We start from the raw sequence: 57,671 nt of genomic DNA, 5'->3' as shown, positions 1-57,671 counted from the left end.
CTTTTAAAATTGATGCTTGAACAACGCAAAGATTTTAAAATTATAGCCAACTTTTTACTGCATAGAATTGAGCCATTGGTTCCTTTCATTATGCCGGTAAACCCATTTGAAAACCGAAAAGATGCCAAATCAAGTCTTGCCGGATTTAAAAACGCTATTCTACATTTAAGAGAAGGGCATCCGCTTGGTATTTTCCCTGCCGGAGAAGTTTCAACCTATCGCGACGGCAAACTGGTTGTCGATCGCCCATGGGAAGAAGCTGCCATGAAACTGGTTAAAAAAGCAGAAGTTCCTGTGGTCCCTATTTACTTTCATGCTAAAAACAGTAAACTGTTTTACAAACTTTCGAAAATTAGTGATACACTAAGAACGGCCAAATTACCTTCGGAGTTACTAACACAAAAACGCCGTACTATTAAAGTACGTATAGGCAGACCTATTTCTGTAGCCGACCAAAAGGAATATGCAAATCTTGACGATTTCTCAGAATTTTTAAGACGTAAAACCTATATGCTGTCTAATGCTTTTGAAGACAAACCAAAAATTTTAGACAATATTTCATCGACTCTAAAAACACCAAAACCTCCTAAAAATATTGTAACACCGGTAGACAACGCTTTAATGACTAAAGAAGTTGATGCGCTACGTGAAGAAGATGCCAGATTGTTACAAAGTAAAAACTACGAGGTTTTTTTAGCCGAGCCAGGAAAGATTCCAAATGTATTAAGAGAGATTGGTCGTTTGCGTGAAATCACGTTTAGAGAGGTTGGCGAAGGCACTAACGAATCTATCGATTTAGATAATTTCGATACCTATTATCACCATATGTTTTTATGGGATAATGAAACCAAACTTATCGTTGGCGCCTACCGTATGGGATTAGGATCACAAATTTTTGAAAAATACGGCATCAACGGGTTTTATTTACAGGATTTATTTAGGTTCGAACCCGAATTATATAAAATGATGAGCCAGTCGATAGAAATGGGACGTGCGTTCATTATTAAAGAGTATCAGCAAAAACCAATGCCTTTATTCCTGTTATGGAAAGGTATCGTACATATTACGCTTCGTTACCCGGAACACAAATACCTGATTGGTGGCGTTAGTATTAGTAATCAGTTTTCAAACTTCTCAAAATCGTTGATGATTGAATTTATGAAATCGCATTACTACGACCCATATATTGCACAATATGTGCGCCCGAAAAAGGAATTTAAGGTCAAGCTGAAAGATGCCGATAAAGACTTTGTGTTTGATGAAACCGAAGCCGATTTAAATAAATTCGATAAAATTATTGATGAAGTAGAGCCAGGAGCATTACGTTTGCCTGTGTTGCTTAAAAAATATATTAAACAAAATGCGCGTTTAGTGGCTTTTAATGTCGACCCGCTATTTAACAATTCGGTAGATGGGCTGATGTACATTAAAATAGCCGATTTACCTGAAAGCACCGTAAAACCGGTAATGGAAGAATTTCAAGCCGAACTGGAACGCAAGTTTATGAATGGTAATAACGAAGAAGAGAGCAACGACTAATTGCTCTCTTCTTTTTTTATAGCTCTATTTGATTTATTTTATTAAAACCAAGGTTTCTTTCCAACTTGATAGGTGTTATAAAAATCGGCATCCGTTTTCGTTAAATAAATGATTCCTTCAATAATAGGAATAATACTGGCAATTCCACACGTTACAACACTTGCGATTAACTGAATAATTCCCTCTTTAGTATAGCCTAAAACGAATTTATGAATTCCTAAATAACCCACTAAAATCGCTAAGATTCCTGCTAGTATCTTTTTATTTTCAGCCGGATTCTCAAAACTGCTGTAAGCCTCCTTTGCACCTTCGGTAAATTCTTTAGCAGTTTCCTTTGCTCCATCAGCAAACTCCTTTGCTTTATCCTTTAAATCGTCGTTTAAATTTTTATCTTCTGACATAAGTAAAACGTTATTAATTGATTAGACTCACTAAAATTAGTGAAAAATTCTATTCTATTGTAAACAATATATTACCTGAATAACATTATAACACCTCCAACGGCCGTAACAACAAGAATAAAGCGTCTGTAATTTACATTTGAAATTAACCTGACGGCGTAGGCTCCTAAAAAGAAACCAATAATAACAAAAGGTATTAATACGGAATTCAATACTAAAGATTCTACACTTACCGTATGCCATACAAAAAAGTGAAAAGGCAATTTAAATACGTTTATTATAAAAAATAGCCAGGCTGCTGTACCTATAAATTCATTCTTTGGTAATCGTGTTGCCAGAAAATAAATGTTAGCAATTGGCCCTGCAAGATTACCAACCATGGTAGAAAAACCTGCTAAAAATCCCATCGATGAAGCAAACCAAACATTATTTGGCACATCGTTAAGCGGTTTTCTTTCGGTGTAAAACATAATAAATACCGAACCGATAATGATAATAGCCATAATGCGTTTAAAGAGCTCTTCTGAAATATCATTACCCACCCAAACACCTACTAATACACCAATTACCATGGCCGGCATAAGTTTCCAGATATAGTTCCATTTGGCATGTTTATTATAGTAAACCACCGCAAAAATATCGGCCACAATAAGCATAGGAAGTAAAATACCTGTAGAAGCCTTTTCTCCAAAAACAAAAGCCAGAACAAGAATGATAATAATACCTATACCTTTAATTCCAGATTTTGACAATCCTAAAACAAAAGCTGCAAAGGCAATAGCCACCCATTGAAATATAGTAAGATTAAATGCCTGAAGAATGTCTGAGTAATTCAATGGTATAACATGTTTGTTTGGAATACTAAATTACAAAAAGGCTTTATCCATGGGCTCCCAAAGTTCTATTTTATTGCCTTCATTATCCAGAATCCAGCCAAACTTACCGTAATCGTATTCTTCCATATCTCCTACAACAGTAACGCCTTCGGCTTTTAAAGTTTCTAATAATTCAGCTAAATTCTCAACCCGATAATTAAACATAAAATCCTTTTTTGAAGGCTCGTAATATTTTGTATCCTCAGGAAACGGACTCCATTGTGTGGAACAATCATTCCCTTCGGTATCTTTCCACCAAAAGGTACACCCGTAATCGTCTGTATTAAACCCTAAATGTTTTTTATACCAATCCTTGGAAGCCTTTGGATCTTTCGATTTAAAAAACAATCCGCCAATACCTGTAACACGTTTCTTCATAATTACTTCTTTTTAATGTTAGTCTCGTAGATAACAATCCATTGCTCAGGGGTAAGTTTCGTGCATAGCTCTGCAATTAAATCAATAGGAATATCCTCTACTTTTTTAAACCGAATGCAACTTTTACCCATATCCAGTTTACGTTTGCAATGTTTTGGATATTCACTCACAAACCAATCGTAAATTTCCGGAACTGCATACACCCCCATATGATAGAGGTTCACCGAATTTTTCTGTGAAGCAAAACTCATAAATGGCAAAGGTTCACTTGGTTTACAATGGTAACCATCGGGATAGATGGTATGCGGTACAAAATAGCCAATCATACCATATTGTATACCTTCCTGAAATCCTTCCGGAAGATTTTTATTGATAGTTTCTCGAAGTTTTCTCAATGCTTCCTGACGCTCTTCAGGAACTTGCTTTATGTATGCCTCTGGTGTTTCAGCTTGATATTGCATAATTAACTTTAGTTTCCTAAAGTTAACAAAATTTAGCTTTAATCTTATCGACTATAGTTTGGGCTAATCTTTCTTTACTCTCTATAGTCCATCCGGCAACATGTGGTGTTAGCAATACATTTTCTGAATCGATTAAATACTGAAATGCCTCCGGCAACTCTGAAGAAAACAACGTTTCGAACGATGCTTTTTCGTATTCTAATACATCAAGACCTGCTCCTAGTATTTTACCTGATTTTAAGGCGTCTACCAAATCCTGAGTCACAACACTTTTGCCCCGTGCAGTGTTTATAAACCAAAACGGCTTTTTAAATCCATTAATAAAATCGGAATTAATCATTCGTAAGGTTAATGGAGTTTGTGGTGTATGTAAGCTAACCACTTCTACCTTTTCCTGAAATTCTTCTAAACTCACTTGTTTCGCATTGGCATCACCAACACCATCTTTTATGTCATAACACAATACCTCGACATCAAACCCGCGAAGTTTTTTAGCAAAGGATTTCCCCATATTTCCATAACCAATAATTCCAACCGTTCTGCCATCAAGCTCTATGCCTCTGTTGGCTTCACGTAACCATTGGCCATGTCGCACTTCTCGATCGGCCTTATTTAGTTTATTGAATAACGACAACAACATACCTAAAGCATGCTCGCCAACCGCATTGCGGTTTCCTTCTGGTGCAGCGATAAGTGTAATGCCTTTTTGCTCGGCATAATCGCAATCGATATTTTCCAAACCAGCACCAACGCGACCGATGAATTTAAGATTCGTTGCAGCATCTAAAAATTGCTTATCGATGGTAAAGCGGCTACGAAGAATAATACCATCATAATCTGAAATTTTTACTTCGACTGCTTCCTTTGAAGAAGCATAATCTTCATGATTGGTGAATCCTAAATCGTTTAACTGATTTAGCATAAGCTCGTGATTGGTGTCTAAATGAAGGATTTTCATGTGAAATAATTAGACCACAAAAATAACGATAATCGAGACACTGAAACAAGTTCAGTATGACAAATAATAGGTCCCGTTAGGGATGGCAGCGATATCCTTTTTTGAGATGCTGAAGAATTTCAGCACGAAGAAAAGATTTAGCGAACAGCCCGACCCTGAGCTTAGACGAAGGGTAACGCCCAAAACATTAAAATCCTAAAATAAGTTTAGCGATTGAAAAGTAAATTAAAATACCGAAAATATCGTTACTTGTAGTGATAAAAGGCCCTGTTGCTACAGCTGGATCGATACCTCTTTTATCAAGGAAAATAGGAATAAAAGTTCCTATTAGAGCGGCAATAACAATAACTGCTATGAGAGCTATACAAATTGTAGTTGATACTAAATATGGGGTATCGAATAAAAAGTGTGTTATTGGCAAAACGATTAATGCAATACCTAAACCATTAATCAATCCCAGTAAAAACTCTTTAAATAAACGTTTAAATATTTTGCCGTCAATGGTATCGTTAGCCAGACCCTGCACGACAATGGCTGAAGATTGCACCCCCACATTCCCTGCAGTTGCCTGAATTAAAGGCACGAAAGAAGTTAGCATTGCCAATTCCTTCATTAATGTTAAGTCACTTATTTTTGTTAAGTCACTTATTGCCGATTGAAATACAGTAATAATTGCCGCTGCTCCAAGTCCGCCAAACATGCCAATAAGTAACCATGGCAAACGTGCTTTGGTGAGTTCGAAAATACTATCATCGGCTTCTACGTCCTGCGAGATACCGGCAGCTAACTGGTAATCACGCTCGGCCTCTTCTTTCATAACATCGACAATATCGTCGATGGTAATTCTACCTAAAAGCTTCATATCATCATCCACCACGGGAATAGCCTCCAAATCGTATTTCTGCATCACCCTTGCCACATCTTCGGCATCGTCGTTAACATTAACATAATCTACACTGGAAATATAGATATCGGCAATTTTCTGCTCGTTTTTAGCAACAATTAAGTCTTTTAGCGACAAACGACCAACAAGTTTTTCCTGCTTATCGACCACATACACCGAATGTACACGGGTTACTTCTTTGGCCTGTCCGCGCAAACGACGTAAGCAACCAGCCACCGTCCAGGTGTCATAAACCTTTACCAGCTCTTTTGCCATAAGTCCGCCGGCAGAATCTTCATCATACTTAAGAAGTTCTGTAATTTCAGCCTTATGATCTTCGTCTTCAATTTGTGAGATTACCTCCTGACGACGTTCTTCTGGAAGTTCGGCAATAATGTCGGCGGCATCATCGGTATCCAGCTCGGCAATTTCTTCGGCAATTTCTTTGGTCGATAAATTTCTAAGGACTTTTTCCCGATTGTCTTCATCGAGCTCCATTAAAATATCTGCCGTGGTTTCAGAATCCAGAAGTTTAATAACATACATCGCTTCTTCGAGATCCAGTTCATCAAGAATCTCGGCAATATCGGCGTAATGGAAATCGTCTAACAGGTTTTTAAGGTCCTTATCGCGGTTTAGACGGATAAGACTTTCTACCTGATTTACTAAATCGTCCGTTAGCTCAAATTGTATGTTTTCTGTTTCTTCTGCCAAATGCTATGCTTTAATATCGTTTTCTATTAATTGAGTAAGTTCTATAAACTGCTGAACATTTAATTGTTCCGGGCGTTTATCAAATATACTATTTGCTTTTAAATTATCGCTTAAATCGAATGTTTTTAAGCTATTACGAATGGTTTTTCTTCGCTGCTGAAATGCGGCTTTTACTACTTTAAAAAATAAAGCATCGTCGCATGGCAAACTGTAATCGGCTTTACGGATTAATCGCATCACTCCTGAATCGACCTTTGGTGGCGGATTAAACACATTTGGCGGTACCGTAAATAAATATTCGGCATCATAATATGCCTGAGCCAAAACAGATAAAATACCATAAACCTTACTGCCTTCTTTAGAGCAAATACGTTCGGCAACCTCTTTTTGAAACATGCCTGAAAACTCCGGAATCTGGTCGCGCATCTCCAACATTTTAAAAACAATCTGTGTTGAAATATTATAAGGATAGTTTCCTATAATTGCAAAAGGCTCTCCCTTAAAAATTTCGTTTAAATCGTACTTTAAAAAATCCTTTTCAATGATTCTTGGTGCTAAATTCAGGTAATTAGCCTGTAAATATTCTACCGACTCCGTATCAATTTCAATCACATACGTTGTAATGTCTTTTTTAAGCAGATATTTTGTAAGTACACCCATACCCGGACCAATCTCTAAAACAGATTTGTAACCGTTTAATGTAAGGGTATCTGCGATGTCTTGTGCTACGCTTTCGTCATTTAAGAAATGTTGTCCTAAATGCTTTTTAGCTTTTACCTGATATTGATTGGAATTATTTGCCACAGAATATAGAATATTTTAAATGCAAAAGTAAGTTTTATAATCCGGAATACCTGAGTTTACAATGAATTCAAGCTGAATTCCTAAAAACAGGGTTTACTTAAAGTCTACCGTATACTCGTCTACAATTTGTAACTCTGTTCTAAACGATAACACTTTATCTCCAAATCGTTTTACAGCATCGTTTCTTAGCACAGCCGCATGGTCTCTAAAATATTCATCTAAAGCCTCTCGAGAAATTGCTCTGTATTGCACTGAATACGTAACACCTCCCATTTCTTCTTCTACCAATACTCGCGTTAAGGTGGCTGTTTTAAATTTTCCAGTAGATAATACCTGTGGAATATGCTCTTTAATCCATGCTAACCATTGCTCGTGAATCGATTCTTCTATATTTGAGGTAACGTTGTATATGTACATAATGAAACTATTTTTTGCAAAGTACAGTAGTTCTGCAATAGCATCAAAGTAAATTTACCTTAAAATTGGAGTTTAAAGTTAATTTAAGGCTAATTAATAAAATCGCCACGTAAGGCCCGATAGCGTTTTCTGGCATCTACAAAGTAAATGCTGTCGGCATGATTAAATATAATTTGTTCATAATAGCTTTTAGCTTTTTCCGGCTGATTGAGAATATGCTCATAAATATCGGCTATACTAAAAAGTGCATCATCAACTAAAATACCATCACTATAATTTTCTACTATAGCTTCATAATTGGCTTTAGCCTGTTCAAACTGTTCAAGAGCTTCAAACAGCTGGGCTTGCTTAAACAAGGCCTGAGGAATTATCGCTTCGGTTTTATGTTCATTCAGAATTTTATTAAGTAAACTTATTGCCTCTTCTTCCTTATTTTGAAATGCCAACAAGTCGGCTTTAGCATAAAGTTTTAATGCCGTCTGTAAAGAATCTGAATCGTATTTGTTATCGGTAATCAGGAGTTTTAAATCTAACGCATCATTAGCTATTAATTGTGATGTTGAGGCTTTAAGAATATTTAGCTGTGATTCCGCCCATTTAAAATCACCTTTATAATAACTCGTTTTTGCAACTTTAAAACGTGCTTCCTGAGAAATAGTGCTATTTTTTAAATTACGTTGAATCTGAGTATAATAAATTAAGGCATTGTTGAACTTTTCCTGTAGTACTAAAATATCGCCAAGCTCTAACTTAACCTCTGCCTTTTGCATTTCATTTAACGGCAATTTTAAAGTGTCTTCTAAAAATTTAGTAGCCTTATCCGGTTCATTATTTGTAAACGCTAAAAAGTGAGCATAGCCCAACTGTAATTTAAAAGTTAGTAAGGACACCCCATACTGATTAAATAAATCCTGATATTTTTTATCGATAGCCGAATAATCTTCCTTTGGTGTTTGCCTGGTTTCAATCTGGATTAAATTATAATGTGCATTGAGTAATACATCTGTATCCTGAGCATTTTCAATAATGAACATTAAAATATCTTTAGCAATGTCCAGTTCGTCTTCACTTATGGTAATTTCTGCCAGATCTTCAATTTTATCGAGACTTTCAGGCTGACGCATAAAAATGGCCTTCTCCTGTATAAATGCCTTATTATAATCCTTCTGTTGAATAAACAACCAACTCAGCAATTCATTCCACAGTATTTGTGGTTCCTGTTGTAACTTTTTAAGCAGAATTTTTCTAAAAATGACATTGTTTTCATTCTCCCCGTTCTCACTTATAAACTCACTTATAAATCGTTTTACATTACTTAATGCGATAGGATTGGCTTCAGCAAAATCGACGTAGCCAACAAACATCTCTTCAATATTTCCCAGCTCTCCATTTAATTGTGCCAATTGCAAATTGAAATTATACTCCGGGTTTAAAACCATAGCCTTTTCGTACGCCTGAATGGTTTCGTTTAATAAGGTGTGATTCTGAAAACTTTTTGAAACCGCAAATACATTACTCGGTCTTTCTTCTATACTTTTAAGTGCTTCATCGTAATAGAATCTGGCATTTTCCATATCGCCTTTAAGCTGATAATTATAACCTAGATCGACTTTAAAGGCCGGATAATTTATGCGCTCTATTAATTTTAAAAGAAATACCTCTGCTTCAGTATATTGTTCAAGCTCCTGATGAGTTGTTACAATTTGATTAATGTAATTCACATTTGAAGGTGATTCGGCATACAACTTCTTGTATTCAAATAACGCCTTTTCGAAATCGCCATTATTAAAATACTCGCGCGCCAGCACATCACTTTGTGAAAAAGCAGCCGAACTAACTATTAGAAATAAAATAATAAGACATCTCATACCGTAAATATAATAAATGCCCTTTGTAGAAGTGACATCTTCCTAAAATAAAAAATGCCCGAATAACATTCGGGCATAACCAACCAAAATTAATGTTCTATTAACTACCGTCTAAAACGAAAGTAACACTCGATTGGGGACAGTCTTAATTGCACCACATAAGTGATGATAGACAGTTTAGATTGAACACTTAATTATAAAAATATTTAGAATATTGAAATCTAACCGTTAACTGCTATTTTAAGTTAGCAACGCTCTCGGTTTTATGTTCAGAGTGAAAAATATCAACATCTGAAAATAAAACTTTAGAAGCGACAAAAATTAACGTGATAAGAATAAGTAGGCGCTTAACATTTTTCATGGTAGGTTAGATTTTTTAGTTTTGGAACTTCTAACTTCGAAAAATAAATCATAAACACCAAGAAATAAGGTAATTAATCGTTAAAAAACGTCACTAATTAACACTTTATCGATTTAAAAACAAAAAAATCGAGTAATTTGTAAGTTTTTTACTCTATTTTTGTTATTCTGTTAATCAATGATTTTAAAACCTGTATACGGTTGTAAAACTTCAGGAATTACGATGCCTTCTTCGGTTTGATAATTCTCTAAAATTCCTGCTAAAACACGTGGTAAAGCTAACGAACTTCCATTTAAAGTATGTGCCAATTCGTTTTTACCTTCACTGTTTTTAAAGCGTAGTTTTAAACGGTTTGCCTGGAAGGTTTCAAAATTAGACACCGATGAAATTTCTAACCAACGATCCTGCGCTGTAGAAAACACTTCAAAATCGTAAGTCAACGCCGAAGTAAACCCTAAATCACCTCCGCATAATCTTAGAATTCTGTATGGTAATTTAAGTTCCTGTAAAATGGTTTTTACATGCTCTACCATACCATCTAAAGCCTCGTAAGATTTACTTGGGTGCTCCACACGTAAAATTTCAACTTTATCGAACTGATGTAAACGGTTTAACCCTCTTACATGCGCTCCGTAACTTCCAGCCTCACGACGGAAACATGGTGTATATCCAGTAATTCCAATTGGCAACTCGCTTTCATTAAGCACCACATCTCTAAAAATGTTTGTTCCAGGAACCTCAGCCGTTGGAATTAAATATAAATTATCGGCGGTTACATGATACATTTGTCCTTCTTTATCTGGTAACTGACCTGTACCGAAACCTGAAGCCTCATTCACTAAATGCGGCAACTGAAATTCTGTGTAACCTGCTTCTGTATTTTTATCTAAAAAGTATGCAATTAATGCACGTTGTAAACGCGCGCCTTTACCTTTATAAACCGGAAAGCCTGCTCCGGTAATTTTATTTCCTAATTCAAAATCGATAATATCGTATTTCTTAGCCAGTTCCCAGTGTGGTAAAGCCCCTTCGTATAATGTTGGAATATCACCTTCGCTGAAAACCTCTAAATTATCTTCTTCGCTTGAACCTGCCGGAACAATATCATTAGGTACATTAGGAATTTTATAAAGCAACTCATTCAACTCGGTTGATTTAGTATTTAATGCCTCAGTAAGTTCTTTTGAAAGCTCTTTTAACTCGCTTGTTTTTTCCTTTAGCTCATTTGCTTCCTGAGCTTTTCCGGACTTGTACAAGTTTCCAATTTCTTTGGATAACGCATTCGATTCAGCTAAGGTGTTATCTAATTCTGTTTGAATTCGACGTCTGTCTTCATCAAATACAATAACGTTGTTAATCATCTCAGTCGCATCGATATTACGTTTTGCTAAGCGATTAATTACCAAATCTTTGTTTTCTCTAATAAAAGGGACTTGTAACATGAGTATAAAATTTAAGCGACAAATTTAATGAATTGCAAAATATTAAGATTGCTTTTTAAACCTAAAAATCCAATTAAAAGTGCGATGCAATATATGTTAATGAAGTTTCTTTATCTTTTTGTAATTGTTCTTTTAAAGCTGTTACTGATTCGAATTTTTTCTCATCGCGAATGCGGTGTAACAGGTCTATTTGAATTTGCTGTCCGTAGATATCTTTGTTGAAGTTGAAAAAATGAACTTCAATGGTTTCTTTATTCCCTTTAACGGTTGGGTTTGTACCAATATTCATCATACCGAAAACCTTCTCTCCATCAATAACAGATTTAACAACATAAGAACCTTGTTTCGGTATTAACTTATAATCTTCTTCTATTTGAATATTTGCCGTTGGATACTCTATTTGCCTCCCTAAGGCTTTCCCTTCAACCACAGTTCCTGTAAGCATAAAGTTATAACCAAGATAAGCATTCGTTTTATCAATATCGCCTTCTTCAAGGGCTGCTCTAATTTTAGTAGAACTTACTGAAACATCGTCAATATCCTGAGCCGAAATCTCTTCGACATCAAACCCGTAAAGTTCGCCATACTTTCTAAGATCATTAATATCGGCATTCCTGTTTCGACCAAAACGATGATCATAACCAATAATTACTTTTTTAGCGTGAAGCGTATCAACAAGAATTTCTTTAACAAACTCTTCAGCAGTTAAACGTGAAAATTCTTTGGTAAATTTTTTAATAAGTAAATAATCTAAACCTAAGCCATCTAAAATGGCACGGCGTTCATTTATGGTATTAATCAACTTAATATTAGAATCCTTTTGCAACACCATTCGCGGATGCGGAAAGAACGTAAGGATTACCGATTTTAAGTGCGATAGCTTCCCTGTATTAATTAAACGGTTAATTATTTTTCGATGCCCAATATGAACTCCGTCGAAAGTTCCTATGGTAACAACTGATGGTGTATCAGAGCTGTAAGCCGTAATATTTTCAATCTTGCACATAAAAGCTATTAATTGCTAATTTGATTTAAAAAAGTTAGATTTGTTATTAGCGTTTTAATAATCTCGTTCTAAATCAGTTTTATGAAAGCAAAACTACATTATGTTTTATCAATAACAATGCTTTTATTTATCTTTTCAGCTTTTGGTCAAAATTCTTCATGGAAAAAACTAGAACGTGTTAAAGATTCTAAAAAACTATCAAAACTGCATTTAGATAGATCTAAAGTTCATTTTTTTAAACTAGACATAACATCTCTTAAAAAGAATATAGGTCCAGCAACATCGAGATACGCTAAATCTAAAAAAACGGAAACCTTAGTAGACATTCCATCACATAATGGAACCATTGAAACATTCAAAATTTATGAATCTTCTGTTTTTGCTCCATCGTTAGCAAATAAATACCCTGATATAAAAACCTATGTAGGCTATTCCTTGACTAATTCCGGTAAAAAATTAAGAATGTCTATTTCTCCACAGGGTGTATACACCATGGTTACATCCATGAACAAAGGAATGATTTTTATGCAGCCGGTAGAGAAAAACTCAGACGAGTATGTTCTTTACCATAAAGCTGATAAAAATGATTTGAAATATGAATTTCTATGTAAAACACTTGAGAACCTCGATAAATTATCTTTAAAAAGCACTTCATCTTTAAAAACAACCGTAGACGAAGGCGGCGCTAATAATCAAACCCTTCAAAAATTTAGAATAGCTATTTCTACCACTGCTGAATATACCGCTTACCATAACGATGGCATTTCTGCCAACGGAAATGCCGTTGCCGATGCCTTAGCAGCAATAAACACAACCATTGGTCGTGTTAATGAAATTTTTGAAACCGATATGGCTATTACTTTCGAATTGGTTGATGCGCCCCAACTTATTTATACCAATGCAACTACCGATCCTTATTCCGATGCCAATATAGGGGCAAGTGAAGATTATGCCGGTGAGCCAGAAGGCTGGAATTTACAGCTACAAAACACTTTAACATCTGTAATAGAAAACAGCGCCTATGATATAGGACATTTATTTGGTGCTACTGGTGGGGGCGGAAATGCAGGTTGCATAGGTTGTGTTTGTGAAGACGACACTCCCGCATCAAACGATATGCATAAAGGCAGTGGCTTTACCTCTCCCTCTAACGGAATTCCAGAAGGCGATACTTTTGATATAGATTTTGTTGTTCACGAAATTGGTCACCAAATGGGAGCAAACCACACCTTCGCATTTGAATCTGAAGGTACTGGAGTAAACTCGGAACCAGGAAGCGGATCGACAATTATGGGGTATGCTGGAATTGTAGGTCCAGACAATGTAGAAAATAACAGTGATGCTTATTTTCACTATCACAGTATAAAACAAATTCTAGATAATATTATTGGTAAATGCCAAACTACTGAAAACATTAATAACCTTCCACCTACTGCCGATGCCGGTCCTGATTATTTTATACCTGCGGGTACCGCTTATATTTTAAAAGGAAATGCGACAGACTCCAATAGAGCAGATAACTTAACCTTTTGTTGGGAACAAATAGATAGCGGCACAACAAACTATTTAAATTTCGGACCCGATTTAGCTACGGGTTCTATGAATCGCTCATTACCACCTTCAAATTCAAGTGATCGGTATATCCCTAATTTCAGTAGTGTTTTAGAAGGAAAAATTACTCAAACGGACCCTAATATTTTTAGCGACTGGGAAACAGTTTCTAACGTAGGCAGAACGCTAAACTGGGCTCTAACGGTACGTGACAGATCGCCCGGTGATGGCAGTATTGGACAGTCCAGTTACGACACAATGCAAATAACCGTTGAAGACGTTACTCCATTTACTGTTACCAATCCTATATCCTGGGCTCAGGGAACTTCACAAGAAATAACATGGGAAGTCGGTGAAACTAATAATGGTACTATTAACTGTCAAAATGTAAATATAAAGTTATCTACTGATAGCGGACTTACTTTTAATACAACTATAGCCTCAAATGTACCGAATAATGGGTCATACAATTACACTGTACCCAACCTAACCAATACAACAACTGCTAGAATATTAATTGAAGCTGCCGACAATATTTTTTATGATGTTTCAGACTTTGATTTCTCGATATCAAATGAGCCAGAATTCTTTATGGTAGGTGAAACTCTGGACCCAATAGCTTGCAAGAGCACTTCTGCTATTTTTCATTTTAACTTTGCCACTGCTAACGGTTATACAGACAATACAACATTTAGCGCAACAGGCAACCCAGCAGGATCATCGGTATCATTTTCTCCAACAAGTTTAGATTCAGATGGCACTGTAACAATGACAATTAACAACCTAGACAACATCGCTAATGATGACTATACCATCACTGTTACCGGAACCTCTAACTCCCTAACCAAAGATAAAGTATTTGAATTTCCATTTTACAATGGTGTTTGTAAATCTATTGCAAACGACAACTACGAAACCAGTACCACAGGAGTTATTTTTAACACCATCAATAATCTAAATAATGGAAAACCCTCGGGCTATTCAGATTACACCAATCTTTCTACAGATGTTAATCGATCTAACACATTTGACTTAACGGTTAATGTAAATACAGATGGTGATTACAGCACCAATACAGTTGTTTGGATTGACTGGAATCAAAATTGTAGTTTTGATGATGATGGCGAAACCTATACCTTAGGGTCGGCAACCAATGTTGTTAATGGTCCTACAAGTAATTCTCCGTTTTCTATTACAGTTCCGAGTAATGCCATATTAGGCAATACCATTATGAGAATATCTACCAAGTTTGCGGGTGAAGGTTCTCCAATACTTTGCGAAAATGGTTTTGATGGAGAAGTTGAAGATTACAGCTTAAATATCATTCCTACACTAAGCATAGAACAATTTGGATTTGATAATTTCAACGTTTTCCCTAATCCGAATAACGGAACATTTACTATTAAATTGAATGGATCTTTAGAAGGCAACATATCTGTAGATGTTTGCGACTTAGGAGGAAGATTAATTTTTAAAAACGTATATAAAAACCCTGGTGACTTTGAACAGATAATCAATTTAAATCAAGTCCAAACTGGTCTTTACCTTTTAAAGGTTAGTGATGGAATTCGAAAATCAACAAAAAAAATTATCATTAAATAATAAGGAAAGCAGAACCTAGGTTCTGCTTTCCTTATTTCCCATTAAAACTATTCATCGTATTTGATAATCCTGCTAACCCAAAGGATTTTATTAATTCAACCGATTTTTCCAAACGTTCTTTTAGCTTATCGTTTTCTTCGTCGGTCCACTCACCAAGCACATAATCGACCTGCTGACCTTTATTAAAAGTATCACTAATTCCGAATCTATAACGATTATAATTGGTAGTGTTCAGTTTAGCTTGTATGTCTTTTAATCCGTTATGCCCACCATCGCTTCCTTTAGCTTTTACTCGAATGCTTCCAAATGGAAGATTTAAATCATCGGTAATAACTAATAAGTTTTCTAAAGGAATTTTTTCCTTAGTCAACCAATATAATACAGCCTTTCCACTTAAATTCATATAGGTATTTGGCTTCAACAAAATAAAAGTTCTTCCTTTTAATTTATATTCAGCGACGTCCCCTAATTTTTGAGTTGTAAAAGTAACATCTTCCGCTTTAGCGAAATAATCTAAAATTTTAAACCCAATATTATGACGGGTATGTTCATAATTGTCTCCTATATTTCCTAAACCAACGATTAAGTACTTCTTCATAACATGTTATCGTAAATTGTAATCTTTTGTAAAAATAAAAAAGCATCCCGAATACAGGATGCTTTCATATTTAATTTAAGACTAGTCTTATTCAGCTGCAGCTGCTTCAACTTCTTCTTCTTCGTCCTCATCAGTATCAGCAACTGAGTTTCTAGAACGTCTTACTTGACACACTACAGTATTATCTGGGTGCATAAATTTGTATGCATCGTTTTCTAAAGTAGTGATGTATAATTTACCACCAATTCTTAATGGCGTGATATCTGCTTCGATAAAATCTGGTAAGTTAGCTGGAAGAGCTTTAACTCTTAAGCTACGTTTGTTTTTACGTAAAACACCACCATTTTTAACACCACGAGAGTTACCAATTAATACTACAGGAATTTCCATAGTAATTTCTTTGTCTTCGAATAATTGGTAGAAGTCGATGTGCATGATAGCATCGGTTACCGGGTGAAATTGGATATCTTGTAATACCGCGTTGTAAGTTTCACCATTTTCTAAAGCAATCACAACTGTATGCGCATTAGGCGTGTATACTAGTTTTGAGAAAGCTAATTCTTCTGCTGAGAAATGAACTGGCTTATCTCCTCCGTATAATACGCAAGGAACCTGACCAGCATTACGTAAGGCTTTAGTTGCTTTTTTGCCCACGCTTTCTCTTTGAGATCCGTTGATTGTAATTGATTTCATAATTATTTATTTATTATTACTTGTTTATATTGGAAGTACTAATGTACTTTCAAGTCTTTTTTACATTACAAATTTAGAAGCTATAGATTGGTTGTTGTGTACTTTTTCCATCACCTCAGCGAATAAATCGGCACAACTTAATACTCTAATCTTATCGCTTAATGGCTTAACAGGAATAGAGTCTGTTACTATAAGTTCTTCTAAATTTGAATTATTTAAATTATCGTAAGCATTACCAGACAATAACGCATGTGTACATATTGCTCTAACGCTTAATGCACCACGCTCCATCATTAAATCGGCTGCTTTAGTTAAGGTTCCTGCGGTATCAACCATATCATCAACTAATACCACATTCTTACCTGTTACATCACCAATTAATTCCATGTGAGAAATCACATTGGCTTTTGCTCGTTGCTTATAACAAATAACTACATCACTTCCTAAGGTTTTTGCATAAGCATAAGCACGCTTAGAACCACCCATATCAGGAGATGCGATAGTTAAATTATCTAACCCTAAGCTTTGTAAATACGGTAAGAAAATAGTTGAAGCAAATAAATGGTCAACTGGTTTCTCGAAGAAGCCTTGAATTTGATCAGCATGTAAATCCATGGTGATAATTCTGGTAGCTCCGGCAGCTTCTAAAGTTTTAGCAACAAGTTTTGCAGCAATAGGCACTCTTGGCTTATCTTTTCTATCTTGTCTTGCCCATCCATAATATGGTAAAACAGCAGTAATGTGTCTTGCTGATGCACGCTTAGCGGCATCAATCATTAACAACATTTCCATTAAGTTTTCCGGTCCTGGATTTGTCGAACCAATAATAAAGATACGAGTACCTCTAATCGACTCTTCATATGATGGTTGAAACTCCCCATCACTGTAAGTCGACATTTTTACTTTTCCTAATTCGGTTCCAAAAGCCTTAGCGATTTTCTCTCCCAGTACCTGGCTTTGGGTACATGCAAAAATTTTGGCTTCAGTTACAATTGTCGGCATAGCTAACTTGTTGTTTTTTAGCGCAAAAGCGCAGCTTGTTTTTTAACGAGGTGCAAATTTAGACATTTATTTTTACCTAAAAAGTATAATACCCAGTATTTTTATCATAATTATGAAAAATTTATATATTTTTGCTCTCGCTAAAACGCTCAAGTGGCGGAATTGGTAGACGCGTCGGATTCAAAATCCGATTCTTCGGAGTGTGGGTTCGATTCCCACCTTGAGTACATAAAACCCTTGTTAATCATTTGATTTACAAGGGTTTTCAATTTATATAGCAACAAACTAGTAACACAAAAACAGGTTCAATTTAACCATCAAGAACAAATATTAATTAAAAATTCATTTTACAACAAAGCATAAAAAAAGCACATTAAACAACAGTTTACCCCTTTATGCTTACTCTTTCCCAAACAGTAATAGTCTTTTTAACATATACCAAAAATAAATTGGCCAAATACCGGTATTAGTAATGTGGTAAAAATATTTCTTTAACTAAAAGCTAAACTACTTGAATTAATTTATTTAATATTTCGATTTCCACTATATGTTTGTAAGAATAATATTTATATTTATCCAAATAAATATAATATAGATAGACGTAATTGCGCCTATCCAGTTGTTAGGGCAAATTAAAACAAATATAAATGAACGAATACGATTGGTTTAAAATCATACGTTACCTTATCAATATAATTTTAGTCATTTTTATAATTCTTTTATTCGCGGATTATTCAGAAAAAATTGGCTCAGTACCACAATATATTGATAAAAACACTCCTTCTCTTTCTTCTTTAGAATTTAAACAACAGTTAAAATTCAGAGAGGAAATTATTTCTGAATTTGAATCAAATTTTAAGCAGTCTGATAGTATATCACCACTGCCTTTTGATTATCAGTTGATGAACTATGAAAAAATTGACAACTCAAAAGAACATCAGATTGACATTTCTACAATTGAAGATATCCCCACATCATTTATATTTAAATATAGTTCTATAAAATATTTATTGACTATTGATGAATTTAAATTAAATGAAATAAAAAAAAGAGTTAAAAACAAAAAAGAATTTATTGAACAATTAAAATATTCAGATTATATCAATATTAACAAGACAATCAATAAGGAATTTAGATTAAACAAGTTTTTAATAATTCTAATAAGCTGGATAATAATTAATTTGATACTTTATATACTTCCTTTAATATTCATTAAAACAAACAATGACTTAACTGTCAGCTCTGAAGAAAAAGAAAAAATCAATAACGAAAAAAAGGAATTAGAAGAAAACCTTAAAAAAGATAAAAATGACTCAATAGAATCTTCTGAATTAAAAAAACTTCAAGCAAAAGTTAATAAACTTATCATCAAGGATGAACTTGAAAGTTTTATGAAATTGAATATTGACAATATTGAAAAATTAACAACAGAAACAAAAAATAGAGCAAACTTTATGTTGATTTCTGGAATATTAATGTCATTTACAGCTGTTATTTTTTTCTATATAAACTTGCCAGATTATGACTTCAAAAAGAATGACTACACTTCGTTCTTGATTAAAGGGATTAGACCTCTCACAATATTAATATTTATTGAAAGTATATCTTGGTTTTTATTAAAACAATACAGGAAAATAATTTCAGATTATAAATATTTTTACAGAATATATCAAGAAAAATTAAAAATTCTTGAACTATATAAATTAACCAAAGAGGAGAAAAATCTTGATATTGATAAGTTATTCGATCATATTTCAGAGCAAGAATTTAATATATCTGTGAGTAGTGACAAAGATAAAAGCCTTATAGACCACAAGGAACAATTCAGTATCCTAAAGGAAGTAATTAATAAAATAAACTTGCCCTAACAACGGCTATAATTCAGCGTGGCAACAGTGCAAAAACCAAAAGTAAACCATAATATTTAAACTGATTTCTTACGCGGAATAGTCCTGCGGACGATTCCACGCCGAAATCATAGCCCAACAGTTGGGCGTAATTGGGAAAATATAAATAATAGTAAATTTGCATAAATTAAATAAGGTGTATGAGTAAAGGTGGAAGAAATCGCGGACAAAAAAACTTCATCCCAAATCAAAAACAAATAATTGTAAACCCGGTCGCAAAACAGTCCGTACTGGACAAAATGATTGACGGACGTGAATTTGAAAGCTTACTTTCTCACAGATTCACTAATGTCAATATTTTAGATGAGATTCGCAGAAGTATAGCTGAAATTAAAGCCGTTAGAGGAAATGAAGTTGTATGTTATGTAGCAAATGTAGTTAAACAAACTAAAGTTTCCGTTTCTATTGATTATCAAGATGACTTACCTTTTACGGAATTAATAAATACTTTACCCACAAACACAAAAGAACTAGATGTCATCTTGGTTTCACCCGGTGGTTTATCAAACCAAGTAGTGAAATTTGTATCTAAATTAAGACCCAGATTTGAACGAGTAAATTTTATTTTATTAAATATGGCTATGTCAGCTGGAACTATATTTGCACTTTCAGGTGACGAAATTATAATGACTCATTCTGCAAACATCGGACCTATTGACCCACAAATTCGAAAACCTGATGGACAATTTGTCCCTGCTCAATCAATTTTAAATTTAGTTGAAGAAATAAAAGAACGTGGAGACAAAGCAATAAAAGCTGGAACTAATCCAAATTGGACAGATTTGACTTTGTTAAAAAATATTGACCCAAAAGAGATTGGTTATGCAATTAGTGGTACAAAATACTCAGAAAAGTTAGTTGAAGATTATCTTTACAACTACAAATTTAAAACTTGGACAAAACACAGTAGCAACGGAAATACAGTAACTGATGAGGAAAAACGTAAACGTTCTAAAGACATTGCTAAATTATTAGCAAATCATTCTGAATGGAACAATCACGGTCACGCAATTACTAGAGAAGATGCTTGGGATGTTTGTCAACTTAAAATAACTCACGCTGAATCCATTGGATTAGATAAATCAATGAGAAGAATGTGGGCATTATTTTATTGGGCTTTTGAAAATACATCTATGGCTAAAATATTTGTTTCAGATTATTATTGTTTAATCCGAAATGACATACAAACTAACAACACAGCGAAATGAAAGAATTAATCGAGAAATTAAAAGAGTTGAACTATTCGAACGAATTTATTGAACACATAGAAAATAGTGTTATATCCCAAAGTGAATTTAAGATTCCAAAATTCGATTACGAAAATATTGACCAAACTACAAGCGACTCTTCTGAACTTTTTTTAACAGAATCTCAAGAAGCACAATCTGACCTTTATATTGTTCATTCGAATAATTAAAAACTACATCAACACTCCTTTTTTAGCTTCAATAGCTGGAGGTAGATCTGTTTCACCTAACATTTCCCGTAGGTCAATTTCTATTACTCTACATAAAGAGAGCATTGGAATGTCATTTGCCATACTTGAAAATGGGTTTTCGGAATAATCACCAACTAATTCCATGGTGACATATATCCAACCTATTAATGCAACAACTGGTACAGACAGCCAAAAGCCTAATTGACCCACATGCATCATTTCTGGAACCATACTAAATGGCAAAAACGCAATAAATATACCCACGAAGTAACGACTCATATTTGCATATTGTCTTGGCAAAGGGAATTTCTTAATACGTTCATTTTTACCTTGTAACTCATAAAACGTTCTCAAGACACTTTCCATCTCCATATGTCTAAAATCATCAATGATATAGTCTTTTCTTAACTGTGTTAAGTCCCTTGATTGCTCATTAATTATTTGTGTTGCTGTATTAGCTGCATTTACTAAACGTTCATGCTCGTCTGGTAATAAAAAGGTATCTAGACTACTTCTCGTTTCTTCATCATCTATCAGACCTACTCCAAATTTTTCTTGGTTTTTCTGTGCTGATTTACCAATATGACCTGATTGCGAACTATGCTCCCAGGACGTTGGAACTAATAATTGACTTCGATGTGCATACAACCAAGCTATATGACGATAAACTAGCCTTTTCTTTATTTTTTTTAATTCATCTTCCGAAATAACCTTATTTGTAAATTGATTTGTAATAAAGCCATCAACCATCATCCCCCAGGCACGACTATCGTTCACAATACCTCCCCATATTTTACGTGCTTCCCATAATCTATCATACGATTGATTGTTTTTAAAACCTACATAAAATGCTACAGCGGTACCAATAACCGATACAGGAACCCAAGGTATTTTGAAAGTGATTATATCAAAATGATATAAGGCAGCAATACTCCCCATTAACGGAAGAAGCCACAGGAAGTGATGACCCGTTGTTTTCATTAAGCGTTTAAAGCTTATGCTTTTTGTTACTATCATATTTGTGAAAATAGGTTATTTAGACATACTTTCTAAACTACTTCTTTTTTAGCAAGCAAATTAATCTCCTTGTTGGAAAGGTATTTCGAATTTGCATCGACTAACAGTGAGTTAATCATGGCTAAACCAATATTAGTTGATGTTGTTATACTACTTGATTTTTTTAATAAAGGAAAAAGCGGACTCATTATTGTATACGTCGTATTTAGCCACCCTGTTCTGGATTTAGTACCTTTTTCTGGGATTATTAAACCAGGTCTGAACATTAAAGCCTTTTTAAATCCTTTATTAAGAATGTAATTTTCCGTTTTACCTTTTACTCTAGCCCACATAACTTTTCCGCTTTCCGAAGTATCAGTTCCTGCCCCAGATATATAATTAAATACAATATTAGGATTTATATCAAATAAAACATCGGCAAACATTTTAGTGATGTTATAGGTTATATTTACATAGGTTTCTTCATTCATACCTACAGCTGAAACTCCCATACAATAAAAGCACGCATCATAACCTTTTAAATGCTCCCTTTCTAACTCAATCCCTGAAAAATCCTTTAAAATCAACTCTTCTAACTTATCATGAGAAACCCCTATTGATTTTCTGTTAATTATTAAAACCTTTACTATTTCTGAATGTTCTAAGCACTCTTGTAAAACTGCTTTACCCAACATACCAGAAGCTCCTGTTATTATAACTTTTTTCATCATTTTATTATTATTAAACGTTTATTATTGTTCCAACTATAAACAAAAAGACCATTGATGAAAAGCCTATAATAAAAGCCCAATAAGATAATTCGAGATGTAAAAAGGCATCCTTCGTGTATTTTTCTAGTAAATACATGGTTCTTATCTGATTACCTACTTGTAGTTCCTGACTTTTTAAAACTTTGTCATATGCCTTTAAATAATCTTCCAAAGGTTCTCGATCAAACATACCAACAGAAAAAACCTTATGCTCTAGACCTAAATATTTCCCACCTATTTTGTTTTTAAATCTTCGGTACAACTTAAAAATATGAGGCCTCGAAGCATTAATAGCCAATATCAATGAAATGAAGGAAGCAACTACCATAATACCTCCTATGTAGTTCCCCATTTTAATATCCTTCACATAGTCGAAAAACACTATTATTACAGATATTATTGTTGCATTAATTCTAATCATGATTGCTGCCTTTCTATCAATCATATTAAATGAATTAATGACCAACTTATTTTGGTTTCTTAAAAAGGTTTGTAGTGCCTTACGAGGCTCCTTTTTAGAATGGAATAATTCGTCCTTAAGGTAATTTTCTTCCATATAGTTTGATATTAAATGACACTCTTAATTTGCTTACGTGGCAATAAAAAATATGCTGTTGGGACTAAAACAAATATTGCGGATGATATATAAATGCTTAAATAACTAAAAGGTATTGCTAGAAAGAAAAGCAACGTGGCAATAATATTCATTTTTCGAGTGTCAGCAACCCTTTTATTCTCCGATAATTTAATAGCTCTTTCATCTAACAAAAAATACAAAAGTGTAGCAGAACCGAAAATCAAGGCAAATAAAATATGGCTCTTGTTATCAAAATATGCCTTATCTATTGTTCTGGTAGCTAAAGGAATCAAAGACGTTGAAAACAACAGTAAAAAGTTAAGCCATAATGTAGTATGATCTACCATCTTTACATGCCTAAATATGTTATGATGATTGATCCAAAGAATCGCTATAAATGCATAACTAAGAATATATATTCCAATTTGCATTATAAACTCATTGATACCTTCTTCATCGAAATTCGGTAGCTCTATTTCTAATGCCATGATAGTAATAATAATGGCCATTACGGCATCAGTAATTGCTTCAAAACGTTCTTTTTTCATTAAGTTTTAGGTTAATAAAGGTTAGTTAATTATTTGTTTTTGACTTAAATACTCCAAAATTTTCTAATGGCACAGTTAAGATAAGATAAAATTGATGTTGTGGCAATAGACCATTTTCAGCTTGATAGGCATACCAAATTTGTGGTGTCATCCATTTAGCAGCTTTTATGGAACCTCCGAGTATTATCCTATTTCTAAAAAATTTTCCATTATTTAGATTCCAGAACATTGCATCATGAATAAATAAGTTTGTTGCTTTCTTAAATAGCTTGGTGTGATAAATAAGGCCCAATCTATTCCTATAAAGGTTGACATCTTTAGTATCTTCTCTAAACAAATGATAAAACATATTTCTGTCGGTTATTGAAAATCTTTCACTTAGTTTAAAATTCAAAATAACACTTGGCAATAAATGATGTTGGACATTGGTAAACATTCTATATCCATCAGCCTTAGTCATCATGTATCCAGGCATGAACTGAATATTATTTGTGATTTTAAAAAATGGTAAAGCAATTAGGGATTGAAAATCATCAGAGGGACTATAACCATAGTAAAACACGAAACTATTATTACCTGGAAGAGCTGAAGAAAATCCCGTATATAAATACGTGCCTTCTTTTTCTGCTGCAACTTGTGCCGATACAGAAAAGGAAAGCACTAATAAGATTAGTAAAACATATACTTTACAGTGTTTAATAACAATCATAGGCTATTTGGAATAATCGATACTGTTATATACATACTCACCATTTTCGTTCTTTTTGACTTTTCCAAAGGACGGACTTTTAAAGTGTGTACACGTGTAAAGTGTTTCGGTATCTGCTATATTTTCAAACATTTTTTGACGACTTTCAGTCGATTGATCTTGGCTAAAATCAGCAGCCATTGCCCAATCTGGTTTGGCTATTTGGCAAGGGTGATGACACATATCTCCACCAATAATAAAAGTTTGGTCGCCATTTTTAACTTGAACTGAAATATGAGCTACTGTATGTCCAGGTGTAGAAATCAAAGAAATACCATCGCCTAAATCGGCATCTCTTGCAACAAAATTTGCCAATCCTGCACGTATAACTGGATAAACCGATTGCATCAAAACATCTTTATGGGTAATCAAAAAATCATCTACTGGTGCTACTTCATGCCACCAATCGTATTCATCTTTGGCAAAATGGTACTTTGCCTTTGGAAACGTAGGATGCCAAATACCATCTTTATAATAAGTGTTCCAACCCACGTGGTCTAAATGTAAATGTGTACACAAGACATCTGTAACTGAATTTTTATCGAAACCTATTTCATCTAAAGTTTCTAAAAACTCAAATTTTTGGTTTGCCCAAAACGGAAATTCCAATAGTTGCTTTTCATTACCTATACATGTGTCGATTACAAAAACACGTTTGTTCACTTTGACAACAAACATTTGCGAACTTCCTTTTAAAGAAAGGTCTTTGTTTACATGGTGTGATGTTTTTAGCCAATCTATTTTTTCTATTTCCTCTGGTGTTGCCATTGGTAGGAACATTGAATAATATTGGTCAAGTGGTTGCTCTACAACTTGGATAATTTCTACATCACCTATTTTCGATTTGATTACTTCTAAAGCCATAATAATAGTTATAGTTAATTAATTAGTTCTTGTTCTACTTCATTTAAGAATGTGCTGACTTCCATTTGCTGTGTCATACGTCCTCGAATGATATATATGTGTTTTAAAAATTCACCTCCATTTTGCACTACTATATTTTTAAATCTATCAATATATTCTTGCTCAAATTTGCTGTTCATTGAGTTGAATAGGACCACCTTTTTTTCTGAAAAATCATTGTTTCCAACGAACTCAAAAACAGGTGGTGCTGGGCTATATAACCAAATTGGAGAACCTATATAAATTGTATCGTATTTAGTTAAATCAATTTTATCAGGAGTAATCTCGGCTTCAGTTTTTCTTGCATCATTTAAAGCTTGTAACCATCCCCAAAACCCAACATCATCTCTAGTAGTCTTAATAGGTAAAACATGAGCCTTTTTTACTTCGGCTATTTTTCTAGCCATTAACTCAGTGTTTCCCGAACGTGAATAAAACACAACTAGTGTACTACTAGGCTCTTCATTCTCCTGAAATGATTTTATTATTTCTTTATTTCTATGATACTGATAAGAGTCTATCCCTACAATTACACAAACAAAACATATTACCGCAAAGACTCCAGCTATTAAAATCACTCTAATTATTCTCCAATATTTTTTACACCCCAACTTATTCACATGTTTTTTACATCAATTTTCCCTTATCAGACAACCAATATCTCTTCTGATTCTTCTAATACTGCTTCTATATATTTCGGATAATTATCTAAATCTAAAGATGGGTTTCCTCCTTTGTAAATATCAAAACAGTTATAATCAGGCAAAATATCATATCCTACAAAACGATAGCTGCTTGAAATATTTAAAAACAAATCTGATGTCGTCTTTCCTCGCATTAAAGCTTGTGATTCATCTCCGAAAGCAGCTCTTGGAGCATTCCATGTGGCAGATATCATAAATTTTTTACCATACATTTTACCTCCAGTACCATATTGTTTTGACGGGTCTTCCTTAGTTCTTCCATCATCTACTTGAAATCTTTTACTAAACAGACCTTCGTTGAATACTTCATCGACATATTTTTTGTAAATCCATGGGGCTCCGAACCAATTCACTGGTGTTTGTAATATCACCAAGTCTGCAAGCATATGTTTTTCCACTTCTTCTGCCGGTGTATATCCATCCTCAATTTTAGTTTCTAAAACTTCAAAATCTTTACTTAGAAAATACTCTTTAGCTTTCTGCTGAAAGGCAGCATTAAGATTTCCTTCTGACCAATTTTGATAAGATAAATGCGTATTTATCAATAGTACTTTTCTTTTATCACTCATAGCTATTATTTTATTTTAATAAAATGCAGGTTTATCTCCATAAACTCCAGGTTTATTTACTCCTACACTTGCTTTAACATCTTTATCTGGATGTTGAATTAAATCTGTTATATATTCTGCAACGGCTTTTCTTGAAACTTCAGTACCAATAAACGGCTCTCCCTTTTGGGTAGTTTCATAAGCAACTTCATCTTTATCTGTTAACCACGAAGGCCTTACCACCGTGTAATCAAGTTCAGAAGTTTCAATCGTATCGGCTGCTCTTCTATAAGTCTTTAGAGCACCACCTATCATTCTATTATTCCATTCTCCAAACTTCCCAGGAATCTCATCATATATCCCTAAAGAAGTAACAAAAATTAATCGCTTAACTCCCTTATCTTCCATAGTATCAACAATAGATTTAGCTAATGAATCCATAGGCCCTGAAAGGTTTGCGTAAACCACATCTTTTCCTTCTATAGCCTTATCTAAATCTTCTTTTATAAATACATCTCCTTGAAGTATTTCTGCGTTGGGTGCTTTCAACGATAACCCGTTTGCTTTCCTTGCAAATAATGTTAAATTCATATTTTCATTACCAGCAAGATTTTTTATTACATGTTGTGCAATGGCACCATTGGCACCTATTACTAAAACTTTTTCTTTCATTTCTTAATAATCTATTTTTATAATTCTATCCCTCCGGATCATAATCGTTCAGGTAATCAACATAACCTTGTCTTCCAAGGCTTAAACGGTGTTCATAATGCCTTTGTGCATCGGCTCCTGCCACATAATTCAACTGCCTTTTACCATCAGTAACAGCTTCATAAACAATAGCTGCAATTTCTTCCGAAGTAGAGTCAAAAGTATCAAATGCCATTGCCTGCATTCCACGCTGAAAGGTTGACATATATTCATCCATCAAACCGACTTGCACATTGTCCCTAAAAGCAGATTTAATGATACCAGGAGAAACGGTTTTAGTTACTATATTAAAATTGTCCAATTCAAATGCAAGACTTTCATAAAATGCTTCTACTCCCGTTTTTGCGGTATTATAAATTGAGTTTACCGGAACAGGGATTAGCCCTGCTAAGGAGGTAACCGCAATAAACAAACCATCCTTTTTCTCTCTGAAATACGGAATAAAGGCTTTGGTTACCCGGATAACACCCAACAAATTAGTATTCAGCTGCTCAACTATCTGCTCATCTTCCAGGCTTTCTGCGGGTCCTGCTAAACCATAGCCAGCGTTATTCAATACTACATCAACGCCACCATCGGCAATTACTTTTGCAGCAACCTCGTTAATTTGTTCTGGTTTGGTCACATCAAGTTCAAGAACATTGATATTATCTAAATCCATTAACTCCTTTCCTTTCTCCGTACTACGCATTGTTGCATAAACTTTCCATCCATTAGACTGAAATAAAAGTGCCGCCGCCTTTCCTAATCCGGTTGATGCACCGGTTATAAATATTGTTTTCATTTAATTTTGTATTCTTAAGCACCTATATATGCTCCATTATCAACCACCAGAACTCTACCTGTAACTGCTTTACTTAAATCACTAGCAAAATATAGGATTGCATTAGCTTGATCTAGAGCTTCTGTAAAGGGTAGTTCTTGATTTGCATACTTACCAGCATACTCCACCATTTTTGTGCCTCCAGAAAGCTCTCCGGCTGCCCAGGCCTTTGCCATAGGGGTGTCTGTATTTCCTGGAGCAACTGCATTACACCTAATACCTGTTCCCGAAAAACGTACTGCAATATTAGTAGTCATCGTGTTTACCGCTGCTTTAGTTGATGTATATGCAACACCTCCAACTGGAAGTGATCCATTTATGGAAGTTACATTGACAATGACACCTTGATTTTTTGGCATAAAATGGTGAATGGCTTCTCTGCAAAATCGGAACACCCCGAAATAATTTATTTGTGCAACCATTTCGAAATGCTCATCAGAGCATTCTTCAATGGAAACCATATCACCATAACCAGCATTATTGACTAAAATATCTACTTGCCCAAATGTTTTAATCGCATTTTGAAATACTTCTTTAGGTGCTTTAGGGTCTCCTGAATCTGCAATAATTCCGATGGCATTGCCTCCATTATCGATGATGCTTTTAACAGCTTCGTCTAATTCTTCCTGTTTTCTGGCTGTTAAAACAACATTTGCACCTTCTTGAGCGAATAATTGTGCTGTAGCCAAACCAATGCCTTTGCTTGCTCCAGTAATAACAGCTGTTTTATTTTTTAATAATTGTTTCATTTTAATCAGTTAAAAAGCCAAAGCATATTGATACTTTGGCTTATATAATTAAATCTGTATTAAGCTTCAACAAGTTCTGCAACACCTAAATGCTCTTTAAAGAAAAGTGCTAATTGAGCTACAGCCTCATCTAAATATTGAGGAATATCATATAACTTCATGTGGTTTGCTCCTTCAACAATGTACATTTGTTTGTTTTCTGAAGCTGCACGCTCCATCAAATCATCACTCATCCATTTTGATTCCGCTACACTTCCTGCAACCACGAATAATGGTTGTGTTAAATAAATTTCGGCCATGTTGAATGCATCGTATGTTACCAGTTGCGTTAAGCTACGTGCGGTTCCATAACCAGGTGATGTTGAACATTGTGCTCTATCTGTATGGTAATATTCCCAAGCTTCTTTTAAATCTGTATAAGGTGTATCATCCTCATTTAATGGTGCCATTGGCATTTGAACAATATCACCACCATTAGCTTCTATAGTTCTGGCTTGAGCTCCAAATTGTAAAGACCCCATGGCATCTTTCATATCTTGGTCACCCAACCAACCTTTGCTAATCATATGACCTATATTAACAGCACTAACTGTTCCAAGAGCCTTAATGCGCTTATCATTAATAGCAGCATTTACAGTATATCCACCTCCGGCACAAATACCCCATGCCCCAATTCTTTCATTATCAACATAAGGTAAGGTTGTTAGATAATCTACAGCAGAACTTATATCTTCTGTTCTTATATAAGGGTTCTCTAACTGACGTGGTTCTCCACCGCTTTCTCCTTGGTATGAAGCATCAGTTACAATAGTGACAAATCCATGTTCTGAAAACTTTCTACCGTAAATACCTGCTGTTTGCTCTTTTACTCCACCGCCTGGGTGAGTAATTACAAGTGCAGGGTATTGTTTGTTTTCGTCGAAATCATTCGGTAAATCCAAATAAGCAGACATTAAAATTCCGTTATTTGTGTTTTTGTAAGAAATTTTTTGTTGTGACATAATATTTAGTTTTAATGATTAATAAAATTCTACAAGACAAAATTACTTGACAACTAGAGTTTTACAGGATAAGATTCACTTCAAAAAAGGAAACATTTTACTGAATCCGAACATTTATCAATCTACAAGCTTAAATTTTGCTCTAAATTGCTTTGGGGTTAGTTGCGTTTGTTTTTTAAAAAACTTGGCGAAATAGTTTGGGTAATCAAAACCTAGTTCAAAAGCAATTTCAGTATTACTTAGGGTACTTTCCTTAAGTAAGGTCTTCGCTCTTTCGGCAACATGTTCGTGAATAGTTTCGATTGTAGACTTATGGGTATAAGTTTTAATAACATCACCTAAATAATTAGGAGTTAGATGCATTTTTTCAGCAAAATAATGAACCGTAGGTATACCCTCTATTGGTCCTTGATAATAGTCTCTTAATAATTGTTGAAATTCACTAACTATAGGACTATAAACTTTTACATCTGTTTTAAATTGACGTCTATAGTATGACTCAACCATATTTAAAATAAGATTTATAGACGCTAAAAGAACATTATAGTTTTCTAAATTGTTTCGGTAGTGCTTTATAAGAAACTGATACAGATTGATAACTTCTGTTTCTTCATCCTTTGTTAAAAATAAAGCTTCATGATAACCATATTCCAAATAGTTCTGAAATAAATACCGATGCTTATCTATTAAATCCTTAGATAGATGTAGATAATAACCTTCGAACTTATCGTCTAAATCCCATTCATAAGCACTTCCTGGGTTATTAAAAAAAACAGCTGTTATTGGCTTAGGGTTTTCAGGATCATAATCTGGTAACTCCGGGTTTATATAGTTTGTTTTGAAAGAAACTCTATAAAAATCGATATAAATGCTTTCAGATTTTAATTTGGTTTTATCCGGATAAACTCCAACATCAATGTTATTATCAATGGGCCTTTCTAACCCTATGTACTCATTAAAAGACTCAAAATTCTTAAATGTATTCATTAAAGGACGTTTTAATAGGGATAAAACAGCTTGGTCATCTTCGTTAAAGTTAGCAATAAGAAATAGGGTGATATTAAAACGAATTACTTTGTATTTTGAAACAAATTACTGTTTTCTATAAGAAGATGGGGTGACTCCTACTTTTGACTTGAAGAATCGAGTGAAGTATGTTTGATATTCAAAACCTAATTCCAAGGCAATCTTTTTGATTGGTTTATTAGATTTCTGTAATTTTAATTTAGCCTCTTCTATAATATAGGCTTGAATATGGTCTATAGCAGATAAACCTGTGTATTTTTTATTAATATCACCTAAGTAGTTTGGTGTTACATTTAATATTTCCGAAAAATAGGCAACAGTAGGAAGTTCTACATGTTCCTTTTCTCTCGCGTAATAACTATTTAACAACGTTTGAAACTCAACTATGGTTGCATTATAGTTTTGTACATTTTTTTGCAAATGTCTTTTATAAAAACGCTCTACAAGACTAAATAAAACGTTTGCATAAGCTAATAAAATCTCTTGCTCATCTGGATTATCTATATAATGTTTATATAAAGCCTTATAAACGTTTTCAATCTCCTCCTCCTCTTCTTGATTAAGAAACAAGGGTTCATGTTTTCCAAAGTCCATCAATCTTTTAAAAACATGTTTGTTTTTACTTATAATTTCTTTTGAAAATTGAATATAATATCCTTTAAATCGTTTTTCTATATACCAAGCATTGACATCCTTTGGGCTACTGTAAAAAAAGGCACTTACTGAATCTTCATTTAGATGCTCGTATTCATGTCCTTTAGGGAAATGTATACGTTGCTTTAATGATATTCTATGATAATCTAAACAAACTTCATCCGATTGCATTATATACGTGTCGCCATAAATTCCAACATCTATATGCTCATTTAAAGGTGGCTCTGTTCCAAAGTAGTTGTTAAAAGTTTTAAAATCAGTAAATGTCTTCATTAATTAGGTTTAGTTTGTCTTCATGAAGTTACTTTATTTACTTGTCATTTCCAATTTATGCTTTAAACACGGAACAACACACCACCCATTCACTGCATCTATGCTAAAAAAATCATAAAATACCACCAAAACCACACAATACTACACCACACTTCAACCAAAACGTCACAATTACACCATGAAAACCCCATGAAACACCACACAATAGCACACCTCAGTACACCCCTGCACACCAAACAATCCATTACATCTAGGCTGAACAACATAAAATACCACTAAAACACCACAAAAACGCCACAATTACACCATGAAAACACTCATGAAATACCACAAAATAGCACACCTCTGTACACCCCTGCGCACCATACAATCTATTATATCCAGGCTAAAACACCTTAAAATGCCACAAAAACACCACACAATAGTACATCTCAGTGCACCCCTGCATACCTAACAATCTGTTATATCTAGGCTAAACACAACTCTAATTAAAGTATCTAAAAACATCCTCTAGGTCGCAATTATACCATCCTTCTTCCTTTAATTGATCATCAGTTTTCCCTTTTGTCATGTCCCATATCTTCACTTTTACACCTAAATCCTTCATTAGATCTAACTTGTTTTCCATTATCGAGACAGCATTATTACTCATATCTGGAACCAAAATAACATCATAACCAACTAAAACATTTAGTTTATCGGTAGTTAGCCCATTAATTCCACCATATGCCAACCAAACATATTCTGGTAAATGCAAAGAGCACACAAGAGCTGTTTTTTCACTTTCAACCAACACTAAGGTTTTACCTCGATTTTTGCTCTTTTTAATTAAATGTTCTCCAAACAAGCAACTATAGTATCCATCCTGATTTTTGTATGGAACCTGAAAATAATCAGTTCGTTTACCGTCATTTGTATAATAAACTACTTTAGCCTTTTGAGCCTTCCCTTCAACATTTATATTCCAAAATACAGTTCCTCCTTTTCTGCTAGTTCCTATTAAATACTTTAACTTTATTTCATCAATTAGCAAATCTCCATATCGATTCCTTAAATATGTTAGCAAATTATTTTCTTTTGAGTTTTCAAGAAACATTTGCACAATGTCATTTTCTATAAATTGTTTATTTATCTTCTCTACAGTAGTATTGACATCAGAAACGGAAAGACTGTTTAAAACACATGAAATGGTATTATTATCTGCTTCTACAAATTTTTCTTGCTCTTCGTTCCATACAAATTCAGCTCCTAAATCATTTCGATATAGTGTCGGTGGCAAAGTTGAAGTCCCACAAGAATGACAATAACCATAAACCTCTGGAAAACCTTTAAAATTAGCAAATTTACCATCCTTATTACTTCTGTTGCAGCAAGGAGTCACGAGCTTTTTATTGCGCTTTACTTCAAACTGTAAATTATTTTCTAATTTTTGTAACATTTCTATTTGCTTTTAAGTAACCGGCAACTTACAACCTTGGCACGCAACCCTTGTAATCAACTGAATTAAAACACATTAAACTCGAGCAACCAAATAGTTTCAAGTTGCCAGTTACAAATTACTTTTTATTCCACTTTTTTGAAACCGTACCTTTATGTAATCCGGTAATCTCTGCCACGGCCTTTTGACTTGCTTTATTCCTTTTAGCAACTCGAATGATTTGCTCCAATGTAGGCTCTAAGGGTTTTGTTTTAATATTGTCTTCAACAATTGATTGAAAATTTAAGAAATAAAATTCATTTAATTCTATAGCAAGATCCACTACATCTATAGTTAATTCGGTTTTAAAAGTAGAATTAACCGACTGCTTCATTATAAAAATAAGTACACATAACTTTTGAATTGATATCTGCATCTTAGACATATATTCCTTAAGTATCGGCTTTGCTTCTAATTGCCGATTAATTAATGTCTGAGCATAATTAAACAAGGTTTCAGAAGCTCTATTAGAGACTTTAATTTCAAACTGCTTTATGCTTTCATCTAGTCTTTCACTTTGTCTTTTATAGGCCAGAATATTATTTATCGCCTTTTCGTAGTTTTCTAAAACTTCCGCTTTAATTTGAGCCTGACTCAACGTAGAATTTTGAGTTAATTTTAAAGTAAAAAACTGTCTATCTATAAAACCGCTTTCTAAATTTCCATTAGCAAATAATTGAGGTAAAAATTGATGCTGTAACCCTCCTATTAGTGTTGGATACGACTCTTTTATTCTAAAGCTTTCAGTAGTTTTCCTTGAAACATCAATATAGCTATTTGTGTAACCTTCTAAAAAAAAATTCCGCCAAGCGATTCCATCCCTACTGTTCGGGTTAGACATTTTTTCTACAAGCCCATAAACTTCATCAATTGCTATACCGACTGAATTCGGATTTTCGAAATGGATTTTATGCGCCGCTTCAATCGATGCATTTTGAACAAGTATTTGTTTTCTTTTTACACCATCTTCTTCTCCGTAATTTTTCTGCTCATTATAATCTTCGTAGTCTTGATCGTCGATTTTTTTTATGGGCTTTGTAGCAATTTTTATTGCTTCGGACTTCGCATCACCACGGCTTCCAACTATTGTAAAATAACAATTACCATAATTTTTATAACCTAACTGTTCTATGTAAAAAGTCAAACCTACAGAAGTACTTACCGTAAACAAAATAGAACCTAGCAAATATTCCTTAGGAACCCTTTTGCATAAAAAAGCCTGATCAATAAGCGTAGAATATTCCAATGGCAACAGGGAAATTATTTTATCTAATTTCCCTGTTAAAACCTTCGGACTGCACTCAAAAAGACTGTCAAGCTTATCTTTTAACCGATCTTTATTGGTATAATCCATTGCCAACTATTTTATAGCGATTTCTACTTCGCCTAAATCTCCAAACCTCAAAGTATACATGAAGTAAGCTAATTCACTATAATTTAAACTCTCCGGAAAACTAAAATCTAAGATATAATCACTTTCATCAGTTAAAACCTTTAATTCCCTTCCAACTTTTCTAAACTCCGCCTTTAGAGTGTCTGGAAAAATTGGGTTAATTTGAATTTCTTCAATTATATCGATAAGATTCCAATATAAAAACATTTCGTCAGTATTTGCTGGCTCAAAACGCTTTTCATAAACCCAAAATATGAGCTCTGAAAAACCTAATGATTGAAGTAATTCTAAAGGATTATAATGTTCAGGCAACTGCTTTAATTCATGTTGTCTTAAATGATTAACAACCGCTTCTCTAACAACAGCAGATACTGTTTTATTCTCAAGATAAGCTAATTGATCTAATCCATTAACTAGCTCTTCCTCTATACGAAGGTTTAATTTCTTCTTTTTCATAAACTATCTTTTTTGACGGTCAGACTTTCTTGACTTCAAGCTATATTTTACAGCTTCTTGTTCACGCTCTTGCATAGTTGATTGCCTATTTCGCAATAGCCACTCATCTAATTCTTCTCGTTTAAAAAAGATCAGTTTACCCTCCGGCTTATAATAAGGGACATTATTTGAAGACGTATGCTTATACATCTTACTTTTTGAAATACCACAGTATTCACAACCTTCTTCAAAGGTTAATACTGTTTTGAATAGAAATTGATTTCTTTCAATTCTATGTAGGACATCTTGTATATGTTCCATAAATTCGATTTTATTCGTTAATGATTTATGGCCTAGATCTAGTACCTGTTTGTATACAGGCACAAATATGTACTACATTTTAAAAAGAGAAATACATATATACATTTCACATGCATATATGCATGAATTTTAACTTTTGAGATGAATTATTGTTTTAAAAACTGAAGTGTAGAAGCAACAATATCATGATCTGAATGTGACGCATTTAACTTTGTTCTAGATAAAGTAGATTGTGAAAGAGGTTTCCCGCCTTGACTTTTAAACAACTTTGACTTAGCTATATTTACCTGTGAAAGATTATCAAATATTTCTTCGTTTAAATTGTTCAATAGCAAAGACGCTAATTTTGTGTCGCAATGAAAATGTATCTCTGATTTATGAGTTCCAATATCATTCAAAAACACCTTACAAAAATCATCATAGGACGTTTTATTTTCGTCAATATAATAACCGGTAAACTCATAATAGGACTCTTTAAACCTCTTCAAAAATTTACTCTTTATTTTAAAATTGATTTCTTCTTGCCTATTGTTTTCTAATAGTGATAAAGATTTACTTTTCACCCCATAGATTAAAGCGTGATATTTTTTAAACAAGGGAACATTTTCCTCAACCATATTATATTCCACCAGCTCAAAATCATCAAAAACCCCAACTTGATACATCAACTTATAAATAGTGGAATACAAATGAAAAAGCCTATTATTTTCTTTTAAAGCCTCAACTTTAGCCAACTCTAAAATAAATTCATCAAATGTATAATCAATAGAGATCTTTAAACTATTGTATTTTTCTAATATGACTAGCTCTATAATTTTCAAATTGTGTTCCGCTTCAAATAATCGAAACCTATCCTGGAATAGGTTATAGAGACCCCTATATGGTTCCTCTTTATTTATAAAGGAATCTTGGCCTTTAACATAATTCTCTTTTAATATTGTGTTGAAAGCGTTATAAAAGCTAGAATAATTATTTTTATAGTCAATTAATTGATTTTTTATTCTCTCTGTACCATCTAACCTAAATTTATTAAAGTTAGATGTATATAACTCAATGTAATCTATCATTAATTCTTTTTAAAATACTATTTCTGGTAAATTATCAACAGCATCATCCTTTAAGCTATCAATATAATTTAAATACTTTATTGTGTTTCTTGTATCAGCATGACCTAAAGCATCTGCTACGGTTTTCAAATTTGCCCCATATAGTAACAACTGAGTTGCAAAAGTATGTCTTGCACAATAAAATGTAATATGTTTATCTATTTTAGCTCTTTGAACCCAATTCTTCAAACATTTATTTACCCCGTTATCTGAAATCGAATTACCTTTTTCGTTAACAAGATTAAAAATCAACTCTTCCTTCTAACCTCTCTCCCCTAATATTTGAAGCATGCTTTCACGAATTTTTAATTCTACTTTTAAATTTGTTTTCTCTCGACGCGTAGATAGTCGATTATCTATAAGATTACACCATTTAAGGTTCTTTATTTCGGCATAACCTAACCCTGTATAACAAGCAAAGAGAAAGGCCTTTTTTAATTCTTGATTACCACATTCAGTTTTGGCTAAGGTCTGTAATTCTTCTGAAGTTAAAACCTGTTTTCTAAGTTCATCCTTGCCATTTTTTCTTTGAAATTTGATATTCTTAGTTGGATTTTCCCTAATCAATCCCTCAAGCTCAGCATGCTTTAATATTTTCTTAAATCGAGTAAAATAATTATGAGGAGATTCTCCAGACAAACCAGCATCATCATTTAAATAATCCTTGAACCCAATCATTAAATTTGGTGTTACATCAACCAACTTTAATTTTGGGTTATTTACATAAGCTTGAAATTGCTTTAATGCTGCACTTACCATTCGAACATCCTTTTTAAGGTAGTCTTCTACATAATCTTCAGCAAAATCAAAAAAGTTTAAATTCTTTAAATGCTTAGGTAAGTAATTGGTATTTTTGGTAAGAAGTTCCAACTCTCTGTTAGATCTCATTAAGTTTGCTATGTCCTTCTTTTCAGCTTTAGCAGACTTTGTGTCGTTTGGCTCAATTCTAACGTCTAAAAACTCATACGAACGCTCGCCGTTCACATAAATGTCTAAATAGTATTTTACAGCCCCTTTAGCTAACTTTCTTTCTCTAAGTTTTACACTCATAAATCAGTAACAAAATAGTAACAAATATGTGATAAATTTAACTAAAAAAAGGAAAAAACAAAATTAAAAACCTCCGGAAAGCCTTGATATTATTAACTTTTAGTTGGTTCATTTTTTCCCTTCTAAACTTAAAAATTCCCACCTTGAGTACTTAAAAACCTTTGAAAATATTTTCAAAGGTTTTTTTATTTCATTCCTAAACTCCTTTTTTTTTTAACTTCTCCAATCAACAAAAAAATTATATGTTTTTGCAACATAAGTACTAACAAGGAAAGTTAATTTTCACAAACTTTACAAAACCCTTTCTTTGAAAACTTAAGAATATATATCCGATGTTTTCTATCATGGACAATTTAGGACTGCAAACACTTTTTATAAAAGTAAATTGTACCACTTTAAATGGTACAACCACAATTCGTCTAATCTAAAAACATCAACTCATGAAAACATTAATTTTAATTTGGTTTATAGGCCTTACTAATCTTGCCTATTCTCAAACTATTCTTTTTAAAGATGCTATCCCAGAAACCATAGCGGAGGCTATCATTTTATCTGAAGTAGAAATTTCAAATGCTAAATCAGCTTTAATTATAAACAATCTGTATTTAGATAAATCCACGGAATATTTATCATTCATATTTGGAGATAACATTCCCGAAAATATTATAGATGTGCAACGTTTAATCGCCCAATACGACATTAAAAAATTAAAAAGTGACTGCCCTAGTTGTGATAAATTTAAAGCTATAGTCCAAGGTTTAAAAGACTCGAAAGCTGTAATCGTTTTTAATAAAGATGGACAAATAATTGAAACCTATGAAACATATAAAAACATTTATCCTCCGCTAGATGTTAAAGATAAATTACTTTCTACACACCCTAATTGGTCTACCTCAAAATCATCACTTCTGTTTATTTATGAAAAAAGTGAAAACAAACCACGATCTAGATATATGGTTGATTTGATAAATGCTGACAATTCTCAAAAACTAACTTTTAATTTATCTGATTAATTTTTTTACAAAAATCAAAATCTATTTCACTCTAAAACAAAACATTATGAAATCGAAATCAGCTATAATCACCCTTATATTCTCATTAGGATTCCTAACATTCGCATTTGCTCAACCTTCCTTAGAAGGCACTTGGAAATCGGTTAAGCAATTATATATCCTTCCAGACACAACCTATACAGCTACAGGAGACGACATGATAAACATGGTGAAAATAATAAACAAAACACACTTTGCCACCATTGTTCAGGCAGACTCTATTCAAAACAGCATGTTTAACGGTGGCGAATACACGTTTAGAGGAAACATTTATACAGAACATCTAAAATACTTTTCGGACCCTTCTCTTATCGGTAAATCATTTTCTTTTAAAAGCACCATAAAAGGAGATATCTGGACTATTGAAGGCCCTATTGAAAATGAAGGAGAAGAAAAACCAGTATGGAAAATTTATGAAGAATACATAAGAATAAAGTAAAGAAAAACTTTTTATAAAACAAGAGAACAGCAGTAATGCTTATTGCCTAAGCTATATATCGTCAATCATTACTTTAGCTGTTCTTTTCTTTTCGAATCCTTTAAATATTGCTTTGCTGTATTTGCAATAGTTTCAGCATCTAAAACACCTTCGTAGATATTAAATGTATCAATAGCTCCAAACCAAGTTTGATCTCCTGGATTACTATATCCCGAATAACACAAATAGGCAAGTTTATCACTAATATTTGCAATGATGTTAGATTTTTTACGAAGGTTTATTCGTGCATCCTCTAAAACCCCATCAATGTAAAATTTCAGAAAATTATTATCAAATGTAATCACCATATGATGATATTTACCATCTATTAATTCATCAGATAATATCCCAATAGTCGTTAACCATGGTCGGGATGAATAATTTTTACATGACAAAACTACGCCACTCCTTTGATTATGCTTTGCTGTCATCCCTATATAATCAACCCCATTATTCCCCCTTACATTTCCAAAGTAAGCTAGTGTAGTGTAGAGTGCATTATTATTTTTACCTGCTAAAATAAAAGTCTCCAATGTAATCGAAGCATATTCATTAATCTTTAATTCCTCTCCAGGTAGTTCTAAATATTCTCCTGAAGAATTTGTAACAAACAAACCATCTATAATCTCTACATCTCCTTTAATTATTCCATTAGCATTCCCAATAACATCATTGGTTGTTCCGTCTTCAAACGTATACGAATGCTTTAACACAGGTTTCGGAACATGAACACTATTGTCTTGCAATATGCGGTTTACATATTTTTTTGCTGAATTTCTAATAGTTTCCTCATCAAGTATACCCTCATAAATATTGAATGTATCTATAGCGCCGAACCATGTTTGGTCTTGTGAGAATCCTGATTTACCTAAATAAGCAAGCTTGTTACTTAAATTTTTTATGAGGTTATCTGAATTTAGGGAAGGACGAATACTGACTACACTTCCATCTAAATAATATTTCATCTCATTGTTATCATAAGTTGTTACAATATGATGAAACTCATCATCCTCAATACTCGGCGAGTAAATATTGCTCCCTGTTGCCCATGGATCCTTATAATTTAAGCATGAAATGGTAGATCCACTGTTCCCATTATTGACTAAAGTTTGATAAATATAATTAACACCAATTTCATTCTGTCTATCACCAAAGTATGATACCATTGTCCAGGTTCCATTACCCTTTCCTGCAATTACATAAGCCTCTAAAGTTATCGCTGAGTATTCATTAATTCTTATTTTTTTACCAGGCAGTTCTAAATACTCCCCCTGTTCATCTGTTATAAATAATCCATTTACAATCTCACCATCACCTCTAATAATTCCGTCTGCATCTCCAACAACATCATTAGCTACTCCATTTTCAAAGGTGTAAGCATGTTTCAATACTGGTTTATGCAATTGGTTCTTACTATTATCCTTTACAAGAGCAGTAAAAACAAACACAACAATTAATGAAAATATAATCCAAACAATATAATGTCTTTTTGTAATTGGAAGATAATAAACCTTCTTCTTTCTAATCTGTCCTCTTTTAGGAGCAATAAACTTTTGCAGAATTTTATTCTTACCTTCATTATCTGCCATATACCGCACTTCCAAAGGCGTATAATTATATTTTTCATGAAAACATCGGCTGAAATAATTCGGACTACTAAATCCCACTTCATAAGCAATTTCAGAAATACTCAAAGCGCTTTTAACTATAAGTTTCAAAGCTTCCTCTAAACGTATATCACGAACAAATTTGCTAATGGATTTACCATTAATCAATTTAATTTTACGATAAAGCTGAGAACGACTATAACCCGATTCCTTTGATAAATCTTCAACTCCAAATTGCTCATTTTTCAAGTTATCTAATACTATACCTTTGAGCTTATTTACAAAACCCTCTTCTCTAGAAACTGCTTTAATATTATTAGTTTTCATGAATTATGAATAAAAAATTCACAAGGGGCTTTCCTACTAAAGATACGAAAAATCAAGATTAATTAAACCCTCAGTTTTACACAACTGCATAAAACCAATTTTACTGCAAACACAATTTAAACATCTAAAAGTTAAATTACATACCTTTGTACCCTTTAAAACACTTTGTTTATGATATATTCAATGACAGGCTACGGTAAATCGGTTTTGCAATTGCCTACAAAAAAGGTAACTATTGAGTTAAAATCTCTTAACAGCAAAAATTTAGATTTAAACGCAAGAATGCCATCTATATATAGAGAAAAAGAATTGTCTATTAGAAAACTTCTGGCTGATAAGTTAGAACGCGGTAAAGTAGATTTCTCTATATATGTAGAAGCCACTGCCGAAGACACTTCAACGCAAATCAATACACCTGTTGTTAAACAATATATGGAACAACTACGACAAGTGGTTGATGGTAACGACATTGAATTACTTAAAATGGCGGTGCGTTTTCCTGATGCTTTAAATACCGTGCGTGAAGAAATTGACGAAAACGAATGGCAACTAATAGAAGCTGAAATTCATAAAGCGGTAGACGATTTAAACAATCACAGACTAGACGAAGGAAAAGTTTTAGAACAGGATTTTAACTCTAGGGTAGCAACTATAGATAGTATTCTTGAACAGGTAATAGCGATGGATCCGGAGCGTGTTCAAGGGGTTCGTGAACGTTTATTAAAAGGTGTTGAAGAATTAAAAGAGAAATACGATGAAAACCGTTTCGAACAGGAATTGGTGTATTACATTGAGAAATTCGACATTACCGAAGAAAAAGTACGTTTAAAAAACCACTTAAACTACTTTACAGAATCTATCAATTCCGAAGACTCCAACGGAAAAAAATTAGGCTTCATCTCTCAGGAAATGGGCCGTGAAATCAATACTATTGGTTCAAAAAGTAACTATGCACCAATGCAGCAGTTAGTCGTACAGATGAAAGACGAACTGGAAAAAATTAAAGAACAATTATTAAACGTATTATAATAATACCTAAACACAATAACATTGAATCAAGGTAAACTTATTGTATTTTCTGCACCATCGGGTTCAGGAAAAACAACCATAGTAAAACACTTATTAGGTATTGAAGATTTAAATTTAGAATTTTCAATATCGGCAACATCCCGTGAAAGACGAGGCAACGAAGTAGATGGCAAAGACTACTACTTTTTATCGCTTGAAGACTTTAAAAAACACATTAAAAACGAAGATTTTTTAGAGTGGGAAGAAGTATACCGCGATAATTTTTACGGGACTTTAAAAAGTGAAGTCGAGCGTATCTGGGCTATGGGTAAACACGTTATTTTCGATATCGATGTATCAGGTGGATTACGCATAAAACGAAAATTCCCTGAGCAAACTTTAGCACTTTTCGTAAAACCGCCAAGCATCGACGAATTAAAAATTCGTTTAAAAAACCGTAAAACCGAAAGTGAAGAAAAGATAAGCATGCGCGTTTCGAAAGCTTCTGCTGAATTGGCAACCGCACCACTTTTCGATAAAATAGTAGTTAACGACACCTTGGAGCACGCTCTAGAAGAAGCCGAAAAACTGGTTAGAGACTTCATTAAATCGTAAAACAATATCACGCCATAATTACCCTGTAGTTATGGCGTTTTTAAAACCATAAAAAACACAGTACTTACACTATGAAAATCGGATTGTATTTTGGATCGTTTAACCCTATACACGTCGGACATTTAATTATTGCCAACCACATTGCAGAACACAGCGATTTAGATGAAGTCTGGTTTGTAGTAACACCCCACAATCCTTTTAAAAACAAAAGTAGTTTACTCGATAACTTCGATCGGTTAGAACTGGTGCATCGTGCCACTAAAGATTACGACAAACTTAAACCTTGCGATATTGAGTTCAATCTACCTCAACCCAATTATACCGTAAACACACTGGTACACTTACAGGAAAAATATCCGAAGCATGAATTTGCTTTACTTATGGGTGAAGACAATTTAAAAAGCTTCCATAAGTGGAAAAACTATCAGGTTATTTTAGAGAACCATCACATTTATGTGTACCCAAGAATTTCGGGCGAACAGCAAACGACAATTTTCGATAACCACCCTAAAATTCATCATATCGATGCCCCGGTAATGGAATTATCTTCAACCTTTATTAGAAAGTCTATAAAAGAAGGCAAAAATGTAAAGCCTATGTTACCGACACACGTTTGGGAACATATTGATGATATGCTTTTTTACAGGTAAAATGTGTTCTTCACGCCAAATATTAACAATTCTCAGAGAAACTGAAGATTTTCGAGAATCGTCAAACGAACTCAAAATCGTTCAGGGTATTTTTAATATTCAAATTTCATTTTTTATTTATAGAGAAAACTATCGCCTTTTAAAAAGAAATCTAAAATCAAATTATAACGATATTGAAACTATCACCAGTAATAATCAAAAAAGAGCTCACTTTCAAAAAAAGATAATCAAAGATTTACATAATACAATAACAAGTGCGAGATCATTTTTAGAATACTTTGATAAAGAAAAGTCTTTTTTAGAAAATGATTTTCATTGCTTTATGAAGGAATTAAGAAACTACTTAGTCCATCAAGACCATATACCTCTAATTTCTAAATTAAAATATAACCAACTTGAACAAAAAAGATTTGAGTCATTTAACACCTTTTTTTTCAACGAATATTTAGATAAACAAATAGAAGAATATCCTAAACGGAATGGATTAAAAAAAGCGAAACTTTTTATTCACAAAATCGGAAATGAGCCTTCCTTAAATGAAATTCTTACAAGTTATGATGAGAAACTTAATGAATTCTATAAAAAACTAATAATGAATATAATTTCCGCATATTATACTGCATTAAAAAATTTAGTTCAAGAAATTAATTCCTTAAACATCAAATTGAAAAATTGCAACTTAAACATCGATACACATTCTCCGTTAACTGAGGCCAAATTAAAATATTTGAAATTACTGCTAAAAAACAAAGAAACCGCTTAAAGAAAGTCTCTTTAAAGCGGTCTCTTACTACTAAATAACCAACCAAAATTTTTATCCCCTTGTACTTGTTCTCGGGTTTTCTACCTTATCTTTTCTAGGCTTACGCATTTTTTCTGAGGTTTCAGAAGTTGTTGTCGTTTTGCCTTTTGTGTCTGCTGTTTTTAAATATTGAATGTATCCACGCCCTGTGAATTGGTAAACCGATTGCGAAGATGGATGATACAACTCTATCTTACTGTCATTTATAACGCTCAATTCGAAATATTCATTGTCGAAATAATCATAATCTAATGTTAAAGTTTTAAGGTACATATCTCCGGCAACATCACCTACACCATAGATACCGGTGTAATCCCAGATTAAATTATTGACACTAGTACCTGAGTTATCTTGCGAACTTCTAAATTCTGAATCATTACCTCCTGCTAAAAATTGTAAAAAGTTTTCATTATCAAATTCATTTAAAGCTCCGAAATCACTGGTATACGTCTTTTCCCAGGCATCGTATTCCTGTAAAAAATAATGAATGTTATCGTAGAACACAAAATCGTAATCGAAATTGCTTCGTTGATAGCCATCTAAAAAATAAGAGGTTTTATTATTCGGGTTATACAATTCTATAGTATTGTTATCTATTTGATAGACATCAAAAGTTTCAAAACCATCAATATCATGATTCACATCTAAAATCATATCATAAGTATCATATTCTCCAATATCAATTCCGAAGCCATTTCCGCTTTCACCTAAACCTACAATATTATTATTGGCATACACTACGCCATTTCTAAACGATATGGTAAATGCTTTTTGTAAAAACGGTGTCGTACCGTAACCAGCAGTACTATTGATATCGACATACCATAATTCGTAAGAATTTAATAATTGATTTAACGATATTCCTGGTTCTTCTTCCACTATTACTGTTTCCTGATAACAGGATGTGAAAAGTGTTGATATTAGCGCAAAGCTTAAAAGTAATTTTACAGTCTTCATAGTCATTCGTTTTTTGAGTTACTGACTTTAGAGTTTCAAAACGCGTGCCAAAAAAATTGTTTAATAATTTCTTCACATCCCTACAATGAATATTTTGTGTACTTTTGCTCAGTATTAAACATTTAAACTTTTCATGGAAAAACCTTTAAAATACGCGGTGTTTGGCGCTGGAAGCTGGGCAACGGCTATTGTTAAAATGCTTTGCGAAAATTTAGATGAAATTGGTTGGTATATGCGTAGCGTGTACACCAAAGAACACTTACTAAAAGAGCAACATAATCCTAATTATTTAAGTTCGGTTGAATTTCATTTAGAGCAGTTAAAAATAAGTAACGACATTAATGAAATTGCTGCTTTTGCCGATGTATTAATCTTCGCTATTCCATCTGCATTTATGCACAGTGAACTTGAAAAATTAAACATCGATATTTCAAAGAAAATTATTGTTTCTGCTGTTAAAGGAATTATGCCTGAAAGCGGATTACTGGTTGGTGAACATTTTCATGATGTCTATAATATTCCTTTTGAAAACATCGCTGTTATTGCTGGACCTTGCCACGCCGAAGAAGTCGCTCTGGAGCGTTTATCGTACTTAACCATTTCTTGTGCAGATACTGGTAAAGCAAAATCCATTGCAAAAAACCTATCTAGCGATTATATAAAAACAAAGGTTAACGACGATGTTGTTGGAGTTGAATATGCAGTTATGCTGAAAAACATTTACGCCATTGCTGCAGGTATTGCGCATGGCTTGGGATATGGAGACAACTTTCAGTCTGTTTTAATGAGTAACTCGATTAGAGAGATGAAACGTTTTATTAAAAAGATGCACAAAATGAAACGTAACATTAACAACTCAGCTTACCTCGGCGATTTACTGGTAACCGGGTATTCTATTTTTTCCAGAAACCGCATGTTTGGTAATATGATTGGAAAAGGTTACACCGTAAAATCGGCTCAAATGGAAATGAGTATGGTGGCTGAAGGATACTACGCTACAAAAAGTGCACACTTACTAAACGAAAAAAACAAAAGCAAAACAAAGTTACCCATTATAAATGCGGTTTACGAAGTGCTTTACGAAAACAAAGACCCTAAAAAGGTATTTAAGAAGTTAACCGAGAAACTGGATTAGAATAAAAATTTAAAACATAAAGGCATCAAATATTTGATGCCTTTTCTATTTTATTATTCCAAACTACTTTACAACTACACCTTTTACTTTCATTAATGGTACCGATTGTAAAGCCTTTAGGTTAATCGTATTTTTTCTGAACAGATAGGTCTTTTCAAACATTTGGTTCCCTTCAAAAAACGTGACTTTAAACTGATTATTCAAAGCAAAAAGTTCTTCCTGAATTAATTCTATTTTAGCATAACTTTTCGCCGGAAGTTTATCTAATTTCTTTCTAAAAGTTGACGTTATTTTTTGATCACTATATCCGTTTGTTACGATAAGCACAACATCTAAATCAACGTCTTTATCATTAATTATGTAAGCATTCCAATCCTGAGTTTTATAAATATCGTTATACTCATTTACTACGGCTACATAAACACCTTCTACTTTTGGAATTTCAATATCTTTTTTCATCGGTTTATCACTCTAATTTTATGTTGCAAAAGTAATAAACTATTCAAAATCTATTTTATAACCTTCAACAGTAATTCCCTGTAAATTAAAAACGATAAAATGATTTAAAAGTTCTTCATTGGTATAATTATCAAAAAAGGTATTGTTCTTAAGTGCTATCTCCTCGAAACGAACAAAATACAAATCGCAAAACAGCCTTAAATTAACCTCAGGCCTAATAATACCATCTGTTTGCGCTATTAATAAAAACGGATAAATAATGGTGTTTAAGATATAATCCCTAAACTCATCGAAAACCAAATTAGCTTTAGGATAATATTTTTTTAGACCAAAAATAAACGATGGCTTAAAATGAGCTATATGCTGAAAAGCCTTTTTGTAGATCAAAATGATGGAGGAAATAGGATTGCCATCAATACTTGTTATTTCATTTTTGTAATTCTTAATCAATAACTCGACACATTGAATAACTAAATCTTCTTTACTATCGAAAAACTTATAAATTGTTTTTTTTGAAATTCCAAGCTCTGAAGCCAGCTCATCCATTGTAAAACGCTTACTCCCAAATTTCGTGAAATTTGAAACCGAACACTCTAAAACCTCCTGCTTTGTAGTCATTGCCTTTAACTAATTATAAGATTTTAGTTTAACCATAAAATCTTTAAAATGTGGATTAAAATCTGAAAAAATATCGTGATTCCTATTTTTAAGAAGAACTTCACTGAATAATTTTAAACCTATGGCCAATTCCTTCGCATCGTTAGTATTTTCAAAGATACTTTTTGACTTTACTCTTTCAATAATATCAAAAATATTATCGTGGTTTTCAAAATCCAATTCTAAAGATTGTGTTGGAACAGAAGCATCTTTTAAAGATACTTCTGCCAACGTCAACCGGTACTTATTGTTCTTCTTTTTCATGATATTATTTCCAACCGCCACCTAAAGCTTCATAAATATTTACAACACTTAAAAGCTGCTGAAGTTTATTGTCAATCACATTTAGCTCTGCGTTTAACGCACTTTGTCTTGCCGTTAACAGGTCTAAATACGTGGCATAACCGTTTTGTAATAACTCTTCAGAATTGGTTTCGGCATTACGTAAAGCCTCAACTTCTTTTTGTCTGTATTCAAACTTTTCGGTTTCAGCGTTATAGGAATAAAGCGCATTAGACACTTCGTTTCCTGCCGTTAATAACGCTTTCTTAAAGTTTAACAAGGCCTGTTCCTGCTGCGCTTCAGCAACTTCTTTTTGCGTTCTTATTTGACGCTGATTGAAGATTGGCTGTGTTAATCCACCAACAATATTAGCAAATAACGAGTTTGTATTTATTAGCTGGTCCAACTGTAAACTTTGTAAACCTCCTGTAGCCGTTATGGTTAACGACGGGTAGAAATTACTTCGCGCCACGTTAGTCATTTCAAACGACTGAATTAAGCCGAACTCTGCCGCCATTACATCGGGTCTGTTACTTAATAATAATGATGGTACACCAAGTTTAATTTCAGAATCTAAATGCTGACTATCCAATTCGCTACGTTCAATAACAACCGAAGTACGCCCTAATAATAGATTAAGCGTGTTTTCAGTTGTGAAAACGGCCGCTCTTAAATCGACTTCAAGTGCCTTTGCATTGTTATACTGCGCGATGTTTTGATCGACTGCCACCTGAGTAACCTGACCTGCATCTTTAAGCGCTTTAATCGTTTCAACACTGCTTTCTCTGGTTTCAATAGTCTTTCTTGTTACATCTAACTGCGCATCTAAAGCTAATAACTGATAGTAAACTGAAGCAATACTTGATACCAATTGGGTTTTTACTGCCTGATGTGCAGCAACAGTTTGTAAATAGCTGGCTTCTCCAGCACGTTTATTACTTCTAATTTTCCCCCAGATATCGGCTTCCCAAGATAGATTTCCTGAGATTTCAAACTGCTCTAAAGATCCATTAAAGAATGACCCGAACTGACTGTTTTTTGCCAATTCCTGATGTGTCATAGATGCTCTAGCTCCTAACGTTGGAAAATAACCAGCTTTACCTTGCTTATAATATGCTTCGGCCGCAGCCATTTGCTGAATAGCTACTCGAATATCCAGGTTATTTTCTAAACCCTCCTGAATGTATTGATTCAGGTAAGAGTCGGTAAACATATCTGACCACGATACATCTGCCAACGACAAGCTATCTGTAGGCAAATTATCAGTTCTATATAAGTTTTCGGTTTCTTCAAACTCTGGTCTGTCGTAATTTTTAGCCACAAAACAACTCTGTAAAAATGTTGCTGCCACAGCTAAAACCAAAGCTTTTTGTACCATGGTATTTTTTATGTATAATTTCATAATTAATCTACTTTAGTTTCAACAACAGGTTTACTCGATACTTTTTCCTGTAACCACTGGAACACGATAAACAGTACTGGAATAATAAACACCCCTAAAATGGTTCCTATCAACATACCTCCCGCGGCACCAGTACCAATAGAATTATTTCCTTCGGCACCTACTCCCTTAGCCAATACCAAAGGCATTAATCCTAATATGAAAGCAAACGATGTCATTAAAATTGGTCGTAAACGTGCTTTCGATCCATGAATTGCCGCATCGATTAAACTTTCGCCGTTACGTCTACGCTGCAAGGCGAACTCAACAATTAAAATAGCGTTCTTTGCCAGTAATCCTACAAGCATAATTAATGCAATCTGGAAATAGATGTTATTTTCAAGTCCCATCATTTTTGTTGAGAAAAAGGCTCCGAACACCCCTAATGGCAGAGAGAATATTACCGAAAGTGGCAATAAATAACTCTCATATTGCGCCGATAACAAGAAGTAAACGAAAATAATTACCAAAATAAAAATCATTACAGTCTGGTTTCCTGCATTTACCTCTTCACGCGATAAACCTGAATAAGCCACCTCGTAATTACTTGGTAAGTTTTTAATTTCGTCGTTTACAATAGCAATCGCATCACCGGTACTGTAACCTGGATTTGAAGCTCCACTAATTTTTGCCGAGTTATATAAATTGAAACGTGTAACCGACTGCGGACCATATACACGTTTTAAATCGACAAACTGTGTAATAGGCGTCATCTCACCGCTTCCTGTTTTAATATATAATTCGTTTAATGAACTTTTATCTGAACGATTATTTGGAAGTGCCTGAACATATACACGATATTGCTTTCCGAATCTTGAAAAATCTGCCGCATAAACCCCACCAATATAGCCTTGCATAGTTGAGAAAATACTACTCACCGAAACGCCATATTTTTTAGCTAACGGTACATTAATTTCCATTTCATACTGTGGGTATTTTGTATTGAATGACGACTGTCCGTACTGAATTTCAGGATGCTTCATTAAACTACCTATAAACTCCTGAGTGGTTTTATCAAGCTCTTCAAAACTTCCTCCCGATTTATCTAATAAGTTTACCTCAAAACCTCCCGACAATCCGAAACCAGGAATACTTGGTGGCGCAAAGAATATGATATTAGCATCAGGAATAGTTGCAGCAATACCGAATAACTGACCAATAATGGCATTCGCCGATACGCTTTCTCCTTCACGTTCTTCCCAATCATCTAACTTGACGAATCCTAAACCGTAGTTAGTACCTGCACCACTAATTAAACTTCTACCGTTAATTACAGTTACACCTCTTACTCCTGGAATTTGTTTTGCTTTATTGTAAATTTCCTGTGTTACAATATTAGTGCGGTCCATAGAAGAACCTGCCGGTAACTCTACATTCATGAAAATGATACCTCTATCTTCTGAAGGTACAAATCCTGTAGGTGTTGTTTGAGATGTCCACCAGATTCCAACACTAGCCAAAACAAGGATAAATACAGTAATCCATTTGTTATGCGATAAAAACTTTAATGATCGTCCGTAACGCTCGGTAGTTGCTTCGAAAGCTGCATTGAAGGCATCATAAAAACGTTGTAAGAAACTTTTACTTTTATGTTCTTCATCGTGAGATTTTAAAAATAACGCACACAATGCCGGACTAAGCGTTAAAGCGTTAACCGCCGAAATTAAAATGGCCACAATTAATGTTACCCCAAACTGCTCGTAAAATACCCCTGTTGGACCTTGAATAAAGGTTACTGGAATAAATACCGCCGCCATAACTAAGGTAATGGAAATTATCGCACCCGATATTTCGTGCATAGCTCCTAAAGTAGCCTGCTTTGCATTTTTTTCTCCCTGATCGATTTTCGCGTGAACCGCTTCAACAACCACAATCGCATCATCTACCACAATACCAATAGCTAAAACTAAAGCGAATAAGGTTAATAAGTTAATCGAGTAACCGAAAAGATTCAGGAAAAAGAAGGTACCTACAATCGCTACCGGCACAGCTATCGCTGGAATTAAGGTAGAACGGAAATCCTGAAGGAAGATAAACACCACTAAGAATACCAGTAAAAAGGCTTCTATTAAGGTGTGTTTTACTTTGTTCATCGATGCCGTTAAGAAATCGTTGGTATCGTAGTTAATCACGTACTTTACACCATCAGGGAAATCGGCTGATAAACGCTCTAATTCCGACTTAATTTCTTTAATAATTTCCTGTGCATTCGATCCTGCCGTTTGGTAAATACCCATGTTCACACTCGGGTAACCTTCGGTAAATCCAAAAGACTCATAACCCTGAGCATCCATTTGCACAGTAGCTACATCTTTTAATCTTAAATACTCACCATTATCTAAAGCTTTAATGATGATATCTTCATATTGCTCTTCCGTTTTAAAACGCCCGCTATACTTAATATTATAGGTAAACGACTGTCCATCATTTTGACCTAAAGCCCCTGCAGAAGCCTCTAAACTCTGCTCTTTTAAAGCCTCAGTAACTTCAGCTGGAATTAAATTATAAGCGGCTAATTTTTCTGGTTTCAACCAGATACGCATCGCGTAATCCTGATTAGAAAATACGTTTACGTTACCTACACCATCGACACGTTGAATTGCAGGAATTACATTAATCTTTAAGTAATTCTGAACATAAGTCGCATTGTAATCTTCATTTTCAGAATACACCGAAAAGAACATTAACGCCGATGTTTGTTGCTTTTGCGTTAATACCCCTGTTTGTTTTACCTCTTGTGGTAATAAAGGATTCGCTCTTGCTACACGGTTTTGCACGTTTACCGCAGCAATATCCGGGTCTGTATTTTGATTAAAGAATACAGTGATATTTGCAGAACCATTATTATCGGCAGAAGAGGTCATGTAGGTCATTCCTTCAACTCCATTAATCTGCTCTTCAATAGGAATAATAACACTCTCTAAAATGGTTTCGGCACTAGCACCTGGGTAAGATGCTGTTACCTGAATAGTTGGTGGAGCAATATCTGGGTACTGCTCAACCGGTAAGGCCGCATAGCCTAAAATTCCCAAAATAACTATGATAATGGAAATTACGGTCGATAAAACCGGTCTTTCTATAAATGTTTTTAACATAATATTTTTCGTTTCTAACCGTTATTGGAATAATGGTTTAATAGGCTTCGCAACACTATCGAAATCCACTTCTTGTGGAATAATTGGCATTTGATTTCTTAATTTACCAATACCTTTCACTACAATTTTATCGCCTGCATTAACACCTGATGATACAACATAAAGTGCATCAGTTTTATCTTTTACAGTTATTAATGTTGCCGACACGGTATTGTCTTGGTTAACCTTGTAAACAAATGTTTGTCCTTGTTGCTCGTAAGTAGCCGATTGTGGTACCACAACAACCTGATTGTAATTGGTAGGAATTTCCACAGTTCCGCTATTTCCGTTAGCTATTAATAAATTCGGGTTTCCAAACATAGCTCTAAAGCTTACTGTTCCGGTAGTTGGATCGATTTGGCCTGTTACGGTTTGAATGGCTCCCTGCTCTTCATATTCTTGTCCATTTGCTAATAGTAAATTAACTTTCGGGAAGTTGTTTACTTTATCCTGAAGGGTTTTACCTTCCGTTTTTTGAATGAAGTTTAAATATTCGGTTTCATTCATTGCGAAGAACGCATAAACATTGTCTATACTCGCCACGGTAGTTAACGGTTTAGCACTTGTAGCGCTTACTAACGCACCTTCACGGTAAGGAATAGCACCCACATAACCATCAACAGGGCTGGTTACAGTCGCGTAACCTATATTTGCCACAATACTGTTGTAGTTACTTTTAGCCTGTAATAACTGGGCTTTTGCAGTTTCTAACTGTACTTCACTAATAATATTCTTTTCAACTAGAGGCACTAATTTATCAACCTCAACCTGAGCCGCATTCACATTAGCTTTTGCTGCTTCTGCATCCTGACTTAAGGATTGCGTTTCCAATTTAAATAAAGGCTGCCCTTTTTTAACTTTCTGCCCTTCGTCAATTAATACTTTTTGAATGTATCCTGACACTTTTGCACGAACCTCACTACTTATGGTTCCTTCAATAGTTGTAGGGTATTTTATAAACGAAGTCACATCTTTTTGAGTTAATGTAGTTACCGCAAACGGTAATGCCTGTGATTGCCCTTGAGCTGCCTGATTTTTATCGTTTCCGCAGGCTACGAATAACATCGTTGATAACATCAACGATAGTATAAAATAATTCTGTTTTATCATTTTCAGTGTATTGATTTTTCTAATTGGTTCTCTCTATTATTTTTGATTTTAATCTTAATATGGAATTGGTTGCTTCTTCTAAATACTGAAGGTAATCGTCGTGAAAATCTAAATCGAAGGCTTCTTCTTGACTTAATCTTCCCGACATATTTACCTTTTCTTTATAATCACGAATTTCCAGGTGAACATCTTTCTCTGTATTCCAGCTCTCTACCATTTGGTCAATGCTAATTAAAATGGTATCTCTTTTTATTATAAAGTACTTTTTTCTATCTCCGGGTTTAGTAAAATATTCAATCTTCTTTAAATCCTGTAGATGATTCAGATGAGTAGATATGGTGCTTTTACTGGCACATAAGTCGATAACCAGATCTTCGAAGGTTGTTCCTGTTTTTCCTTTTAGAATGGCATAAGCCATAATACGGGCTGCAACTGGGGCAAGCTGCTCTTTGTTCTCTAAAAATACGCCTAACTTTTCAATTAAGGTACTTCTTTCTTTACACGTCATCATTTCTTCAAAAATTTTGCGCAAATATACTGTTTAGTTCGGAACAAACCGAACTAAACGAAGTTAATTTTTGTTAAATAAAAAAAGCCGATGATTTCTCACCGGCTTAATTCTATATATTTTGATGCTTTTATAAAGCTGATTTAAACTGCTCTAAGAAACGCACATCGTTTTCACTTAATAAACGAATATCGTTAATCTGATGTAATAACATCGCAATACGATCGATACCCACACCAAATGCAAAACCTGAATATTCTTTAGAATCGATATTACAGTTTTCAAGAACATTTGGGTCTACCATACCACAACCACCGATTTCTAACCAACCGGTTCCTTTAGTAATACGGTAATCAGATTCTGTTTCTAACCCCCAGTACACATCAATTTCTGCACTTGGCTCGGTAAATGGAAAATAGGACGGACGTAATCGGATTTTAGATTTCCCAAATAACTGCGTTGTGAAATATTGTAATGTTTGTTTTAAATCGGCAAAACTTACTTCTTTGTCAATATACAATCCTTCAATTTGATGGAAAAAACAGTGCGAACGTGCCGAAATAGCTTCGTTTCTATACACACGTCCTGGTGAAATGGTACGAATTGGCGGCTGATTTTTTTCCATATAGCGCACCTGTACCGAACTGGTGTGTGTACGTAATAATACGTCTGGATTCGTTTGAATGAAGAAGGTATCCTGCATATCGCGTGCCGGATGGTATTCCGGTAAGTTTAATGCAGTAAAGTTATGCCAGTCATCTTCAATCTCCGGACCTTCACTAACGTTAAACCCAATGTTTGAAAAGATATCAATAATTTGATTTTTAACGATAGAAATCGGGTGACGAGCTCCTAAATTAATTGGGGCTCCCGGACGCGATAAATCACCGTAAACACCTTTTACTTCCTCTTTACTTTCTAACTCCTCTTTTAAGGCATTTACTTTTTCTTCAGCTGCTTTCTTTAGGGCATTAACGGCCTGACCAAACTCTTTCTTTTGCTCGTTTGCTACATTTTTAAACTCGGCAAAATACTGGTTTAATAATCCTTTTTTTCCTAAATATTGAATTCTGAAAGCCTCTACCTCTTCCTTAGTTTGCGCTTTAAACGCATCTGCTTCGGCTATAAGTTCTTTTATCTTATCTATCATAACATCCTTAAAATGATGGCAAATTTACTATTTTTTGTTTAGTTGCGTTAGGGATTGTAGTGTAAATCCTTTTGTTTTTACAAAAGATTGAAACGCAAAGCCCGACCCTTAAGGGTAACGCCCAAAATTTAATCGATATATTCGGCTTCGAGGAAGTAATTTACAATAGCCTCTTTCATTAATACACTTTGCTCACCAGCTTTTAAATGTGGCAACTGGGCCTTTACCTTGTAGTGCGGCCATTTATCGTCGTCGAAATAATCGAATTCGTAATATCCGTAAGGTTCTAAAAGGCGACAAATAGCAATGTGCATTAAATCTAACTTGTGATCTTTTTTAAATTTCAGGTGCGGTTGGCCCAATTCCTGAACGCCAATAAGATAAATAATAGCATCTAAATCTAACCTATCGCCATCGGCAAACTGTGAAGAAAGTTTCTCTACCACTAATTCCCAGCGCTCTTTTAATTGTTCGTCTCTTGCCATTTATATTGTGTTTTGCAGACCATGCCTGCGAAGTCGCAAAGTTAATTTATATTTGTTAAAAATCTTATAGAATATGAGTGTATTAGACATCGTTTTACTGGCCTTACTGTTATTTGGACTAATTAGAGGATTCTCAAAAGGGTTATTTGTAGAAGTTGCCTCTTTAGTTGCATTAATTGCCGGGGTTTACGGTGCGATTCACTTTAGTGATTATGCTGGATCTTTTGTTGAAGATAATGTAGACTGGGATGAAAAATACGTGAATATTGTATCGTTCGCCATTACCTTTATTGTTATTGTTTTAGTTATTGCTCTTGCTGGAAAGGCTCTTACAAAACTTGCCGATTTTGCGGCATTGGGCATTATCAATAAAGCTCTGGGAGGCATTTTCGGAGCTCTAAAAATAGGTTTGATTTTAAGTGTGATTTTAATCGTTTTCGATTCGATGAATAAAACCCTGCCGTTTGCCAGTGAAGAAAACTTAGAAGACTCGGTACTTTACGAACCAGTAAAGTCTTTAGCACCTATGATTTTCCCAAGTATTTTAAACAAAAAGAATATTTTAGACGATGAAGAAAATGAGGCTGAACCAAGTATGGAAACCCAATCTATTTAATTAATCTAAATGGTAAATCTCCCGTATTTTTTCAAGAATAGCTTCAAAATCTATTTTTAAATCGATGAGTTCTCCTGTGTGAATATCGAATACCCAACCATGTACTTTTAATCCGCGTTCGCGCACTGCTTTTTGTACCGCAGAGGTTTTAATAAGATTTACACACTGTTCCTGAACATTAAGTTCTACAAGACGTTCATACTTTTTCTCTTCATTCTCAATGGCATTCAATTCCCTTTTATGAAGTCGGTAAACATCACGAATGTTTCGTAACCATGGATTTAAAATTCCCAAATCGGCCGATTGCATAGCTGCTTTTACTCCTCCACAGGCATAATGCCCGCATACTACCACATGATTTACTTTTAAATGCATTACGGCATATTCTATAACCGACATGACATTTAAATCGGTTGCAATAACCATGTTGGCGATGTTACGGTGTACAAAGGCTTCGCCTGGCCCTAAGCCCATAAGTTCTTCGGCCGTCACACGGCTGTCGGAACATCCAATAAATAATAAATCGGGATTTTGACCTTCGCCTAAGGCTTCAAAATAATCAGGATCGACTTCGAGTTTACTTTCAATCCATTTCTTATTGTTTTCAAATACGCGCTCTAAATTCATAGTACAAAAATTACGAATTTAAAGGTAAGCTAAAAAACATTACAAGGCTTTAATATCTTGCTTGGCAATCCAGCCCGATTTTCCATCGGCGAGTTTTATTTTTTTCCAGTCTTCAACGGTATCGAGAATTTGAACCTTCGTACCTTCATGAAGTCTGAAGGCTTCCTCACTTCTATTATTCGGCTCACTCTTTACTTTACTCTCCTGAACAAACACTATGGCAGGTCGGTCTCTTTTATCTAAATTATATTTATGAAAAGCCAATGATAAACTTACACAAATTAATACCAAAGCGGCTAAACTCCCAATAAATGCCATACGCTTTCTAATGGTTGAATACGCAAAGTAATAAGCTAAAAACAGAACAACAAAACTGAAAACGAAAGCTACCGCTAATTTAGCCCATCCATCAAAACTCATAGTGTTGGTAAGCTTTTTAACGAATTTAGCAATACCACCTTCAGGCAATACATCAATGGCATCAATGGTCATGTTTCTTGCGAAACTTAAATTATTTTTAATATCGGCATCGTTAGGCGCTAATTGTAAAGCCTTTTCGAAATAATAAATACTTGGCGCGATATTATTAAGTTTATAATTGGCATTTCCTAAGTTGAAATACAATTCTGCCGATTCATTTTTAGTAGCTAAGATTGCTTCATACTTATCTATAGCTTCAGCATATTTTCCGTCGTTATAAAGTGCATTTGCTTTTTCAAAAAGCGTCTGATTTTGAGCAAACACTCCAAAACTTACCAAAACTAAAAGTGTAAATAATAACCTTTTCATCTTATCGTGCCTGTTTATCTATTAAAGAAATGGTCTTCGCCGCCTTATCGTAATCCTCCTGCATGGTCGCA

Annotated in this window: 62 protein-coding genes and 1 tRNA gene (2 of these 63 running past the window's edge); 14 read left to right on the top strand and 49 right to left on the bottom strand. The window is 34.0% G+C overall.

From position 1 onward, the window contains the following. A protein-coding gene (locus NO995_RS07145; protein WP_240572650.1) for a lysophospholipid acyltransferase family protein crosses the window boundary here: on the top strand, positions 1–1,539 show its 3' portion. 306 nt of this gene lie to the left of the window's left edge; only the last 1,539 of its 1,845 coding nucleotides appear in the window; its start codon lies off the left edge, out of view; the stop codon is at positions 1,537–1,539. Between the two features lie 41 nt (positions 1,540–1,580). Here the strand turns inward: NO995_RS07145 and NO995_RS07140 are convergent, their stop codons facing one another. From NO995_RS07140 to NO995_RS07090, 11 genes are all read right to left on the bottom strand, one after another. Continuing rightward, positions 1,581–1,940: a TM2 domain-containing protein gene (locus NO995_RS07140; protein ID WP_240572649.1), complete on the bottom strand. Its 360-nt coding sequence runs from the start codon at positions 1,938–1,940 to the stop codon at positions 1,581–1,583. A gap of 71 nt (positions 1,941–2,011) precedes the next feature. Next, the gene (locus NO995_RS07135) at positions 2,012–2,776 is read right to left on the bottom strand and encodes a sulfite exporter TauE/SafE family protein (RefSeq protein WP_258226875.1); all 765 of its coding nucleotides are present in this window, start codon (positions 2,774–2,776) and stop codon (positions 2,012–2,014) included. A gap of 30 nt (positions 2,777–2,806) precedes the next feature. Continuing rightward, the gene (locus NO995_RS07130; RefSeq protein ID WP_258226874.1) at positions 2,807–3,193 is read right to left on the bottom strand and encodes a VOC family protein; all 387 of its coding nucleotides are present in this window, start codon (positions 3,191–3,193) and stop codon (positions 2,807–2,809) included. A gap of 2 nt (positions 3,194–3,195) precedes the next feature. Then, complete coding sequence (locus NO995_RS07125) at positions 3,196–3,654, bottom strand: DUF1801 domain-containing protein (RefSeq protein WP_258226873.1); 459 nt, start codon at positions 3,652–3,654, stop codon at positions 3,196–3,198. A 22-nt stretch (positions 3,655–3,676) separates the two neighbouring features. Beyond that, entirely contained in the window at positions 3,677–4,612 is a 936-nt protein-coding gene (locus NO995_RS07120; RefSeq protein WP_258226872.1) for a 2-hydroxyacid dehydrogenase, read from the bottom strand. 187 nt (positions 4,613–4,799) lie between these two features. Further along, the gene (gene mgtE, locus NO995_RS07115) at positions 4,800–6,209 is read right to left on the bottom strand and encodes a magnesium transporter (protein ID WP_240572644.1); all 1,410 of its coding nucleotides are present in this window, start codon (positions 6,207–6,209) and stop codon (positions 4,800–4,802) included. A 3-nt stretch (positions 6,210–6,212) separates the two neighbouring features. Continuing rightward, positions 6,213–7,013: a 16S rRNA (adenine(1518)-N(6)/adenine(1519)-N(6))-dimethyltransferase RsmA gene (gene rsmA, locus NO995_RS07110; RefSeq protein ID WP_258226871.1), complete on the bottom strand. Its 801-nt coding sequence runs from the start codon at positions 7,011–7,013 to the stop codon at positions 6,213–6,215. Between the two features lie 93 nt (positions 7,014–7,106). Further along, the gene (locus tag NO995_RS07105) at positions 7,107–7,430 is read right to left on the bottom strand and encodes a DUF4286 family protein (protein WP_258226870.1); all 324 of its coding nucleotides are present in this window, start codon (positions 7,428–7,430) and stop codon (positions 7,107–7,109) included. 89 nt (positions 7,431–7,519) lie between these two features. After that, positions 7,520–9,298 carry a tetratricopeptide repeat protein gene (locus NO995_RS07100; RefSeq protein WP_258226869.1) on the bottom strand — a complete coding sequence of 593 codons (1,779 nt, stop codon included), beginning with the start codon at positions 9,296–9,298 and terminating at the stop codon, positions 7,520–7,522. Positions 9,299–9,829: 531 nt separating this feature from the next. Then, positions 9,830–11,101 (bottom strand): serine--tRNA ligase, encoded by a 1,272-nt coding sequence (gene serS, locus NO995_RS07095; protein ID WP_258226868.1) that lies wholly within the window; start codon positions 11,099–11,101, stop codon positions 9,830–9,832. Between the two features lie 73 nt (positions 11,102–11,174). Next, positions 11,175–12,107: a bifunctional riboflavin kinase/FAD synthetase gene (locus NO995_RS07090; RefSeq protein ID WP_258226867.1), complete on the bottom strand. Its 933-nt coding sequence runs from the start codon at positions 12,105–12,107 to the stop codon at positions 11,175–11,177. Between the two features lie 81 nt (positions 12,108–12,188). Between NO995_RS07090 and NO995_RS07085 the strand changes: the two genes are divergently transcribed. Further along, the gene (locus NO995_RS07085) at positions 12,189–15,260 is read left to right on the top strand and encodes a reprolysin-like metallopeptidase (RefSeq protein ID WP_258226866.1); all 3,072 of its coding nucleotides are present in this window, start codon (positions 12,189–12,191) and stop codon (positions 15,258–15,260) included. A gap of 31 nt (positions 15,261–15,291) precedes the next feature. Here NO995_RS07085 and pth read toward each other — a convergent pair whose 3' ends face one another. The 3 genes from pth to NO995_RS07070 all read right to left on the bottom strand — a co-directional run bounded on the left by pth (position 15,292) and on the right by NO995_RS07070 (position 17,553). Continuing rightward, positions 15,292–15,858 carry an aminoacyl-tRNA hydrolase gene (gene pth, locus NO995_RS07080; RefSeq protein ID WP_258226865.1) on the bottom strand — a complete coding sequence of 189 codons (567 nt, stop codon included), beginning with the start codon at positions 15,856–15,858 and terminating at the stop codon, positions 15,292–15,294. 87 nt (positions 15,859–15,945) lie between these two features. Beyond that, positions 15,946–16,551: a 50S ribosomal protein L25/general stress protein Ctc gene (locus NO995_RS07075; protein ID WP_240572637.1), complete on the bottom strand. Its 606-nt coding sequence runs from the start codon at positions 16,549–16,551 to the stop codon at positions 15,946–15,948. Positions 16,552–16,611: 60 nt separating this feature from the next. After that, a complete protein-coding gene (locus tag NO995_RS07070) occupies positions 16,612–17,553 on the bottom strand; it encodes a ribose-phosphate pyrophosphokinase (protein ID WP_240572636.1) in 942 nt (313 codons plus the stop codon). A gap of 147 nt (positions 17,554–17,700) precedes the next feature. Here NO995_RS07070 and NO995_RS07065 point away from each other — a divergent pair. The 4 genes from NO995_RS07065 (at position 17,701) to NO995_RS07050 (ending at position 20,877) form a co-directional block, all read left to right on the top strand. Next, positions 17,701–17,780, top strand: a tRNA-Leu gene (locus NO995_RS07065). A 420-nt stretch (positions 17,781–18,200) separates the two neighbouring features. Then, positions 18,201–19,421, top strand: coding sequence for a hypothetical protein (locus tag NO995_RS07060; protein ID WP_258226864.1), 1,221 nt, complete (start codon positions 18,201–18,203; stop codon positions 19,419–19,421). Positions 19,422–19,600: 179 nt separating this feature from the next. Beyond that, positions 19,601–20,668: a hypothetical protein gene (locus NO995_RS07055; RefSeq protein WP_258226863.1), complete on the top strand. Its 1,068-nt coding sequence runs from the start codon at positions 19,601–19,603 to the stop codon at positions 20,666–20,668. Beyond that, positions 20,665–20,877 (top strand): hypothetical protein, encoded by a 213-nt coding sequence (locus NO995_RS07050; RefSeq protein ID WP_258226862.1) that lies wholly within the window; start codon positions 20,665–20,667, stop codon positions 20,875–20,877. The genes NO995_RS07055 and NO995_RS07050 overlap by 4 nt, the downstream gene beginning before the upstream one ends. A 3-nt stretch (positions 20,878–20,880) precedes the next feature. Here the strand turns inward: NO995_RS07050 and NO995_RS07045 are convergent, their stop codons facing one another. The 21 genes from NO995_RS07045 to NO995_RS06945 form a co-directional block, all read right to left on the bottom strand. Continuing rightward, on the bottom strand, positions 20,881–21,915 hold the full coding sequence (locus NO995_RS07045) for a bestrophin family protein (protein ID WP_258226861.1): 1,035 nt from the start codon (positions 21,913–21,915) through the stop codon (positions 20,881–20,883). A 32-nt stretch (positions 21,916–21,947) separates the two neighbouring features. Continuing rightward, positions 21,948–22,625, bottom strand: coding sequence for an NAD-dependent epimerase/dehydratase family protein (locus NO995_RS07040; protein WP_258226860.1), 678 nt, complete (start codon positions 22,623–22,625; stop codon positions 21,948–21,950). Between the two features lie 10 nt (positions 22,626–22,635). Next, complete coding sequence (locus NO995_RS07035) at positions 22,636–23,220, bottom strand: hypothetical protein (protein WP_258226859.1); 585 nt, start codon at positions 23,218–23,220, stop codon at positions 22,636–22,638. Between the two features lie 11 nt (positions 23,221–23,231). Continuing rightward, entirely contained in the window at positions 23,232–23,789 is a 558-nt protein-coding gene (locus NO995_RS07030; RefSeq protein ID WP_258226858.1) for a TMEM175 family protein, read from the bottom strand. A gap of 25 nt (positions 23,790–23,814) precedes the next feature. Continuing rightward, positions 23,815–24,498, bottom strand: coding sequence for a DUF2490 domain-containing protein (locus tag NO995_RS07025; protein WP_258226857.1), 684 nt, complete (start codon positions 24,496–24,498; stop codon positions 23,815–23,817). 3 nt (positions 24,499–24,501) lie between these two features. After that, positions 24,502–25,401 carry an MBL fold metallo-hydrolase gene (locus NO995_RS07020; RefSeq protein ID WP_258226856.1) on the bottom strand — a complete coding sequence of 300 codons (900 nt, stop codon included), beginning with the start codon at positions 25,399–25,401 and terminating at the stop codon, positions 24,502–24,504. Between the two features lie 14 nt (positions 25,402–25,415). Beyond that, entirely contained in the window at positions 25,416–26,051 is a 636-nt protein-coding gene (locus NO995_RS07015) for a flavodoxin (RefSeq protein ID WP_258226855.1), read from the bottom strand. A gap of 35 nt (positions 26,052–26,086) precedes the next feature. Continuing rightward, entirely contained in the window at positions 26,087–26,713 is a 627-nt protein-coding gene (locus NO995_RS07010) for an NAD(P)H-dependent oxidoreductase (protein WP_258226854.1), read from the bottom strand. 15 nt (positions 26,714–26,728) lie between these two features. After that, a complete protein-coding gene (locus NO995_RS07005) occupies positions 26,729–27,364 on the bottom strand; it encodes an NAD(P)H-binding protein (protein ID WP_258226853.1) in 636 nt (211 codons plus the stop codon). Positions 27,365–27,389: 25 nt separating this feature from the next. Next, the gene (locus NO995_RS07000) at positions 27,390–28,187 is read right to left on the bottom strand and encodes an SDR family oxidoreductase (protein WP_258226852.1); all 798 of its coding nucleotides are present in this window, start codon (positions 28,185–28,187) and stop codon (positions 27,390–27,392) included. 14 nt (positions 28,188–28,201) lie between these two features. Then, positions 28,202–28,975, bottom strand: a complete 774-nt coding sequence (locus NO995_RS06995; RefSeq protein ID WP_258226851.1) for an SDR family NAD(P)-dependent oxidoreductase — start codon at positions 28,973–28,975, stop codon at positions 28,202–28,204. Between the two features lie 59 nt (positions 28,976–29,034). Beyond that, on the bottom strand, positions 29,035–29,976 hold the full coding sequence (locus tag NO995_RS06990; protein ID WP_258226850.1) for an alpha/beta hydrolase: 942 nt from the start codon (positions 29,974–29,976) through the stop codon (positions 29,035–29,037). 117 nt (positions 29,977–30,093) lie between these two features. After that, complete coding sequence (locus tag NO995_RS06985) at positions 30,094–30,963, bottom strand: AraC family transcriptional regulator (RefSeq protein WP_258226849.1); 870 nt, start codon at positions 30,961–30,963, stop codon at positions 30,094–30,096. A gap of 105 nt (positions 30,964–31,068) precedes the next feature. Continuing rightward, on the bottom strand, positions 31,069–31,929 hold the full coding sequence (locus NO995_RS06980; protein WP_258226848.1) for an AraC family transcriptional regulator: 861 nt from the start codon (positions 31,927–31,929) through the stop codon (positions 31,069–31,071). A gap of 484 nt (positions 31,930–32,413) precedes the next feature. Next, positions 32,414–33,367, bottom strand: a complete 954-nt coding sequence (locus NO995_RS06975; RefSeq protein WP_258226847.1) for a DUF6371 domain-containing protein — start codon at positions 33,365–33,367, stop codon at positions 32,414–32,416. Positions 33,368–33,485: 118 nt separating this feature from the next. After that, positions 33,486–34,760: a YfjI family protein gene (locus tag NO995_RS06970; RefSeq protein ID WP_258226846.1), complete on the bottom strand. Its 1,275-nt coding sequence runs from the start codon at positions 34,758–34,760 to the stop codon at positions 33,486–33,488. 6 nt (positions 34,761–34,766) lie between these two features. Beyond that, the gene (locus NO995_RS06965) at positions 34,767–35,255 is read right to left on the bottom strand and encodes a ribbon-helix-helix protein, CopG family (protein WP_258226845.1); all 489 of its coding nucleotides are present in this window, start codon (positions 35,253–35,255) and stop codon (positions 34,767–34,769) included. 3 nt (positions 35,256–35,258) lie between these two features. Beyond that, a complete protein-coding gene (locus NO995_RS06960) occupies positions 35,259–35,555 on the bottom strand; it encodes a helix-turn-helix domain-containing protein (protein ID WP_258226844.1) in 297 nt (98 codons plus the stop codon). 146 nt (positions 35,556–35,701) lie between these two features. Beyond that, the gene (locus NO995_RS06955; protein WP_258226843.1) at positions 35,702–36,622 is read right to left on the bottom strand and encodes a hypothetical protein; all 921 of its coding nucleotides are present in this window, start codon (positions 36,620–36,622) and stop codon (positions 35,702–35,704) included. Positions 36,623–36,631: 9 nt separating this feature from the next. Then, the gene (locus NO995_RS06950) at positions 36,632–36,913 is read right to left on the bottom strand and encodes a tyrosine-type recombinase/integrase (protein ID WP_258226842.1); all 282 of its coding nucleotides are present in this window, start codon (positions 36,911–36,913) and stop codon (positions 36,632–36,634) included. A 9-nt stretch (positions 36,914–36,922) separates the two neighbouring features. After that, positions 36,923–37,711: a site-specific integrase gene (locus tag NO995_RS06945; protein WP_258226841.1), complete on the bottom strand. Its 789-nt coding sequence runs from the start codon at positions 37,709–37,711 to the stop codon at positions 36,923–36,925. A gap of 440 nt (positions 37,712–38,151) precedes the next feature. On the opposite strand from NO995_RS06945, the gene NO995_RS06940 reads away from it, so the two are divergent. Beyond that, on the top strand, positions 38,152–38,724 hold the full coding sequence (locus NO995_RS06940) for a hypothetical protein (protein ID WP_258226840.1): 573 nt from the start codon (positions 38,152–38,154) through the stop codon (positions 38,722–38,724). Positions 38,725–38,770: 46 nt separating this feature from the next. Beyond that, positions 38,771–39,202, top strand: a complete 432-nt coding sequence (locus tag NO995_RS06935) for a hypothetical protein (protein ID WP_258226839.1) — start codon at positions 38,771–38,773, stop codon at positions 39,200–39,202. Positions 39,203–39,270: 68 nt separating this feature from the next. On the opposite strand, the gene NO995_RS06930 is transcribed toward NO995_RS06935, so the two are convergent. Next, on the bottom strand, positions 39,271–41,097 hold the full coding sequence (locus tag NO995_RS06930; RefSeq protein WP_258226838.1) for a LamG-like jellyroll fold domain-containing protein: 1,827 nt from the start codon (positions 41,095–41,097) through the stop codon (positions 39,271–39,273). A gap of 249 nt (positions 41,098–41,346) precedes the next feature. Here NO995_RS06930 and NO995_RS06925 point away from each other — a divergent pair, with 249 nt between their 5' ends. The 4 genes from NO995_RS06925 (at position 41,347) to NO995_RS06910 (ending at position 44,211) form a co-directional block, all read left to right on the top strand. After that, a complete protein-coding gene (locus NO995_RS06925; RefSeq protein WP_258226837.1) occupies positions 41,347–42,204 on the top strand; it encodes a YicC/YloC family endoribonuclease in 858 nt (285 codons plus the stop codon). A 21-nt stretch (positions 42,205–42,225) separates the two neighbouring features. Continuing rightward, on the top strand, positions 42,226–42,798 hold the full coding sequence (gmk, locus tag NO995_RS06920; RefSeq protein ID WP_258226836.1) for a guanylate kinase: 573 nt from the start codon (positions 42,226–42,228) through the stop codon (positions 42,796–42,798). Positions 42,799–42,869: 71 nt separating this feature from the next. After that, the gene (gene nadD, locus NO995_RS06915; protein ID WP_258226835.1) at positions 42,870–43,448 is read left to right on the top strand and encodes a nicotinate (nicotinamide) nucleotide adenylyltransferase; all 579 of its coding nucleotides are present in this window, start codon (positions 42,870–42,872) and stop codon (positions 43,446–43,448) included. Between the two features lies 1 nt (position 43,449). After that, positions 43,450–44,211 carry a hypothetical protein gene (locus NO995_RS06910; protein ID WP_258226834.1) on the top strand — a complete coding sequence of 254 codons (762 nt, stop codon included), beginning with the start codon at positions 43,450–43,452 and terminating at the stop codon, positions 44,209–44,211. Between the two features lie 51 nt (positions 44,212–44,262). On the opposite strand, the gene NO995_RS06905 is transcribed toward NO995_RS06910, so the two are convergent. Continuing rightward, positions 44,263–45,207 carry a nicotinic acid mononucleotide adenyltransferase gene (locus NO995_RS06905; protein WP_258226833.1) on the bottom strand — a complete coding sequence of 315 codons (945 nt, stop codon included), beginning with the start codon at positions 45,205–45,207 and terminating at the stop codon, positions 44,263–44,265. A gap of 133 nt (positions 45,208–45,340) precedes the next feature. Between NO995_RS06905 and NO995_RS06900 the strand changes: the two genes are divergently transcribed. Further along, entirely contained in the window at positions 45,341–46,342 is a 1,002-nt protein-coding gene (locus tag NO995_RS06900) for an NAD(P)H-dependent glycerol-3-phosphate dehydrogenase (RefSeq protein WP_240572628.1), read from the top strand. Between the two features lie 63 nt (positions 46,343–46,405). Here NO995_RS06900 and NO995_RS06895 read toward each other — a convergent pair whose 3' ends face one another. The 9 genes from NO995_RS06895 to NO995_RS06855 form a co-directional block, all read right to left on the bottom strand. Beyond that, a complete protein-coding gene (locus tag NO995_RS06895; RefSeq protein ID WP_258226832.1) occupies positions 46,406–46,801 on the bottom strand; it encodes a hypothetical protein in 396 nt (131 codons plus the stop codon). A gap of 39 nt (positions 46,802–46,840) precedes the next feature. Next, the gene (locus NO995_RS06890; RefSeq protein WP_258226831.1) at positions 46,841–47,419 is read right to left on the bottom strand and encodes a TetR/AcrR family transcriptional regulator; all 579 of its coding nucleotides are present in this window, start codon (positions 47,417–47,419) and stop codon (positions 46,841–46,843) included. A 9-nt stretch (positions 47,420–47,428) separates the two neighbouring features. Then, positions 47,429–47,722 (bottom strand): DUF3861 domain-containing protein, encoded by a 294-nt coding sequence (locus NO995_RS06885; RefSeq protein ID WP_258226830.1) that lies wholly within the window; start codon positions 47,720–47,722, stop codon positions 47,429–47,431. Positions 47,723–47,726: 4 nt separating this feature from the next. Continuing rightward, positions 47,727–49,142, bottom strand: a complete 1,416-nt coding sequence (locus NO995_RS06880; RefSeq protein WP_258226829.1) for an efflux transporter outer membrane subunit — start codon at positions 49,140–49,142, stop codon at positions 47,727–47,729. A 2-nt stretch (positions 49,143–49,144) separates the two neighbouring features. Further along, positions 49,145–52,276, bottom strand: coding sequence for an efflux RND transporter permease subunit (locus NO995_RS06875; RefSeq protein WP_258226828.1), 3,132 nt, complete (start codon positions 52,274–52,276; stop codon positions 49,145–49,147). 21 nt (positions 52,277–52,297) lie between these two features. After that, complete coding sequence (locus NO995_RS06870; protein ID WP_258226827.1) at positions 52,298–53,425, bottom strand: efflux RND transporter periplasmic adaptor subunit; 1,128 nt, start codon at positions 53,423–53,425, stop codon at positions 52,298–52,300. Between the two features lie 19 nt (positions 53,426–53,444). Continuing rightward, entirely contained in the window at positions 53,445–53,936 is a 492-nt protein-coding gene (locus tag NO995_RS06865) for a GbsR/MarR family transcriptional regulator (protein WP_258226826.1), read from the bottom strand. A 127-nt stretch (positions 53,937–54,063) separates the two neighbouring features. Continuing rightward, positions 54,064–55,083 (bottom strand): phenylalanine--tRNA ligase subunit alpha, encoded by a 1,020-nt coding sequence (gene pheS, locus NO995_RS06860; protein ID WP_240572622.1) that lies wholly within the window; start codon positions 55,081–55,083, stop codon positions 54,064–54,066. Positions 55,084–55,211: 128 nt separating this feature from the next. After that, positions 55,212–55,568 (bottom strand): hypothetical protein, encoded by a 357-nt coding sequence (locus NO995_RS06855; protein ID WP_258226825.1) that lies wholly within the window; start codon positions 55,566–55,568, stop codon positions 55,212–55,214. A gap of 73 nt (positions 55,569–55,641) precedes the next feature. On the opposite strand from NO995_RS06855, the gene NO995_RS06850 reads away from it, so the two are divergent. Continuing rightward, positions 55,642–56,184, top strand: a complete 543-nt coding sequence (locus tag NO995_RS06850) for a CvpA family protein (protein ID WP_258226824.1) — start codon at positions 55,642–55,644, stop codon at positions 56,182–56,184. Here NO995_RS06850 and NO995_RS06845 read toward each other — a convergent pair whose 3' ends face one another. The 3 genes in view from NO995_RS06845 to NO995_RS06835 are tightly spaced (at most 39 nt apart) and all read right to left on the bottom strand, a layout consistent with a single transcriptional unit that may run on beyond the window. Beyond that, on the bottom strand, positions 56,185–56,811 hold the full coding sequence (locus tag NO995_RS06845) for a carbonic anhydrase (RefSeq protein ID WP_258226823.1): 627 nt from the start codon (positions 56,809–56,811) through the stop codon (positions 56,185–56,187). A gap of 39 nt (positions 56,812–56,850) precedes the next feature. Further along, positions 56,851–57,600, bottom strand: coding sequence for an SH3 domain-containing protein (locus NO995_RS06840; protein ID WP_240572618.1), 750 nt, complete (start codon positions 57,598–57,600; stop codon positions 56,851–56,853). 1 nt (position 57,601) lies between these two features. Continuing rightward, positions 57,602–57,671, bottom strand: the end of a protein-coding gene (locus tag NO995_RS06835; protein ID WP_258226897.1) for a BatD family protein. Its footprint extends 1,703 nt past the window's final position; 70 of the gene's 1,773 nt are visible here — the last part of the coding sequence; its start codon lies beyond the right edge, outside the window; its stop codon occupies positions 57,602–57,604.

The organism is Aestuariibaculum sp. M13, from assembly GCF_024723255.1.
Classification (GTDB): Bacteria; Bacteroidota; Bacteroidia; order Flavobacteriales; family Flavobacteriaceae; genus Aestuariibaculum; species Aestuariibaculum lutulentum.
This window is presented reverse-complemented; position numbering and strand designations above follow the sequence as displayed.

Bases quoted from the DNA above. Each gene is read 5' to 3' on its own strand.
- NO995_RS07140 (WP_240572649.1), bottom strand. From the start codon at position 1,940: ATGTCAGAAGATAAAAATTTAAACGACGATTTAAAGGATAAAGCAAAG.
- NO995_RS07130 (WP_258226874.1), bottom strand. From the start codon at position 3,193: ATGAAGAAACGTGTTACAGGTATTGGCGGATTGTTTTTTAAATCGAAA.
- NO995_RS07125 (WP_258226873.1), bottom strand. From the start codon at position 3,654: ATGCAATATCAAGCTGAAACACCAGAGGCATACATAAAGCAAGTTCCT.
- NO995_RS07120 (WP_258226872.1), bottom strand. From the start codon at position 4,612: ATGAAAATCCTTCATTTAGACACCAATCACGAGCTTATGCTAAATCAG.
- NO995_RS07105 (WP_258226870.1), bottom strand. From the start codon at position 7,430: ATGTACATATACAACGTTACCTCAAATATAGAAGAATCGATTCACGAG.
- NO995_RS07100 (WP_258226869.1), bottom strand. From the start codon at position 9,298: ATGAGATGTCTTATTATTTTATTTCTAATAGTTAGTTCGGCTGCTTTT.
- serS (WP_258226868.1), bottom strand. From the start codon at position 11,101: ATGTTACAAGTCCCTTTTATTAGAGAAAACAAAGATTTGGTAATTAAT.
- NO995_RS07090 (WP_258226867.1), bottom strand. From the start codon at position 12,107: ATGTGCAAGATTGAAAATATTACGGCTTACAGCTCTGATACACCATCA.
- NO995_RS07085 (WP_258226866.1), top strand. From the start codon at position 12,189: ATGAAAGCAAAACTACATTATGTTTTATCAATAACAATGCTTTTATTT.
- pth (WP_258226865.1), bottom strand. From the start codon at position 15,858: ATGAAGAAGTACTTAATCGTTGGTTTAGGAAATATAGGAGACAATTAT.
- NO995_RS07075 (WP_240572637.1), bottom strand. From the start codon at position 16,551: ATGAAATCAATTACAATCAACGGATCTCAAAGAGAAAGCGTGGGCAAA.
- NO995_RS07070 (WP_240572636.1), bottom strand. From the start codon at position 17,553: ATGCCGACAATTGTAACTGAAGCCAAAATTTTTGCATGTACCCAAAGC.
- NO995_RS07060 (WP_258226864.1), top strand. From the start codon at position 18,201: ATGAACGAATACGATTGGTTTAAAATCATACGTTACCTTATCAATATA.
- NO995_RS07055 (WP_258226863.1), top strand. From the start codon at position 19,601: ATGAGTAAAGGTGGAAGAAATCGCGGACAAAAAAACTTCATCCCAAAT.
- NO995_RS07050 (WP_258226862.1), top strand. From the start codon at position 20,665: ATGAAAGAATTAATCGAGAAATTAAAAGAGTTGAACTATTCGAACGAA.
- NO995_RS07045 (WP_258226861.1), bottom strand. From the start codon at position 21,915: ATGATAGTAACAAAAAGCATAAGCTTTAAACGCTTAATGAAAACAACG.
- NO995_RS07040 (WP_258226860.1), bottom strand. From the start codon at position 22,625: ATGATGAAAAAAGTTATAATAACAGGAGCTTCTGGTATGTTGGGTAAA.
- NO995_RS07035 (WP_258226859.1), bottom strand. From the start codon at position 23,220: ATGGAAGAAAATTACCTTAAGGACGAATTATTCCATTCTAAAAAGGAG.
- NO995_RS07030 (WP_258226858.1), bottom strand. From the start codon at position 23,789: ATGAAAAAAGAACGTTTTGAAGCAATTACTGATGCCGTAATGGCCATT.
- NO995_RS07025 (WP_258226857.1), bottom strand. From the start codon at position 24,498: ATGATTGTTATTAAACACTGTAAAGTATATGTTTTACTAATCTTATTA.
- NO995_RS07020 (WP_258226856.1), bottom strand. From the start codon at position 25,401: ATGGCTTTAGAAGTAATCAAATCGAAAATAGGTGATGTAGAAATTATC.
- NO995_RS07010 (WP_258226854.1), bottom strand. From the start codon at position 26,713: ATGAGTGATAAAAGAAAAGTACTATTGATAAATACGCATTTATCTTAT.
- NO995_RS07005 (WP_258226853.1), bottom strand. From the start codon at position 27,364: ATGAAAGAAAAAGTTTTAGTAATAGGTGCCAATGGTGCCATTGCACAA.
- NO995_RS07000 (WP_258226852.1), bottom strand. From the start codon at position 28,187: ATGAAAACAATATTTATAACCGGTGCATCAACCGGATTAGGAAAGGCG.
- NO995_RS06995 (WP_258226851.1), bottom strand. From the start codon at position 28,975: ATGAAACAATTATTAAAAAATAAAACAGCTGTTATTACTGGAGCAAGC.
- NO995_RS06990 (WP_258226850.1), bottom strand. From the start codon at position 29,976: ATGTCACAACAAAAAATTTCTTACAAAAACACAAATAACGGAATTTTA.
- NO995_RS06985 (WP_258226849.1), bottom strand. From the start codon at position 30,963: ATGAATACATTTAAGAATTTTGAGTCTTTTAATGAGTACATAGGGTTA.
- NO995_RS06980 (WP_258226848.1), bottom strand. From the start codon at position 31,929: ATGAAGACATTTACTGATTTTAAAACTTTTAACAACTACTTTGGAACA.
- NO995_RS06975 (WP_258226847.1), bottom strand. From the start codon at position 33,367: ATGTTACAAAAATTAGAAAATAATTTACAGTTTGAAGTAAAGCGCAAT.
- NO995_RS06970 (WP_258226846.1), bottom strand. From the start codon at position 34,760: ATGGATTATACCAATAAAGATCGGTTAAAAGATAAGCTTGACAGTCTT.
- NO995_RS06965 (WP_258226845.1), bottom strand. From the start codon at position 35,255: ATGAAAAAGAAGAAATTAAACCTTCGTATAGAGGAAGAGCTAGTTAAT.
- NO995_RS06960 (WP_258226844.1), bottom strand. From the start codon at position 35,555: ATGGAACATATACAAGATGTCCTACATAGAATTGAAAGAAATCAATTT.
- NO995_RS06955 (WP_258226843.1), bottom strand. From the start codon at position 36,622: ATGATAGATTACATTGAGTTATATACATCTAACTTTAATAAATTTAGG.
- NO995_RS06945 (WP_258226841.1), bottom strand. From the start codon at position 37,711: ATGAGTGTAAAACTTAGAGAAAGAAAGTTAGCTAAAGGGGCTGTAAAA.
- NO995_RS06940 (WP_258226840.1), top strand. From the start codon at position 38,152: ATGAAAACATTAATTTTAATTTGGTTTATAGGCCTTACTAATCTTGCC.
- NO995_RS06935 (WP_258226839.1), top strand. From the start codon at position 38,771: ATGAAATCGAAATCAGCTATAATCACCCTTATATTCTCATTAGGATTC.
- NO995_RS06925 (WP_258226837.1), top strand. From the start codon at position 41,347: ATGATATATTCAATGACAGGCTACGGTAAATCGGTTTTGCAATTGCCT.
- nadD (WP_258226835.1), top strand. From the start codon at position 42,870: ATGAAAATCGGATTGTATTTTGGATCGTTTAACCCTATACACGTCGGA.
- NO995_RS06910 (WP_258226834.1), top strand. From the start codon at position 43,450: ATGTGTTCTTCACGCCAAATATTAACAATTCTCAGAGAAACTGAAGAT.
- NO995_RS06905 (WP_258226833.1), bottom strand. From the start codon at position 45,207: ATGAAGACTGTAAAATTACTTTTAAGCTTTGCGCTAATATCAACACTT.
- NO995_RS06900 (WP_240572628.1), top strand. From the start codon at position 45,341: ATGGAAAAACCTTTAAAATACGCGGTGTTTGGCGCTGGAAGCTGGGCA.
- NO995_RS06895 (WP_258226832.1), bottom strand. From the start codon at position 46,801: ATGAAAAAAGATATTGAAATTCCAAAAGTAGAAGGTGTTTATGTAGCC.
- NO995_RS06890 (WP_258226831.1), bottom strand. From the start codon at position 47,419: ATGACTACAAAGCAGGAGGTTTTAGAGTGTTCGGTTTCAAATTTCACG.
- NO995_RS06885 (WP_258226830.1), bottom strand. From the start codon at position 47,722: ATGAAAAAGAAGAACAATAAGTACCGGTTGACGTTGGCAGAAGTATCT.
- NO995_RS06880 (WP_258226829.1), bottom strand. From the start codon at position 49,142: ATGAAATTATACATAAAAAATACCATGGTACAAAAAGCTTTGGTTTTA.
- NO995_RS06875 (WP_258226828.1), bottom strand. From the start codon at position 52,276: ATGTTAAAAACATTTATAGAAAGACCGGTTTTATCGACCGTAATTTCC.
- NO995_RS06870 (WP_258226827.1), bottom strand. From the start codon at position 53,425: ATGATAAAACAGAATTATTTTATACTATCGTTGATGTTATCAACGATG.
- NO995_RS06865 (WP_258226826.1), bottom strand. From the start codon at position 53,936: ATGATGACGTGTAAAGAAAGAAGTACCTTAATTGAAAAGTTAGGCGTA.
- pheS (WP_240572622.1), bottom strand. From the start codon at position 55,083: ATGATAGATAAGATAAAAGAACTTATAGCCGAAGCAGATGCGTTTAAA.
- NO995_RS06855 (WP_258226825.1), bottom strand. From the start codon at position 55,568: ATGGCAAGAGACGAACAATTAAAAGAGCGCTGGGAATTAGTGGTAGAG.
- NO995_RS06850 (WP_258226824.1), top strand. From the start codon at position 55,642: ATGAGTGTATTAGACATCGTTTTACTGGCCTTACTGTTATTTGGACTA.
- NO995_RS06845 (WP_258226823.1), bottom strand. From the start codon at position 56,811: ATGAATTTAGAGCGCGTATTTGAAAACAATAAGAAATGGATTGAAAGT.
- NO995_RS06840 (WP_240572618.1), bottom strand. From the start codon at position 57,600: ATGAAAAGGTTATTATTTACACTTTTAGTTTTGGTAAGTTTTGGAGTG.